The organism is Morganella sp. BCCO 40_0007 (assembly GCF_032989665.1).
Lineage (GTDB): Bacteria > Pseudomonadota > Gammaproteobacteria > Enterobacterales > Enterobacteriaceae > Morganella > Morganella sibonii.
The window spans coordinates 1-57,671 of record NZ_JAVBIN010000005.1; the positions used below are offsets into that span (position 1 = coordinate 1).

Sequence of the window (57,671 nt, forward strand, 5' to 3'; positions counted from 1 at the left end):
CCGGGATTCCGGGGTCAGCAGAATTTACGTTTTCAGGGTCAATATTTCGACAGAGAAACCGGACTGCACTATAATACTTTCCGGTACTATGCCCCGGACACGGGACGATTTACCCAGCAGGACCCGATAGGGCTGATGGGCGGGTTAAATCTGTATCAGTATGCGCCGAATCCGGTTGGGTGGGTTGATCCGTGGGGTTTACACGATATTTTAGCTGATACTGATATTGTTTGTCGGGGGGGAGCATGTTTGGCTGACAGTTTTAAAAATGGGAGTGGTGTTGTCTCTGATATCAATGGAAAATTAAGTGGAATTTCAACTCAGGCAAAGCCTAATGCTGGGCTAGATATATTATCTCAACCGTTTAGGCATAATCAAATAGGTGTAGCTACTGTGGCTGATATAGAGAAAGCTGGTGGTAAAATTACATTAGACGGAAAATTAAATTCCAGTAATGGGAGTATGATGATGAATCATGCAACAGTTGATGGGATAACGGCAGAGCAAGCTGAAAAATTATTCCACCCAACTCAACAAAATCCTATACCAGTTGAAAAAAGAGGACCTAAAATTGGATGTTAATAATATGGCTAAATCACACTTAAAAAATACCAATCTAGAAAATAGAATTTTCGCGGATTTTGATAATGAGAGAATAAAAGATATTGATATAGTTGGGCTTACACAAACTGATTATGTAAAAACTTTTTCTGGTAAATTAATCCGCATTCATGAAGGAGATTATATATATATGTTTATGCCTACAGATGATACAATCCAGGAATATATTTTTGCGGAGGGTGTTGTTATAAAAAATCCATATGACTTCAAACCATATAAATGGTGCTGTAAGATTAAAAGTAAATTGGAGTATATCAAGGAATATGCAAGAGATTGAACAGTAAAAACTCAAATAGTTATTTTATATTTATAACAGCAGCAGCTATAACTCGCTGGCACGGATAGAAAGCTTTGACCATCCGGAAAAACAATCCACGGATATCAGTTATTATCATATTGCGCTTAACGGCTTACCGGAAGAACTGACGGACAGTCAGGGACGGATTATCTGGCACGGCGACTACAGCCTGTGGGGCAAATTAAAACGGGAACAACACCCGGTAGCGGGATTCCGGGGTCAGCAGAACCTGCGTTTTCAGGGTCAATATTTCGACAGGGACAAATTTGTCGGGAACAAATTTGAGCAGCGCTTACGCTGACCCGTAGGGCGAGTATCAGGATGATACGAGTATTCCGGACTGCACTATAATACCTTCCGGTACTACGCCCCGGATACGGGACGATTTACCCAGCAGGACCCGATAGGGCTGATGGGCGGGTTAAATCTGTACCAGTATGCGCCGAATCCGGTGGGTTGGGTTGATCCTTAGGGTTGGGCTTGTGGGCCAACTGACGGAAACATTAATCCAAAGGATGTTCGATATATGCAAAGTTCTATAAAAAACCAAACTGGGGAACATACCGTGTTAGGTAATGCTGATTCCTTGATTAATGGTACTTTAAAACCTTCTGACCTACCGCCTATTAAAATATGGCAGGACGACCTTGGTAAAATATGGACTCTGGATCATCGTAGATTAGCTGCATTCAAATTGGCAGGGCTTGATAGTGTTCCATTTAAATGGGCTTCACCTCGTGAAGTTGCTAATCAGATGTGGAAAATGACAACAAAAACAGATGGTAAGTCGGTTATTCTAAAATTAGGTGATGGTATAAAAAGAGTATTGGAGTAAAGTCTTATGAATACTAAAGAAATAAATACTAGAGAAAATTTCATTCAATTTCTTGAGTTTTTATCTTCAAATGCTAGAAATAATATGAGTGAGTGGGAGAATAAGGATTTACCTTCATATATTGAATCGATGGCATCTTGGGTTGAGGATATGGAAGGGTACTATTTAAATCAAAATTTATCTGACCCAGAGAATGTTAACTGGACATTTATTGCAGATATCTTAATGGCAGCAAGAGTTTATGAATAATATTAAATAATTGGCAGGGAAGAGCATCAAATCTTCTCAATTGGCGCTATAATTTAAATCATATATTTACCTGCTTTGGCTACAACAGCACACCAAAGCAGGTAAATCACTACCACATCACTCCCCGATCAGCACCTTCACCTTAAGCTTAAACGCAGCGATTTGAGCTTGCTGCGGCTGATTTTGCTGCTTAATTGCCCGGATATCTTCGCTGTCCGGGATTAATACCAAACAGCCGTTTAAAATCTTGACGGTAAATGTGAAACCGGTCTCAAATCCTGCCGCTTTCAGCCAGTGCCCTTTTAAGGTAATTTCGGACGAGCAAAGCCATCTTCATTAAACATTATTTTAAAATCTATAAATATTTTGATAAATAGCAAGCCTGTACGGTGGATGCCATGCTACGGTCGGATAAATACTGACCAAACGGGGAGCAGGATATGCCTTATTTATTCTTGACGCTGGCGGCGTGTTTCTGGGGCGGGAACTATGTTGTCGGGCATCTTTTGGTGTCTGAGGCCGACCCGGTTATTTTATCGCAACTGCGCTGGCTGGTGACCGCTGTTTTACTGATGACGCTGTATTTCAGTCAGGTGAAACAGCAGTGGGCATTTATGAAAAAGGCGAAAGGGATTATTTTGTTTCTGTCGCTATGCGGACAGGTTTTATTCCCGGTCACACTGTATATCGGTCTGCAATATACTACGGCACTTAATGCCGCCATTTATATGTCTGCAACACCATCCATTGTTTTACTGATAAATGCGCTGATATTTAAAGAAAAAATTCAGGGTAAAAATTATATTGGCGTATTACTGAGTACGCTTGGTGTGATTTATCTGATATTTAAAGGTGACCTGAATTTCGCAAAAGTCATCAGTCATCTGAATAAAGGGGATTTATGGGCGCTGGGGTCGGCCATCAGTTGGGCGTTATATTGCGCTTTTTTAAGACTGAAACCCCGCGAGGTGAACGGTAATGCCTTTGTGGCTATCAGCTCGGTGACCGGCAGCCTGATGATGTTGCCGATACTGATTATTTATCTGTTTTCACATGATTTTCAGATCACTAATGTGGGGAATTATGCATCACCACTGTTTATATCCGGGCTTGCTTATCTGGTTATTTTCCCGTCATGGCTCTCATACTTGCTGTGGAATAAAGGCATACTGACTATCGGCGCAACAAGAGGGGAGATTTTCTCTCACCTGATCCCATTGAGTGGTGGTTTCTTTGGCGTGCTTTTCCTCAGTGAAAAATTACACAGTTATCATTTTTTAAGCGGACTCTTAATTATATCCGGGATTTACTTTTGCTCTTCTGCGAGAAAATAAATAGATATATTGAAACGCGCCCCTTCATCTGCATAAATAGTATGCGATGTAATAATGCCGGTAAGAAAACCGGCATTATTACCGGTCAGGGTAATTCACGCTGAACCTGTTTCAGGCTGCGTACCCAGGGCTTACTGTTATAAAAAGCCGGTGGCAGTAAGTGTAATGCTGATTTTGCCGATGACAAATCAGGATAATCACCGTAAACCAGCACATACCATTGGCGGCCATGGCGGACAGTTTCATACACCAGATAATTTGATAATTTATGACGGCGGGCTGACTGATACAGGCCGTCCGGTGTTGCGGCACTGCTGAGTTGTAATGTGTAGTGATGTGCCGGAGCGGTACGCAGATCCTGGCCGGTATTGCGTGATGCCGGGCGTACGTTTTTGTTCTCTCTGCGCGGAGCTGCGTGGCTATCCGGTACAGAGGGACTGATAAGACTATCCGGAATAACCGTTTCAGACGGATGAATGGTGACGACCGGCGGTTCCGGGGGGATAACCGGTGCTGTGGTTTCCTGTTCTGTTTTAACCGGCGGAATAATCGTAATGGTCATTTCATCCGTTACCGGCGGTGCGGAGAGTACAGACCAGAGCGGCGGGAACCGTGTTACCAGTAAGTCTGTCAGATGGTCTGACAGCCGGGTAAACTGTTTCATCCGGGCCAGAAAAGGCGGAGTAACCGGAAGGGCTTCTGCGGTGAAAACAATCTGCTGTACAGCCTGAACCGCCATTTTTGCAGCGGTGCGCTCAGGTAATTTTTCACAACGGGCAATATCCGTCGGCCGAGTCAGTAATATATGCTCAGCAGGATTGTCCGTTATTTCCTGATAAATATCGGCCAGTGCCTGTTGTGCCATAATATTAATTTCACCACCGAAAAGTGCGGATTTTCCCAGCCACCAGCGGGCACAGGCGGTATTTTTATCGCCGCCTTCGCCGGTATAAAATAAAATCCCCAGATGATATTGCGCCAGCGGAAAATGCAGAAGGGCGGCGCGGTGAATATGATAACGCCCTTTTTCTGCATCGGCGGGAACACCGTCACCGTTAATATACTGAACACCGAGATCATGTATTGCTCCGGCGTTATTATCAGCCGCACCGGAAACCACCGGTAATATCGAAACCGTGAAGATAGCTGCTGTGATACAGCGAAACAGCCCGGCCGGGGAAAACGAAAAATATGCAGACATCGGTATTAATCCCAGCTGACAACCATTTTAGCGGAACCGGTGGCTTTGCCGGTTTTATATACACCGGTACTGCACAGTACCCAGTTATATTTATGTGTACCCGGTTTGAGTGGCATTTTTTCCAGTCCGGCGTTGGGAACAAATGAAACAACACCTTGTGATCCGCTTTTCCGTGCAGTGCATATTCTGCTGAGGGAAATAGTGGGTCCGATAAATCCGCGGACTTCTGCCGGAGCGGTGCCGCCACCTGTCATCATTAATGCCATTGCATCGGCATCGGTTCCTTTCGTTCCCTGTATTTCTACATTGACAGGGGCATTGGTTGTATCGTCACAGGTAATGGTGAAATTACCTGTTTTATTCGCCAGCGCTTTTCCGTTGGCGGCATCTGTAATATCCACCGCCGGGAAGGTGATGGTGTTGTCTGTACTGACAGTGCAGGAACGTGGCCGGATTATATTGACTGTTTTTCCTGTGGTAATAAATAATCGGCTAGTTTGGCCGTCAGCGTGTTTTCCCCAACGTAAAGTCGGAATTGTATATGTGCCGGGAGTTGCTGAAGATGAAGCATAAACGTAGTACGTAACATTAACATCAGAGTAAACTGAGTTAGAAATAAACGCACGCTCTGTTGTCGTTCCCTGAGGAAGATAAAACGCACATACTCCTCCGCTGGTATTCCAGTTGTAGCTATCGGAATAATTACTTGAATCTGATAACCAATTTAATGTGATATTAAATGGTTTTGTTGACATATTATATTCAGAAGCATACGCTTTTTGCGTACCTGATATGGACCCGGTAATAACAAGAATAACACCATTGGCTATTCTATAACCTCTTCGACCATCAATAACTGTTGTTCCTATGTATGAATTATTGTTACAGTTTGTTGGCATGCCCGAAGTGTTTAGTATGGCTATTGCAGAACCCCAATCGCTTCGGCTGGTCGCTCTGGAAGACATATTATCAACAGTTAACCGGAAGGATTCTGTTTCCAGTTTAGTATTTTCTCCTATCTTAACATCATAATTAGCAGCAAGACTGTAAAATGATATTGAATATAGTGATAATATTAGAGTGGAGTAAGTTTTTATATTCATAATATGTATTTTCATCATTATTCTCACTTTGTTATTCATTAATTATTTGTATCCAGCGTAATTTATTTTATTTCTCATTTTATTTTATTTTTGAGAATTCATATACCATTTCAGGTGTTGTTTTTTTATGTATATCGGTAACCTTACCTTTCGCTTCCCCGCCCGCACACTGATACGTCACCTGACGGACAGGCATATCGTCGCTGGTGGTCAGATGACGCAGATCGAAACTGATCTGACATTGCTGTGCCGTTGTCTCTCCCCACTTCACCTGTAATTTCCCGGTTTCCGGCAGGCCGGTGAGATACACCTGACCGGCATCACCGGTAATGCCGCTGATCGCCTCGCCGGAATGGTTGTCGATCAGGGTGGCAATGGCACCGAACGGGACACTTTTGGTACCCTGTTTCAGCGTCATTAATACCTGGTAGCCCACGCGGGTGGCAAAATCAGCTTTCACCACCGCACCCTGAGTCGGGTAAACGTTGACGTTGGATTGCACCAGATCCACATTTTCCGGGAGTGTTGCCGGATCCAGTCCGATACTGTTTTTGTTGTAATCAGACAAATAAGGTGCGACTGCATAACCCCGGCTGTCGGTGACGGCACTGCCGCCGTTCACACTGACACCCTCGGCACCCGGCGCACTGACCAGTGCCACGGAATCCCCCATTGAACGGCTGAACGTTATCCCTTCCGGATGTACAAGCACGCCGCCGGAGGCATTCATATTCAGGGCCTGTGTGGTATCGCTGTAGCTGTAACCGGCACTGATACTGCCTTTGTCACCCTGCCAGCCGGTATTAAGGCTGGTGTTGGCAACCTGATTTTTATTTCCCCAATTCTGTGATGCACCGTAAGAGAACCGGCCGTCCGCCAGGCTGCCGCTCAGGCCGGTGTTGTTCTGTGTTCTGCCGGTATTGTCATGAGTGACCGAGTAGGTGGCGTACATGGACTGCATATTCTGCCCGTAGCTGAACAGACTGAACGGTACACTGACATTCAGGGATAACTGCCTGTTTTCCGGCCAGTTGTTGTTATTATCTTTTACCCGGTCAATGTTGTAGTTCACACCGTAACTGATACCTTTGATACTGTTACTGTAGCCCAGAGATAACCCGGTCAGTGTGCGGTTACTTCCCCAGTAGTCATCCCGGTTTGCGCGAAAGTGCAGGGAACCATACTGTCCCATCTGCTGACTGAGCTGAGTCTGGAAACTGGTACGGCGGCGCTGTAAGGTCCACGGACTGACACCTTCCTCAAGACGGTATCCCTGGCTGTTGAATTCACTGAAGTTATAGAAGTGTTCAGTTGAATAGCGCAGCGCCGTTAAATCCACCGATGTGCCGGTTGACATCATACTTTTCGAGTAACGGATACGGTATGACTGACCGGTTTTTCGTTCATCATTCTGATGATTTTCACTGGTAAATTTCGCGGTTGAATGGGTGACATCTGCGGATACCGCTCCGAAATCACCGATTGAAATCCCGCTGCCCGCATTGAGTGCCTGATAATCTTTTGCCAGCAATACGCCGCCGAAGAGTGTGACATTATTGTGCAGCCCGTAGACCAGGGTGCCGGTGATAAAATCAGAACGGCGTGAGCTGGTGGTGATGTTGCCGTCATAGCGTCCGGCCGCCACCTCATATTTCCATCCGCCGGGGCGTAACATAACCGGCAGAGAAGAGTAAGGCACCACAAACTGGCGCTCTGTGCCGTCCGCTTCGGTTACCGTGACATCATAGTCACCGGATAACCCGGCCTGCTGGATGTCATTGATATAAAACGCTCCCGGTGCGACATAGGTTTCATAAATGATGTTACCGTTCTGGCGGACAGTGACACGGGCGTTACTGTTCGCCACACCGCTGACTGCCGGGGCATAGCCGCGCATCTGGCTTGGCAGCATCTGTTCATTGGAACTGAGTTTCAGACCACGGAAGGAAAAGCCGTCAAACACATCACTGCCGGTGCTGGTTTCCCCGAGTTGTAACGAGGAACGCAGCGGCCGGATATCCCGCATCAGATAGGTATTGGTAAAGGTGGTCCGGTTCTGGCTGCCGGCGGATTCATTACGCCCGCCGCTGTATTCAAAACGGGTATGCGTGATGGTGCTGCGCAAACGCCACGGTCCGGCGTTGGCACCGGCGCGGACAGAGGCAAACAGGTTATCGTTGCGGGTTTTCAGACCTTCGTTATAGCTGTTGGTTGTCCGTCCGGCACTGAGGTTGTAGTTCATCATCAGTGCCGGGATACCGTTATCCCATAATGCGGGGTCGGCATTGCGGCTGAGTGCGGGCTGCATGGCAACCTGAGGAATACTGAGATCCAGACGCAGGCGCCCGAGCTCAAGGCGTGCGGATGCATCCGGGATCAGCGTGCTTAACTCTGTCAGCGGCAGATCTTTCGGCAGATGTTTTAATTCCGGAACCTGCGGAACATTCACTCCCCAGGTTTCCAGCTGAGCAGGGGTTATCTCCGGTGCAATCTGTCCCTGTGCATTTTTAACGAAATTAAGTGTGTACTGTCCGGTATCCTGCTGGTTAACAAAAACGGAAACCGTATATTCACCTTCCGCCACACTGCCGGCCTGAGAAAATGCAGATAAATCAACATCTGAGTTATCTCCGGCAATATTCAGAAAACCGGGGTCAAAATAATCGTCCGCCATCACCGGCGTTGTGGCCGCAAGCAGCAGCCATGCCAGCGGGCGGTAACGGAAAAACGGGCGCTGTGATGTTATGTTATTCATATTATGAGGTATTTTCATAGACTTCCTCTGGCCTGCGGATGCAGGACTCCTCCCGTTTCATCAGAAACGGGGTTATCATCTGTTTTTATTGTTGTATATGGTCAGCCGGCAGGGCGGGTGACGGTTTTGCCGGGCTTTCCGTCATCTGTTATCAGCTGCCAGCGGAGATCACCGGCGGCACCGGCAGGTAACGGCCATGACTGTTCTGAAAAAGGCGCGACCATCCGGGTATTACGCAGGTCAATATCCGTGTTTCCGGCAGACAGAGAACTGAACGTGATATAAAACGGTGACGGGTTTTTCACTGTCAGCGTATTACCGTTGCGCCGGAATACCGGCTGCTCCGCAAGCACCGCTTCATCCGCCGGCGGCAGACCGGCAGGGCGGTAAAACAGCTTCAGATTGTTCTGGGTGCTCATGATCAGACGGGTTTGCTCACCGGTTTCTGTTTGTGCCGGAATGGCATTCAGTGCCAGTGTAAATACGGATTCCCGATCCTGCGGTAATGCATTCTGAGTCAGGCGGATACGCAAGGTCAGCGCAGTATCCGGTTCAAAACGGGTTAATGGCGGCAGCACAATAAAGGGCATTTTTTCCGCTTCCCCGGTCTCATCTTCCGGTGTGCTGTCACCGTACGGCAGTACCCGGGATTGCAGCAGATACGGGCGTGGTGTGTTATTAGTCAGCGTGTAAGTGATACCGTTACGGGCATCGCCCGGATAGATAACCCGCGTATTGCTGAGCGTGATCCCATCCTGTCCCTGCGACAGGTTTCCTGCCTGTGCGGCAGTCACGGCAAACAGCAATGCGGCAGTATTCAGAAGGCAGCGGCGGATCATCATTATTCTCCTGCACTGACAGCGGCAGTGTGTATTTGTCCTATATCACCGTAATCGGTGATCACCGCCCACTGAGCCTGTGATACTGCCCCTTCTGCCGGGAAAACCGCAGAAGAAAACGGCGCTATCATCGGATTGTGATCCTGAAGACTGACATCTTTGCCATTGAATGACAGTGCCGCCAGTGTCAGGTAATAAGGGGTGGGATTATTCACCGAGACACTGCGACCCTCACGGCGGAATGTCAGCTTTTCCTGTGCCTGTTCAAAAGAGGGGGAGAGCCCCGCAGGACGGTAAAACAACTTAATCACATTGCGGATACCGACAGACACCTGTGCGCTGGTCATATTGTCCGGCGTCTCACCATTTTTGCTGACAGCGGGGATGGCGAGAAAGCTCAGCCAGAAGACAGATTCTCTGTCCGCCGGTAATTGTGCGGTGCCGTTACGGACAACCAGGGCGGTGCTCCGGCTCTCTTTTTCCAGACGATACATCGGTGGTGTCACCATAAATGGTGCGGCGGGTAATGCCGGGTTATTGCCTTCCGGGGTATTCATCACACCGGCTTTGATCAGATAAACCTGCTGACTGTTATTTTTGATAACAGCAGCGGCATTTTTGTTGTCCGCATTAAAAATAACGCGGGTTTGCGCCAGACGCAGACCACCTTCTGCTGCCTGTGCTGCAGAGAGCAGTGACAGCAGAATACATGCAGCCACCGGTAAAAATGTGCGGGATAAAAGTGAATGTTGCATAGCCGCTCCGGGATCAGTTATATAAAAAAGTGAATGTCACTGTGGCTTTGAGCTCGCCACCCTGTAATCCGGCGCCGGGTGTGCAGGCCCCGCAGGAGAGATAGCCTCTGAATTCCAGCGGGCCGTTTAACGATGTGACGTTGTTATTGCCGTCTGCCGGCCAGTTTTTGGCACTGATAGTACCGGTGACTGCCGCATTACTGTTGGCGTTAAAACGGGTATTGCCGTCTGTCGCCAGGCGTACGCCGTAACCTTTTGAGGTACTGGTTGCATCGGCAAATAATTTCACACCGTCGCTGGTGGTAATGGTATTGCCGGTAACAGCGATTTTGGGTGCCATAAAGTAGCCCTGACAACCGGCCAGTGTGATACTGAACTGGCGGTAACGCTGATCACCGGTAATCAGGTCATCCGGAAGCGGGTTACCGTTGTTATAAGGCAACTGAGCCGGCGCGGTAATTTCACAGCTGCCGCCGTAAAAGGTGGCATTAAAATTAATCGTCTGTGTGAGGCTGCCCGCCTCCGCTGTCTGAAAAGCCGCCGGGAGCAATCCTGCTGTCAGGGCTAATGCTTTGTACAGAGTATTTATTTTCATTGTTAACCCGTGGTTTCAGGAAAAACTGATGCGCAGCGGCGGTCAGTTATAAGCAAATTTAAAGGTGACATTAGCTTTCAGTTCACCGCCCTGAATATCTGCATCTGCTGCACAACTGCCGCAGCTGACAGAGGCGTTTAACGGAATGTTGCCGTTCAGTACGGATGCCATCGTGGTTGACCAGGTTTTATTGGCAGCCGTCAGTTTCAGGTCGGCGGCAAGGTTGGTACTGGCTTTAAAATTACTGTTACCGGCAAAGGTCAGCAAAATACCGTAGCCTTTGGTGCTGCTGGTATTGGTCAGGAACAGCGGCATACCGGAAGTGTTATCCACATCCCCTTCAAGGGTGATTTCCGGTGTCAGACCATAGCCTTTGCAGCCGGCCAGTCTCAGGTTGAAGGGTTCCGCCGGGCTGTTACCGGCAATAATATCTTCTGACGGGATCACCGCCCCTTTATTCACTGATACGGTGGCCGGAACGGTGATATCACAGGCCCCGCCGACAATGGTCGCTTTGAATTCGGTGGATGCGGAAGTGGCTGCCACCGCTCCGTTTGCGGCTGTCATACTCATCATCACCGGCAGTAAAACGGCAAAAACAGGTTTTCTGATAAATAACATAGTGTGAACCTTCAAAATTTACTGAAAAATAAGATTAAAAATCAGGGCTGCCGAAAATTCTCCCGGGGTCGCCGGGCCGTCCACCGGGCCGACCAGTCCGACCAGGAATGTCTCCTCTGTCCGGAAATGGTTTCCCGCATTCAGCGGTGTCAGAGCGATTTGTTTACCCCGGGCGATTGCCTTTCCGGTGTCGTAAAAATCATTCAGAGACGGTTGTGAACCGTCATACAAACGCAGCATAAAACCGGCACTGTTGGGCGCACCGTCAAGAAAAAGGGTATCTGCGTTGTAGGGGGTGTTGCCCTGTAATGTAATTTTCGGTGTCAGTTTTCCTGTCTTATCCACACAGCTGAATACAGCCTGTAATCTCTTGATTTCATGGGTTTTCAGTACGCCCTGAAAATCCGTGGTGCGCTGAGGGGTGAACTGCAATACGGACGGAATGCTCATCCCGCAGCCGATATCATCCGTAATAACGGCGGAAAGCTCGGTTGTTCCGGCCCGGAGTGCCGGAGACAGGCAGTACAGTGCCAGGCACAGCCCCGGTAACCAGTTAACGGATCTGCCCATGAAAGACCTCCGTGCCCCCGTAATCATTAATTGCTTTCCATTCCACGCTGCCCTGATGTGGTGCGCCGGGATAGATATTGCTGCTCATCGGGGCGATCATGGTATTGCCTGCTTTAATACTCAGCGGGACTTTGCGTCCGCCGGCCGTCAGGGACTTCAGGGTGACGTGATACGGGGACGGATTTGTGACCTGTAATCCGTTCCCGGCGGCAGAAAACTGCAGTGACTGCATGGCCTGCTGTGGTTTCATTTTCAGCCCGGAAGGACGGTAAAATAATTTGATAATATTGCCGGATGAAACCTGTACGGTGCCGCCGATATGGTTTTCCTGCTGTGTATTGTTTTTTTCACCCGCCGGTGTCGCAATGGCACGCAGATAAAATACCGATTCTTTGTCCTGCGGCAGTGCGGTATTTTTTTTCATAATCCGGACCTGATTGGTACTGCCGGGCTCAAGACGGAACAGTGACGGCGTGACGAGAAACGGGGTATCCGCCTGCTCACCGGCCGGTGTTTTCAGGATCTGTGCTTTGATCAGATACGGCGTCAGTGAGCCGGATGAACTGGTGATACCGACACTTTTGCCGGTGGTATCATCAGCCGCCTGAAAAATAATACGGGTGCTGTCGATGGCTATCCCGGCAACGGAGGTCGCGGAGAGCAATACCAGGCTGCTGACTGCGTGTCTGAGTAGGGTAAATTTTTCCATGCGTTTTCCGTCAGATAATTAATGGGATAAGGCAGCGCGGTGAAGCGCGCTGCCGTGGCTGACTGCTGTCAGTCAACGATATAAGCAACCAGGATCGGTGCGCTGTAAGAACCGGCAGCCGGGGTGGCGTTGGTGGTCGCCATACCGACTTTGAAGGTGTACTGTGCACTGGTCTCTTCCGCATCCAGGGTAACAGCAGCGCCTTTGCCGTTAGTGACGGTCTTACCGCTGCTGTCCTGAATCATAAAGCCGACAGTCTGGGTATCCTGGGCAACAAACACGCTCTGCTCATTGTTACCGACAGAGGTGATACCCTGGATGATCAGGTCACCGGCTTCACCTTTGGCACACCCGGTCAGGGTAACCGGCATGTCCGCCTGCTGTGTGGTGATGGCATTGGCTGCGGTGAATCCGGCATCCGCACCACCGACTTTGGTGTTGAACACACCAACATTCAGGACAGATTTACCGCCGTTGATGGTCACATCACAGGTGGTATCCGTCAGAATCCCCTGTAAGGTCACTTCTGCTGACGGTGCCGCCAGTACATTCATGCTGGTGGCAGACAGGCCGGCGATCAGGGCAGCGGAAAGTAATTTTGTTTTGAACGTCATATTGAATTCCTATCGAATAGTAATAAAAAATAAAAGAGTATCCGTGACAAAATATTCATCAGTTATTCTTAATGAATAAAATGATATTATTGTCATCGTTTTTTGTTTAATTATATTGAAGCTTTTATACAACAAATATAATGTTACTGATATTCAGCGATAAATATCAGTTGTGGAATATAGTGTCATCATCATTAAACGATGAATTAAAACTATGTTCCTTTCTGAATACTGACAGCATGTTCTTACTGTCAGTAAAGCCGCAATGAATATTCATCTGATACAAAAATTCGTCCAGTGTCGTATCCAGAGCAAGTAATATCTCAATGAGCAGATTCAGTGTCAGATGGTTGCTGCCGCGCTCATAGCGGGAGATCTGCTGCTGGCTTAATCCGGTTAAACAACCTAAGTCATAGCCTGATAAATTTCTTTCTTTCCGTAATGAACGAATAACAGCACCGGCTGCCTGATTAATGGCAGCGGAATTTCGTTTGTTATTAACGGGCATAAATAAGTGCCTTATAAGCAGATAAACAATGTTATCCGGGAATAATAATAAAAGTAATTTAATTAGTATGCCGTACCTGACCAATATAAATAATCTGTGTGGCGACGATGTTTATTTTACTCACGGTAATTGTTAATGCAATAGTCGTAATATGTGTAAAATAAGAATGGAAGAAATGTGAATAAACAGGTCATATATTGGTAAAATAGTAAATAAGCGTTACTATTCATGGTGTTCAGCATTTTTCTTTGATCTGTGTCAAAAATCACTCATTTATTGTATTGGTTTATTATGCTGTTTTTATACGTATAAGATGGCAAGGACAGATATAAACACCAAAAATACTCCGTATTAATAAAATATCATATAACGGCAATGAAAGTCAGACTAAATGTATCGGAATGTTACTATGCGGAGGCGGATGCGGGTATTGTCTGTACGCGTATGACAGGCCTTTGGGCTTTATTGCATATAACGAGTAATTTACTGTTCCTGAAATAAAGCGGCAGCATATTAACGTAATGCGCTGTTCAGAATAACCACAAATATGTTTCAGATTTAATGGTTAATTAATGATAATTATTCTTAGTTAAGAAAGATGTCAGCCGGGATAAGAAAAAAGACCACAGATTATTTAACGCTAATAATGATATATACTGACAAATGTTTGTTTTTCATGACATAAAGAAGAATTGCTTGATTAAGGCTGAAAGAGAGCAGACTATAGATAATGACATATCGTAATGTTTATCTGTAAATCCGGTATGTCATCATGCGATTTCATTTCATTGATAAGGATATCCGTATGAAAGAATTATCTGTTCGTGAATGTGAAGCTGTCAGCGGCAGCGGGTTAGCCGGTTTATTTCGTCCGGGCACCGGCAATGTATCTCCGCCGGTAACCCCGGTAACTCCGGTAAAACCCGGCGGTACATTGATTATCGGCGGCGGGATTGGTCTGGGCTTCGGAATTTTTCCGTTTATAATCGGGAAGTTTATTGGCGGAATGATTAAAATCCCGTTCTGATACAGAATAATACATAAGGTCACTGCGGTGGCCTTTTTTTATGCGGACAGGAAAGAAAAATAAAAAAAAGCCCGGACACATAGTGTGGCCGGGCGGAAAGGATATAGGTATGATAATCATGAACAGAATGGAAAGTTCATGTATGTATAATAAGGGCAGCAGTCTAAACAAAAAGACAACACAAGGCCGTTACAGACAAACCAGATGAACAGCGTGTTGTTTTATACGGTGTCACGATAAAATCAGAGGCCTGAAGAAATGGGGAATTCAGCAGCAATTGAGTTGCAATCGACACTGCGGTGCCCGGCTTGTGGTGCGGAAAAAACAGAAACGATGCCGGTAAACGCCTGTCAGTGGTTTTATGAATGTGAGCACTGCCATACATTATTAAAACCGCTTCCGGGTGACTGTTGTGTATTCTGTTCATACGGAACCGTTGCCTGTCCGCCGGTACAGGAAGCTGCGTTAACCGGAAAAAAATCCTGTTGTTGCCCGTCATCCTGAGAATAAAAAAATACCCGCACAAATGGGGTGCGGGTAAATCATATCAGAAATAGTGCCTGCAAGGTCAGGAGCAGGCCAGTAATGTGAATATCAATTAATTAAAACTGCTTATCAATATAGCCATTGATCCGGAGAAGTACAGCACAAAAACATCCTTGCTGCTATTTGCAGTATTTGCACGTAGTTGTTTTTATCAGGTCATTAAGAGACGTGTGCATGATGTTTTCTTCGTATATACAATATGTTGACGGGGTTTCGCAGTGCTTTTTTCCGGAGGAATAAAAAAGCCTCTGAACAAACGAAACCGGTTCAGAGGCGTCAGGTGTTACTTTCAGCGTGGTAACATTTTAAGAATAGTTAAGCTGCGCGAATTAGTCAAAAAATGATCCGTCAAAAAGTGTGTCATGATGTGAGGGTGAAGGAGAACGGCGTATTGAGCAGCAGTATCAATGAAAACGCCTTTCAGTATTGATATATTCCTGAAAGGCGTTCAGAGAGACAATAAGTCTGTGTTCATTTAATCATCCCATTTCGGGCTCATAACCGTGGCAAACAGACAGGATAAGATAATAAATCCGAGTGTCAGTAAAAACATATATTCTCCTTAACGTAACTTTAATCTGGTCCGATAAACATTCTCCGGAAGAGGTGATAAATCATAATGTGTTTTCATTGACTGATTCTACCGGATAAAGACGGTAACTCAATGAAAGAAAACTAATTTATTGTCATGATTTGTCATTTTTACCCGGGGTGTGCTGACAAAGAATAAAGTATGTAAATAAAAACAGCAGAAATGAAAATATCCGTCGCGGAGAAAAAAAGAGTGGCAATAAGGTATAAAGGTTGTACATTGTCTGCATGATGAATAATAAAATTGCAGTCTGTTTATCACACAATGCTTTCTGGTGGCGCACAACGTGCGGCGCCGGTTTTGTTATTCAGTTTTAATTTCAAAAATCGCCGCCGGAGTGCGGCGATTTTATTTCAGACATATTGCATTCACCCCGGCGGCCTCTTATCACGTTATAAAGAGGAAATCCTATGTCTGTTCATCACACGCAATCCGTTATTCTGACCGGCGACCGCATCACCGGACCATTACACCTCGGGCACTATACCGGCTCGCTGCAACAGCGGGTCACTCTCCAGCACACTGCAACACAATATATTCTGATGGCTGATATGCAGGGACTGACGGATAACGGCGCGCAGCCGGAAAAAGTAAACCGTTATTTTTATGATGTGGCGGCGGATTATCTGGCGGCAGGAATCGATCCCGGTCTTTCTGTGATTTGTCTGCAATCCGCGCTGCCTGTACTGGCAGAGCTGACACTGCTGTATCTCAATCTGGTGACCGTTTCCCGGCTGGAGCGCAATCCGACCGTTAAACAGGAAATTATTCAGAAGCAGTTTTCCCGCACACTGCCCGCCGGGTTTCTAATCTATCCGGTCAGCCAGGCGGCAGATATCACCGCGTTTAAAGCTGATTTGGTGCCGGTCGGGGAAGACCAGTTACCGATGATTGAACAAACCAATGAGATTGTCAGTAAAGTGAATAACATCACAGGGGAGGAATTACTGGTTCACTGCCGCGCGAAAACCGGTAAAACCGGACGTCTGCCGGGAATTGACGGTAACGGGAAAATGTCAAAATCACTGGGCAATGCGATTAATCTCTCTGTCAGTGCGGACGACCTGACCCGTGCCGTCAATGCTATGTTTACGGATCCGCAGCATCTGCGGGTGTCCGATCCCGGCCGGATTGAGGGCAATGTGGTGTTTGCTTATCTTGATGCCTTTCATCCGGATACGGCCCGGGTGGCTGAGATGAAAATCCGCTATCAGGCAGGCGGATTAGGTGACAGAGAGTGCAAAGCGGTACTGAATGAGTGTCTGCAGGCGCTGCTGGCACCTGTCCGTGAAGAGCGGGCACGTCTGATGGCGGATAAGCCTTATCTGCTCTCAGTCATCCGCAGCGGAACAGAAAAAGCGCGGGAAGTGACACAGCAGACATTGGATCAGGTAAAACGGGGGATGGGGTTACTGCTCTTCTGATTGACAGAATATGCTGATTTGGCAGGATGCGATTGATTCCCGTTTGCGTGAGGTCTATTATACGAACCATATCTGTTTTATATATGGTTTATCAGTTAAGGATTTCACGTGGGTATTGTTAAAATCTCCGATGAACTGCATGAATATCTGCGCCGGGCGAGTACAGTCATGTCCCGCTCTATCAACGCACAGGCAGAATTCTGGATCAAAATCGGAATGCAGGCTGAAATGAATCCGGATAAAACCTTCACAATGCTTGTCAGCGAAATGCTGGAAAAAGAATCTGTCAGCCGGAAAGGAGAACAGCATGAGTAGTATCGTTATAAAAACACCTGAAGAAATTGAGCTGATGCGGGAATCAGGCCGTCTGCTGGCAAGCGTTTTTGCCATGCTGGATGATTTCATTAAGCCGGGTGTTTCCACGCTGGCGATTAATGACAAAGTTGAAGATTATATTGTGAATACCCTTCAGTCACGTCCTGCCAGTAAAGGGCAGTACGGGTTTGAGTATGTGCTGAATACCTCGCTGAACGAAGTGGTGTGCCACGGTGTCCCGAAAGCGGATGAGATCGTAAAAGACAAAGATATCATTAATGTGGATATCACACTGGAAAAGAACGGCTTTATTGCGGATTCCAGCAAAATGTATGTGATGCCGGAAGCTTCACCGCTGGCACGTAAACTGGTGAAAGCGACCTATGAAGCGATGTGGGAAGGTATTCAGCAGGTGAAACCGGGTGCGACCCTGGGCGATATCGGTTCTGCCATTCAGCATTATGCGGAGTCACGCGGCTACAGTGTGGTACGCGAGTATTGCGGTCACGGTATCGGCCGTGAGATGCATGAATCCCCGCAGGTGCTGCACTATGGTGTGCGCGGTAAAGGAACGGAACTGAAAGAGGGGATGACCTTCACCATCGAGCCGATGATTAACCAGGGCGGAGCTAAAATCAAAACCAAAAAAGATGGCTGGACGGTGGTCACACGGGATAAAAAATTATCCGCGCAGTCTGAACATACTATTCTGGTCACCGCAACGGGTTATGAAGTATTAACGCTGCGTGCGGATGAAACATTGCGCTGATTTTTATCAGTATAAACAACAGAGTGTAAAAAGCCCGGCTGCGACCGGGCTCTTTTTTTATCAGAGCCGGTCAGGCTTTGACAAAGCGGAGAAACTGTTCATACAGTACACCGCCCAGTGTCTGTACGGTGTAGAGATCAGATTGCGGCAGGGTATCCACGGCGGCATGCATGCCGTGATAAATAATCATGGCGGTGATATCCGGATGTGCTGCACGCCAGTGACTGTGTTGCTCACCTTCAGCGATCAGGGCCAGCAACTGATTAAGAACCGCATTTTCGTGATCATTTCCCTGCTGGTGAAACCCCTGATGAAACAGGACATCATGCAGTTCCTGTTTCTCAGTATAAGCGGTGACAGAGCGATCACACCAGGCAGCCAGTTTGGCATCCGCATCTCCCGCAGCACAGGCATCCATCGCCTGCTGCGTTTGTGACAGAAACCAGTCCATATAACGGTGGCGCAAGGCCTCGTAAATATCCGGTTTGGCGGCAAAATAGTGGTAATAGGTTCCTTTCGCGACACCGGCCCGCGCCACAATGTCACTGACGGTGGTGGCATCAAATCCCTTTTCGAGAAACAGCGATTCGGCGGCATCCATCAGTTCATTGATCCGGACATCGGCAGGTTTAAAACGGGGCTTGTGTTCTGCTGACTGAGTCATAAATGCGCCTTTTATAACGGAAAAACCTGATTATGCCATTTCCCGGTTGTTAAGGCGAAAAAAACACGCAAATGAAATGTGTTCTCATTTCGATTGACCGTCGGTCGGTCGATGTGTATTCTGCCTGTGAGAAAGGAGAACATCATGAACCGACTTCGTTATTTTGCCGTTACCACCGCGATTTGCCTGGGTACCTTTATGGCAACGCTGGATATCAGTATTGTGAATGTGGCGCTCCCGGCCATTCAGCATGATTTACAGGCACCGATGGTGTCACTGCAATGGCTGATAGATGCTTATGCTCTGTGTTTATCTGCACTTATTCTGTCAGCCGGGCCGCTGAGTGACCGTTACGGGCGCAAAAAAATGTGGCTGGCAGGTGTGCTGATTTTTACTCTCGGCTCACTGCTCTGTGCAATGGCGGGGACATTACCGCTGCTGCTGGCGGGACGGGTTGTGCAGGGGATTGCGGCGGCGTTACTGATCCCCGGCGCATTGTCGCTGATCACGCATACCTTTGCTGATAACCAGCAGCGTATCCGTGTGATTGGTATCTGGTCGTCCGTCAGTGCGCTGTCGCTGATTACCGGGCCGATCCTCGGCGGCGTGCTGGTGCATACTACCGGCTGGCAGGGGATATTTCTTATCAATATTCCGATCGGTATTATCACGTTTCTGCTCGGGCAGTACGGCATCAGTGAAAGTGCGGACCCGGAAAAAGCAGCGTTTGATCCAGCCGGGCAACTGCTGAGTATTGCGGCTCTGGGCTGCGTGACGTACGGACTGACGGAAGCGGGTACTCATGGCTGGCTGCACCCGCTGACGCTGTTCACTGTCACCGGCGGGATTATTTTTCTTTTATTATTCCTGTACACCGAAAACCGGGTGGCAAAACCGCTTCTGCCGCTGGCGGATTTCAGGCGCCGGGAGTATCTGCACTACAATCTGGCCTCGTTTGTGATTGGTTTTGCGGCCTATACCAATGTGTTTTTTATCGCGCTGTTTTTACAGAAAGCGCAGGGCTGGAATGCCCTGGAAGCAGGATGGCGGATGTCGCCGGAGTTTATCGCCATGGCGCTGTTTGCATTTTCATTCGGACGGATCGCCCGCAGGCTGAGTATCCGTCTGATCCTCGGCACCGGTCTGCTGCTGACAGCGGCAGCGTGCGGACTGATGACACTGCTGACACCTGATACACCGTATCTGCTGACGGGGCTGATGTTGTTTATGCTCGGCACCGGTATGGGGTTATCGATTCCCGCCACCGGCGCACTGATTATGCACGCGGCTGACCCGGCCCGTTCCGGTGTGGCCTCGGCGACACTGAATATGATGCGCCAGACCGGTATGACACTGGGGGTGGCGCTGCTCGGAACACTGATGATTCAGCGGGCGGTCACTATTGCGCAGCACCGCAAGTTACCGGATGCAGAGCAGATGATCACCGGCGCACAGTCCGGGGAACTGACGTCAGCCGTGCAGCATACGGTTTATGAGGCGTTTGCGGGCGGATTTAATCTGGCCATGGCGGGCGCAGCATTATCGGCAGTATGGGTATTTATCCTGATATTTTACCCCCGCCGCCGCAAAATACCGCAGGAAAACGGGAAAATAACCTTATAACAGAGTGGGTATATCCGTGGCATGTATTTTGTGATTTATTAATCTGAACACAAAATAATAAAAGACAGCAGTAAACTTGCACACACCACGGAGGCGTTATGTTTGAAAATCTGGGCATACTGAATATCGGTACTTATATTATCGGCGTTATCTTTATTATTCTTGTGCCGGGGCCGAACTCGCTGTATGTCCTGAAATCCAGTGCGACATTCGGGTATAAAAAAGGTTACCAGGCCGCACTGGGGGTATTCACCGGCGATGCGGTGCTGATCATTCTGTCATTTCTGGGGGTGGCATCGGTTATTAAAGCCTCTCCGGCATTATTTACCGCTGTACGTTATCTCGGTGCGGCGTATTTATTGTATCTGGGACTGAAAATTCTCTATGCCACGTTTATGCAAAAACAGGGGCATCATGAGGATAAGCCGCTGAAAGCGGAAAATGCGTTTAATAAAGCGCTGCTTCTGAGCCTGACAAACCCGAAAGCGATTCTGTTTTATGTCTCTTTCTTTATCCAGTTTATTGATTTTAATTATGCACATCCCGCGGTGAGTTACGGCGTGCTGGCACTGATACTGGAAACGGTCAGCTTTCTGTATCTCTCCTTCTTAATTTACAGCGGTACTAAATTATCGCAGTTTTTCCGCCATAAAAAGCAGGCGGCGAAAGTGGGTAACAGCACCATCGGACTGTTTTTTATGGGATTTGCTGCGAAACTGGCACTGTTTACTGCGTAAAGAAACTGCCTGTCCGGCAAAAGTGACGTTATACTGTGCCTGATTTTACACAAGCAGGTATTAACGTGACTGACAGTACAACACCTTATAATAATGATGAATTCTGGATGAGACAGGCGCTGGCGCTGGCGGAAGAGGCTGCGCTGGCCGGGGAGATCCCGGTCGGGGCGGTGCTGGTAAAAGATAACCAGCGTATTGCCGGTGGTTTCAATCAGCCGATCCTCAGTCATGATCCGACAGCTCACGCTGAAATTATCACGCTGCGCGGGGCGGGAGAGGCGCTGGAAAATTACCGCCTGACGGATGCCACACTGTATGTCACCCTTGAGCCGTGCATGATGTGTGCCGGTGCGCTGATCCACAGCCGGATAAAACGTCTGGTTTACGGCGCGGCAGAGCCCAAAACCGGCGCAGCAGGGTCATTTATTGATTTACTGACCTTACCTCGGCTGAATCACTATATGGAAGTCACAGGGGGCGTACTGGCTGAGGAGTGTTCGGTGATGCTCAGTGAATTTTTCCGCCGCCGCCGGGCGGAGAAAAAAGCCCTGAAAAAACAGAATGCGGACAGTCAGCAGACTGAGGGTGAGTGATCAGTCTGGTGCGGCAGAGGTCAGAACCTCTGCCGTTTCTTCTTCCGGCTGCTGTAAGCGCAGCTCTTCCTGATGTAAATCGAGATAGCCCTGTAAACTGAGCTGATAGCGGCGTACCCCCTCCACATATCGGTAAGCTTCATAGCCGCGCGCATAACCGTACGGCAGTGACTGATAATAGGCTTTTTTGCTCAGCAGCGGCAGACGGGATTTCACATCCAGCCAGCTGTCCGGGTCCGCACCCTGCATTTCAGTCAGTTTACGGACATCCAGCATATGGCCGTAGCCCATATTATAAGCCGCCAGCGCAAACCAGATTTTTTCATCTTCCGGGATGGAATCCGGCAGTTTATCCATCAGATAATTAATGTAAGTCCCGCCGCCTTTGATGCTCTGCTCGGGGTCGAGCCGATCTTCAATACCGAAGAAATCCGCCGTCGGCCGTGTCAGCATCATGATACCTCGCACACCGGTCGGTGATGTGGCGGTCGGGTTCCAGTGTGATTCCTGCCAGGCAATCGCCGCCAGTACCTGCCAGTCCATTTTTCCCGCGTATTTTTCAAATAACGGACGGTAAGTGGCCAGCTGGGTATTGATAGCATTGATAAAGGTTTTGGTATCCACATAGTTAAACTGATTCATGTGGCTGAAATATTTTTCTTCCAGACGCGCTAAAGTGTCGGTTTCCCGTGTCTGGTTAAAGAAATCGAGCAGGGCGGCGTGCAGGCTGCTGTCATCACTGCGCTTCAGATACCAGGTCAGCGGCTGGTTTTCCGTAATTTCAAAGGCGACAGTAACATTCGGGTGAATATGCTGCTCTTGTGCCACGCTGACAGAATCGCTGATGACATAGTCAATCTCGCCTTTTGCCAGGCGCTGAAGAAGATGATTGCTGTTTTTATCTGCAACCTCGCGGATCTCCAGATCCGGGTATTTTTCCGCTTTGAGCTGGCGGAGCAGGCGGGCATGCGAACTGCCGGCGGTGACCCAGACCGGTGAGCCGAGATCACCCAAATCCCGCGGACGTTTGTTACCCATGCGGTAGATAAGCTGCTGCGCGACAGTGTAGTAAGCCGGGCCGGTCAGGGCGGTTTCCAGGCGGTCTTCATTGTAGATAAGCCCGGCAGCGAGCAGATCGGCGTCGTTACTGGCAAGATCGCTGAACAGGTCATTAACGCTGTCGCGCTCCTGCACCACCAGTTTCACACCGAGGTAGTCGGCGAAACGCTGCGCCAGCTCGTAATCAAAGCCGCTGGCCTGTCCCTGCTTATTAAAGCTGATAAGCGGCGAAGTGATCGCGCTGACACGCAGTTCTCCCCGCGCAAGAATACGGTTGAGCTGCGGCTGCTGGGACGGCCAGCTGATATTGATGGCGATCAGCGCCGCAGCGAACAGCGCGACGACGACGATGACGACATAATTTAGCTTTTTATGTACCAAAGGCGCATCTCACCGGTTACACAAAAGAGTTCATTCAGAGGCATAAATTACCATGGTTATATTTCCAGTAATCGGACATTTTGCTCAACATTTTGTCACGGTGCAACTTTATTCCGCTTTTCCGGGCTGAAATCCGGAAAAATTCCCTCCCGGAAAAAACGTCACGCAAACGGTTTCGTCGGCGTCAGTATTGCTCTATAATGTGCCCGTTTCCCCTCCGGGCCGATGGCTCTGCGTGTTAAAAAGAGAGAACTGACAATTATGGAAATTTTGCGTGGCTCACCTGTGTTATCTGCGTTTCGCGTATCAAAATTTATCAGCGCGTTCACTGAACACCACCTGCCGGTGACCAACATCTATGCGGAATATGTGCATTTTGCTGATCTTTCCGCACCTCTGACCGACGATGAGCACACCAAATTACAGCAGTTGCTCCGTTACGGCCCGTCACTGGCGGAACATGCACCGGAAGGGGTTCTGTTTCTTGTCACACCGCGTCCGGGGACATTATCGCCCTGGTCGTCAAAAGCCACCGATATTGCGCACAACTGCGGTCTGTCAGCCGTTACCCGGCTGGAGCGGGGAATTGCCTACTATATTACTACCACAGGGCTGACTGAGAATGAACATCAGCAATTGAGTACACTGCTGCATGACCGTATGACAGAAACTGTTTTCAGTGAGCTGTCGCAGGCTCAGGCGCTGTTTGCCCGTCATGAACCGGCCCCGCTGACCGTGATTGATCTGTCCGGACAGGGGCGTGCGGCACTGGAAAAAGCCAATATTTCGCTGGGGCTGGCGCTGGCGGAAGATGAAATTGATTATCTGGCGGATGCATTCACCGGGCTTGGCCGCAACCCGTCTGATGCGGAACTCTATATGTTTGCTCAGGCAAACTCTGAACACTGCCGCCACAAGATTTTTAATGCGGATTGGGTGATTGACGGCGAAGAACAGCCGAAATCCCTGTTCAAAATGATTAAAAACACCTTTGAAAAGACCCCGGATCATGTGCTGTCCGCTTATAAAGATAACGCGGCAGTGATGGAAGGCTCGTCCGTCGGGCGCTTCTTCCCGGAAGGGGATGATCGCAGCTATCAGTATCATCAGGAAGAAACACATATCCTGATGAAAGTGGAAACCCATAACCACCCGACCGCTATTTCCCCGTGGCCGGGGGCGGCAACCGGCTCCGGTGGTGAAATCCGTGATGAAGGCGCGACCGGGCGCGGCGCCAAACCGAAAGCGGGGTTGACCGGATTTTCGGTTTCCAACCTGCGCATTCCGGGCTTTACCCAGCCGTGGGAGCAGGATTTCGGCAGACCGGACCGTATTGTCAGCGCGTATGACATCATGACCGAAGGCCCGCTCGGCGGCGCGGCATTTAATAACGAATTCGGCCGTCCGGCACTGCTCGGGTATTTCCGTACGTATGAAGAGAAAGTCAGCAGCCACAACGGCGAAGAACTGCGCGGCTACCATAAACCGATTATGCTGGCGGGCGGTATCGGCAACATCCGTGCTGACCACGTGCAGAAAGGGGAGATCCCGCCGGGCGCGAAACTGATTGTATTAGGCGGCCCGTCGATGAATATCGGCCTGGGCGGCGGTGCTGCATCCTCTATGACATCCGGTCAGTCAGATGCAGATCTGGATTTTGCGTCCGTGCAGCGCGATAACCCGGAAATGGAACGCCGTTGTCAGGAAGTGATCGACGCCTGCTGGCAACTGGGTGATAACAACCCGATTCTGTTTATCCACGATGTGGGCGCAGGCGGCTTGTCCAACGCCATGCCGGAACTGGTCAGTGACGGCGGGCGCGGCGGGCGTTTTGAGCTGCGCGATATCCTCAGCGATGAGCCGGGCATGAGCCCGCTGGAAATCTGGTGTAATGAATCCCAGGAACGTTATGTGCTGGCGGTGTCGCCGGAGCAACTGCCGCTGTTTGAAGCACTGTGTCAGCGTGAACGTGCACCGTATGCGGTGATTGGTGAGGCGACAGAAAAACGTGATCTGATCCTGAATGACAGACATTTTGATAATCAGCCGATTGATATGCCGCTGGATATCCTGCTGGGGAAAACCCCGAAAATGCGCCGCGATGTTACGACGCTGACCGCAGAAGGCACACCGATTGATCGTCGTGATATCAATCTGCATGAAGCGGTAAAACGTGTGATGCATTTACCGGCGGTTGCGGAAAAAACCTTCCTGATCACCATCGGTGACCGTACGGTGACCGGTATGGTTTCCCGGGATCAGATGGTCGGCCCGTGGCAGATTCCGGTGGCGGACTGTGCAGTGACGACCGCCAGCCTCGACAGCTACTACGGCGAGGCGATGTCAATCGGTGAGCGTGCGCCTGTTGCCTTACTGGATTTTGCCGCATCTGCGCGGATGGCCGTGGCGGAAGCGCTGCTGAATATCGCCGGTGTGCAGATCGGCGATATCAAACGCATTAAATTATCCGCTAACTGGATGGCGGCAGCCGGACATCCGGGGGAAGATGCCGGGTTATATGCGGCCGTGAAAGCCGTGGGTGAGGAGTTATGTCCTGCGCTCGGCCTGACTATCCCGGTCGGTAAAGATTCAATGTCGATGAAAACCCGCTGGAATGAGCAGGGTGAAGAGCGCGAAATGACCTCGCCGCTGTCGCTGGTGATCACCGCATTTGCCCGCGTGGATGATGTGCGCCGGACGGTGACTCCGCAACTGCGTGCGGATGTGCCGAACCGTCTGCTGCTGGTGGATCTGGGTGAGGGCCGTAATACCCTCGGTGCGACTGCGCTGGCTCAGGTGTATCGTCAGCTGGGGCAGAAAGGGGCAGATCTGCGCAATCCGCAGGCGTTGCGCGCATTCTTTGATACCATGCAGACGCTGGTTCGGGATGAAAAACTGCTGGCGTATCATGACCGCTCGGACGGCGGTCTGTTTGTCACCCTGGCGGAAATGGCGTTTGCCGGACACTGTGGCGTGAATGCAGATATCAGTGCGTTTGATGAAGATATTCTCGGCGCGCTGTTTACCGAAGAGCCGGGTGCGGTGCTCCAGGTGCGTGAAGCGGATCTGGATGCAGTTGTTCAGGCCTTTACCGATGCCGGGCTGGCTGACATGCTGCATGTTCTCGGTGAGGCCGTGCCGGGGGATGATTTCATTGTCCGCAGCCACAATACCGAAGTCTATCACCAGTCCTGTCGTGAACTGCGTATTATGTGGGCGGAAACCACCTGGCAGATGCAGCGCCAGCGTGATAACCCGGCCTGTGCCGATGAAGAGCATGAAGCGAAACAGGATCCGGCAGACCCCGGTCTCAACGTGGTACTGACGTTTGATCAGAATGAGGATATCGCCGCCCCTTATATTGTAAAAGGTGTGCGTCCGCGGGTTGCGGTACTGCGTGAGCAGGGTGTTAACTCCCATGTGGAAATGGCAGCTGCGTTCCATCGTGCCGGTTTTGATGCTATCGATGTGCATATGAGTGACCTGCTGAACGGACATCTTCCGCTGAACAGTTTTCAGGCGCTGGTCGCCTGCGGCGGCTTCTCGTACGGTGATGTGTTGGGGGCCGGTGAGGGCTGGGCGAAATCGATTCTGTTTAATCCGCAGGTGCGGGATGAATTTGCGCAGTTCTTTGCGCGCCCGGACACCTTATCTCTCGGGGTATGTAATGGCTGTCAGATGATGTCAAATCTGCGCTCACTGATTCCGGGAGCCGGTTTATGGCCGCGCTTTACCCGTAACCGCTCTGAGCGTTTTGAAGCACGTTTCAGTCTGGTTGAAGTGGCAGAAAGTCCGTCACTGCTGCTGAGCGGTATGGCCGGTTCACGGATGCCGATTGCGGTTTCTCACGGTGAAGGGCTGGCGGAATTCCGTGATGAGGCGCATCAGCAGGCACTGATGCAGCGCGGCCTGGTGGCACTGCAATATGTGGATAACTACGGTCAGGTCACTGAACGCTATCCGGCTAACCCGAACGGCTCACCGGCCGGTATCACGGCGGTTACCACCGATGACGGACGTGCCACCATTATGATGCCGCATCCTGAGCGGGTCTTCCGGACTGTCAGTAACTCATGGCATCCGGAAAACTGGGGCGAGGACGGTCCGTGGCTGCGGATCTTCCGTAATGCCCGTAAACAATTAGGCTGATAAACAGGCGGGTATGACTTTTCAGTTTTACCCGCTTTTTTTACTTACCACAATCATATTACCGCAATAATACATTCCCTCTGCCTCTGTCAGTTGCTGAACAGAATTGATAACCGTTATTTATTAGTTCCCGCCTGAATACAAACATAAATAATAAGATAATCTATTTAAAAATAGTATTTTAGCCAGTTTAAAATTCCACTGTATCGATATTGCCATCCAATAACATTCAATAATTATTTTATCAGTAATGTGATGAAACATAGTTTCATTATCATTTTTTTCGTTGAATACGTAGTTTCACCATGTTAGCATTCGCAAACAACAATGATAATACGAATAACTATCATTTGCTTTCAAATAAAGTTAACCCAATGAAAAATACAGATAAATTACTTATTGCAGCTATTACAGGCAGTTCATTTTGTAGTTTTTATATACATGCAGCTCAATATAACCCCGATAACCATATTAAGGTTGCGGTTAAATCGGATGCACACGCAGAGACAGATGATCCTCTGTCGTCTCAAACGATAACAGAGCAGGAAATAAAGGATTCACCATCATCTAATAGTAACCTGAGTGATTATTTGAAAGCCGTCCCCGGTGCCCGTGTGGAGAGTAAATCAGAAACAGGGTTTACCAATGGTGAGATTAAACCGCTCTCTGTTTCCATTAACGGTGCGCCTTCAGAACAGACGGCGTATATGATAGACGGGGTAAATATTAATAACGATATCGACCCGGCTTCCTCCTTATTTGATGGCACCATGGGCGTCAATCCGAATAAGAGTTCAGAGCAGGCTTATTTCTTTGATGCAAAACTGCTTTCGGGAATAACGGTTTACAGTAATAACGTTCCGGCAAACCTGGGCGGATTTACCGGCGGGGCAGTTGTGGCGGAAACCCGGCAGTACAGCGGGGAAAATCACGCATCAGTCAGTTACCGTACCACCCGGTCTTTCTGGGCATCATTAAAAGCGGATGAGACGGTAAAAGAAGCACTGGATAAAAAAGTTCCCAACGGAATGAATGCAGAATTTCAGCCCGTTTATAAAAAAGAATTCTTTAATCTGACGGCGGAATACGGATTAACGGAGAATACCGGTATGGTATTCGGCTTCAGCCGCCGTGATTCTGATATCCGTCAGACCCGGATGCTGAATTCGAAAGGGGAGACGGATAACCGTAATCACACCCGCCGTTCCGATAATATGCTGGTCAATTTTAACTGGACACCGGATACCGGCCGGACGCTGGAAGCCGGGTTCCGTATGTCAGATTATAAAGAGGGTAAATTTTACGCCAATAATATTGATAATAACGTCAATGATACCCATCAGGCTTACGGTACGACGATCCGGTATATTCAGTCTGTGCCGGGCGGTAAGCTGACATCGACGGCAGCGTATGACAAGTTTTCCGATAAACGCCGTTCCAACAGTACCGAAGCCAGTGTGGTGACTGACCTGGATACCGGTCTTGATTTCGAGGAAGGCGGATATGGTAACAGTCAGCTGACGCAGGAAAATATCAATTTAATTCTGGATTATAATACTGACCCCGTATTCTTCGGAAATACAGAACACGTTTTCAATACCGGAGCCGATTACCGTCATACGGCATATGCGTTTAAGCGGGATGACGATGTTCACTCAACGGTATCATTTATTGACAGTACCGGCCGGGATGTTCTTTTAAGTGAACTGACCGCGTCAAAAGGAACCGTAAATACCTCTCACCAGAATTATGCGCTTTATGCTCAGGATACGATTAAAACCGGTGATTTCACATTCCGTCCCGGTTTACGCCTGGAGCGGGATAATTATTTAAGTAACACAAATATCGCTCCCCGTTTTACGGCTTACTGGCAGGCATTACCGGATACCCGGTTTAAGTTCGGACTTAACCGTTATTACGGACGTTCATTTGCCACGATGAAGTTATCCGGAAAAATACTGGAACTGAATCAGGATCGTACCCGGGATTACCGTTCACTGTCACATTTAAGTACACCGCATTCAGATGAATTGAACTTCGGGGTTAATCAGGACTGGAATAACTGGCGTATTTCCGCGGATTATACATACAGAAAGTATAAACAGCGGATTGTGGTTAAGCGCAGTACTCAGGATGATAAGAAAGTTGATTCATTCACCAACGGTGATGATTTTAATGCTCAGATTTATACACTGCAAATAACCAATAAAACACCGTGGACTCTTGGTGCAACAGAGTGGAATACCACATTAGGTGCTGACTGGCTGAATACCGGCAGAGCCGATCTTGAGAAAACATTAGATCCGGATGAAGCGGTTATTCTTGATGGCCGTCTGATGTCCCGTGCTCAGATGGAAAAAGAAGTCAATAATAATGAAGAGGAGTGGATGGTCCGTCTGGGTGTTGATATGAAGATCCCGGATAATAATATTACCTGGTCGAATAAATTTTATATTAAAGCACCGGTCCATTCTTATGCGGAAACCAACAGTACGGATGATATTACTGTTTATAAAACGCAGAACTTCGGAACGCATACTCAATGGGATACCAGCCTGAGCTGGCAGCCGGCTGTTTACGGTTCACATCAGCTCTATTTCCGTGCCGAAGTACTCAATGTGCTTAACCAGGTCAGGAAAATGGAAAATAAAGGCTACAGTTCAAATGAGTACGGAATTTATACTCCGGGACGTGAATTCTGGCTTGAAGTCGGTTATGAATTTTAATTGAGACATAAGCAACTGCCGGCGGAAAATTTTGTTTTCTGCCGGCAGGCCCATGGCAAATCATTGTATGAATAGTAAATCCGAATTAAATAAAAATAAATTTATCAAACAGGTCTGGAGCCTGGCTTGTCCGTACTGGAAAAGCCGGGAATGGAAAATAGCCTGGCCGCTGATTATTTCTGTTATTGCACTTAATTATATTGTTGTTGAAATTGCGGTGAAATACAGCGACTGGAACCGTGATTTTTTTAATCTGATGCAGAATAAGGACTGGGATAATTTCTGGCCGATGCTGAGTCAGTTTGTTCTGATCATGGCGGTTTATTCTTCTGTCGATCTTATTGAAGAATATTTGCGCCGGACATTACGTATCCGCTGGCGGGGCTGGCTGACAGAGCGGTTTCTTACGCAGTGGCTGAGCCATAAGCGTATTTACCGGCATCAGCTTTTATATAAAGAGAGTGATAACCCGGATCAGCGTATTGCTCAGGATATAAAAGAATTTTGCGATCAGACATTGCAGCTGGGTCTGGGATTACTGCGGACTGTCACCAGTCTGGTGTCTTTTACCGTTATTTTATGGAATCTTTCCGGAACACTGACATTTGAACTGGGCGGAATGACATGGGTAATACCGGGATATATGGTGTGGGTGGCAATACTGTATTCCGTTATCGGTACATGGCTCACCCATAAAATTACCAGAAAACTGATCCCGCTGACATTTCAGCAGGAAAAATGTGAAGCCGATTTTCGTTTTCATCTGATGCGGGTAAAAGAATACGCGGAATCGATCAGTTTTCTGCGCGGTGAAAAGGCGGAATTGTCCTCATCAAAACGGTTATTCGGGAAAATATGGCAGAACTGGCAATATCTGACCGGAATGAAAATGAAATATCAGGCCTTTAACAGCGGATATAATGAGGTCGCCCGCATTTTCCCGTATCTGGTGGCATCGCCGCGGCTGATGAGCGGCAGTCTGCAACTCGGCGATATGATGCAGACCGCAACCGGATTTTACCGGGTACAGGAAGCATTCAGCTGGTTTGTCGATTCTTATGAGTCAGTGGCAAACTGGCGGGCAGTCACCGGGCGTCTGGTGACATTCAGTTCGCAGCTGGATTCTATTACCGGCACCGGCACAATCCGTCAGTCTGATTCTCCCGAATGGTCTGAGTTATCGGTATTTTTACCGGATAACCGGCCGGTTCAGGAAAATATGTCCGGTGCTTTTCCGGACAGCGGCGCAATTACAGGCCCGTCGGGATGCGGGAAAAGTACATTCCTGCGCACACTCGCCGGATTATGGCCGCATTATAAAGGTTCATTATCCATGCCCCCGGATAATAACTGCATGTTTATTCCCCAGAAACCGTATTTACCGGAAGCCACATTGCGGGAAATTTTAATATATCCCCATATTCACGGGGAATATGACGATGCATTGCTGGCCGGTGCATTAACGGATGTGGGACTCAGTCATTTTATTCCTGAACTGGATACAGGGAAAAACTGGCAGCACACATTATCCGGCGGAGAACTCCAGAAAATAATGCTGGCGCGGTGTCTGATACAAAAACCGGCCTGGCTGTTTCTTGATGAGGCCTTATCTGCACTCGATGAGGAGAATTATAAAACACTGAGCCGGTTACTCAGGGAAAAACTGGCTCACAGTCATATTATCGAAATATCTCACAGGGAAGACGTGAGAAATGATAAGCCCGGGTTGATTTTATGAAAAGAATACTACTGATAACCGGCATGTTATTTATTCTGGCCGCCTGTTCCGGTCAGCAGACTCAGGTTAATGACCTGCTGAAAATGAAAACACTCCGGTATGACCCGGCAATAGAAACCGGCACGCTGAATAACGGATTCCGTTATTTTCTGGCGGAAAACAGCACACCGGAGAAAAAAGTGTATATCCGGCTGGTTGTTAATGCCGGGTCAATGAATGAGGATGATGACCAGAGAGGCGTTGCACATATTGTCGAACATATGGCATTTAACGGAACAACGCATTTCCCCGGTAATAAGCTGATCCGTGACCTGGAAAAAGCGGGATTAAAATTCGGTATTGATATTAATGCATTTACGGATTTTGAAAATACCGTCTACACATTAAATCTGCCGGACAATGACCCGGCAAAAATTAACCTTGCACTGGACATTATTGCTGACTGGGCAGGGCGGGTAACCATAAATCAGGCGGATCTGGATGCAGAAAGGGGCGTTGTTCTGGAAGAATGGCGTGCCAGACTGGGCGCCATGCTGAGACTGGGGGATAAAAAAAGCGCCATTGAGATGGCGGGGTCGCGCTATGCATTACGTGACCCTATCGGTGATGCGGAAACAATACAGCATGTCAGCCGTAAACGGGTGGCTGATTTTTATTATCGCTGGTACAGACCGGATAATATGTCTCTGGTGGTCGCCGGGGATATTAATAAACAACACATCCTGTCTCTGCTGAAAACAAAATTAACAATGCTTCCGGTCAGAAAAGATCCGCCTGAGGTGATTGATTATTCTGTACCGTTGCCGGAACACTGGCGTGCGGCTTTTGTTCATGAAGATGAAATCCGGACACCGGCGGTGGAAATCAGTTTTTTCAGTCCTTATCTGGAGGATTATTCACTGACCCGTTATAAGGATGACCTGGTTAATCAGATTATGACCCGGCTGATAAATATCCGGTTACAGCATCTGGAAAAAGAGAATGATGAGTTTATCAGTACCGCAAATTATTACTCTTCAGCGACCGGACGGGAAACCATACAATCTGTATTTTCCCTGCAATTATCAGATGAAAAATATGATGAAGCCACGCTGAGTATTTTTAATTTTCTTGCTGCTGTTGAGCAGCAGGGTTTTACACAGGCTGAGCTGGATGAAGAGCTTGAGCGGTTAACTCGGCTTAATGAAAAACAGAAAGATAAAACCATCTACAGTATTGATCTTGCGGCGGATATGATGACGGCGGCAGCCAGCCATCAGCTGCTTGCAGGGCAGAATGATAAATTTCTTCTTAATCGCTATTATCTGAAAAATATCACCTTAGCCGATGTGAACAGCGCATTTCATACGATGACAGCCGTGAAATCCCGGCTGGTGATGATCACGCATCCGGAGAAAATACAGCCGCAGGCCATGGATGCGGCAGCACTGGAAAAAAGCTGGATTGAAAGCCACCGGTTACCACAGAAAAAATGGGACCCGGCCGCAGAACAAATAACGGAACTACCGGATATTAATGTCACGGCCGGTAGTGTGAAACTTATCAGAACGGTTGAAGAATATAATATCAGGGAATATCAGCTGAGTAACGGCAGCCGGTTAATCTATCAGTACAATAATGATAATCCGGGAAAAGTGTTCTTTAAGGCGCTGACACCCGGCGGATTACGGTCAGTACCGGATGGTGATTATCATGCGTTGCGGATTGCTGTCAGCCTGACGGATGAAACCGGTTTTGGCCGTTATCCGCTATCCGCATTACAGGCTGTTTTTAATAAAAGTCCGGTGGTGATGTCAACATTACTGGATGAGCATCAGCAGGGTTTTTCCGGCTGGGCAGAGACGGATAACCTTGAAAAAATTCTGACGCTTTTTCATCTGAAATTAAATGAAAGCCGGGTAACGGAAAAAGTATGGCATAAATATAAATCAGAAACGGATAAACAGCTGGCTGAGAATAATAAGGACAGTCAGCATCTCTTTATGCAGAAAATATCATCACTGCGTTATCCGGGAAAACATACCATATATGATGCCACACAGCAGGATCTTGACGCACTGAGTGCGGAAAAACTGACGCAATTGTATGAACGTTATATCAGTAATAAAACCGATTTTACGTATTTTATTACCGGTGATATTCAGCCCCGCGATGCGGAAAAAATTGCAGGAAAATATCTGGCATCTGTTGGTGTAAAAAAAGATGGCAGAAAACCCGTTGCGATTGAAGCCGGAACACCGGAAACACCATTAATTGTCAGGGGATTACAGGAGCCGCGGGCGGAGGTGGAGATCTATCTTGTCCGCAAAAATAGCTGGCGGCCGGATAATGCCTATTATCTGGAGATCGGCGGCGAGCTGATTCAGGAAAAACTGCGGGAAAAATTACGTGAGGAAGCATCGGGTGTCTACAGTGTCACCGCATGGTTCTGGCACAACCCGTCTGAAATACAGGATGAGGGACGGATCATGTTCACCTGTGCACCGGAACGGGTGGATGAACTGATTACCCTGAGTGAACGCGTGCTGACGGAATTTGAGCACAACGGGATTGATCGGCAGGTATTCAGAAATAAAATCATACAGAGCCGCGATATTCTTGAGCGAACCCGTAAATCGGTTACCGGCATACTGGAAGATATTGAACGCAGTTATATGCTGACCGGCGGCCCGTTATTAATCGGCGCTTCACTGCGGGCAAATGAAAAGGCATCTCCGGAAGAGACTGAAATGGTTTTACAGGACTTTTTACGTCATGCCGGAAAATTCCATGCGGTATTACTGCCTGCGGAGTAATCAATGAATCGCTGCAAACTGGCCGGTTTATTCTTTTCTCTGTGTCTTCACGGCGGACTGCTTATTTTTTTATTCTGTATCAGCCGGGCTGATTACGCGGAGAACGGCAATATCCGGACGGATAACCGCAGTGCCATGTTATTGCTGCCTGCGCCGGAAAAGGCGGAGGAACACTCTCCGGATATACCGGAACAGGGCGCGGAAAGCCCGTTGCCGGTGATAAGCCCGGCAGCGGATAAAAAATCAGAATGGCAGGCGGAAAAAAACAGAAAAAAACGTGAGAATAAACCGCGGCAGAAAATTAAAAAGCCGGTTACTGCACCGCGGCATGATAAAGATGTGCATAAACCGGCAGAGGTTCCGGACACCGGTTTACAGTCATCTCTGTCGGCCGGAAATCATAACCTGACAACCGCCGATACCGTTGCCGGGCAGCAGAGTGACGACGACCTGTGGTTATACCGGGAAAAAATGCGCAGAGAGATCCTGCGGTATATTTATTATCCTGCCAGAATCAGAAAGGTCAGTACTGCCGTTGATATTAATGTCAGTATTTCCGGAACCGGCGCACTCTCTGACCCCGTGGTGATCAGAAGTTCGGGGAACCGGATACTGGATAAAATTGCGCTCGGTGCGGTCAGTCAATATCAGCCGGTGGGAATTCCGCCGCCGGGGTTAGACAAAAGCATTGTCCTGACGGTGGATTTTATTAAGTAAACAGCGTGTTTTTTGCATATCCGGTATAAAAAATCATCTGTGTCATAAAATAACGACAGTCATCATTTTTAATGTCTCCAAAAGGAGACATCTAATGCATTGATATTTAAAGAGGTAAAAAAGAGCAAAAAAGACTGTCGCAAATCAGAGACGTTTTTTCACAAAACAACGGGAAAACCGGGAAATAATTCGGTTGCGACAGTATCCGTAAAATATCAGAAGGATAATATTAAATATTTTTCCTTTAATAACATGGTGTTAATTTTTAATTTTGAAAGTTGGCACGGCAGTTGCAATATCTTCTTCAGTTGCTCATTCAATTTTTTATGTCGGCCCGCAATATGGCGGAAACATGCCACATAAGCCCGGGAATGATGCCAGAGTAAGGTGCCTACCGTCCGTTAATACCGATAATTGCGCAAGCTTTATCAGACACAGGGCGACACGTTGAGTGAGGCACCACCTTAATCTCACTGACGGGACGGCAGGAAACTGTCGTCCCGTCATCATTTTATACCTTCCCTGCATTCTTTCTGTTCTCTTTTTCTCACTGATGCACGCTGATCCTTTTCTCTTATCCCGGAACCGGTTAGCATCATGGACATGACAACAGGTTAAGAGATGATAATCTTGAAAAAATGGCGATTATTTCCGCGTTCGCTGCGTCAGCTGGTTGTGGTGGCATTCTGTCTGGTTCTGCTGCCGTTGCTGGGACTGGCCTGGCAGGCGTATCAGAGTTTTGATGAGCTGAGTAATCAGGCGGCGCAAATCAGTATTTCAACAGTACAGGATGCGCGGCGCAGTGAGGAAATGTCGAGCCTGGCGCTGGAAATGGAGCGCAGCTACCGCCAGTACTGTGTGCTGGGAAATGAAACCCTGAAAAATGTCTGGCATAAACAGTATCTCAGCTATGAGAACTACCTCACCCGCCAGAAACAATCCACGCCTGATCCGCGCTATACTGATGACATCGCCGCCAGTCTCGGGCAGTTGTCCGTCCTGCAATGTGAAAACGGTGAGCCGGTAGCGGCTATGATGACCCATCTCGAAGCCTTTGCCCGCAGTAATGCTGACCTGGTGCAGGCTATCCGCGAGGCCAATTTCCGGCGCGGTGAAGAACTTCAGAATGCCATCGCCCGCAAAGGGCAATCGTTCGGCTGGCAGAGCCTGCTGGTGTTTGTCCTGAGTACCGGACTTATTATCCTGTTTACCCGGATGATTATCGGGCCGGTAAAAGTTATCGAACGGATGGTTAACCGGCTGGGAGAAGGCCGTAATCTGATACAGCGTCTTGATCATTTTAACGGCCCGAGAGAGCTGCGTTCACTGGCACTGCGGATTGTCTGGCTGAGTGAACGTCTTGACTGGCTGGAATCCCAGCGCCATGAATTTCTGCGTCATATTTCACATGAACTGAAAACACCGCTGGCCAGTATGCGTGAAGGTACTGAACTGCTGGCCGATGAAGTGGCGGGGCCGCTGACAACTGACCAGAAAGATGTCGTCTCTATCCTGAGTGAAAGCAGCCGTCATTTACAGGTTCTGATTGAACAGTTGCTGGAGTATAACCGCACTCTGGTGGACAGCCCGACAGAAGCCAAATGGGTTAACCTGGATACGGTAGTGCATGGGGTCGTTAATGCGCACAGTTTACCGGCGAGAAGCAAAGAAATCACTACGGAAGTCGGGCTGGATGAGACAAGTGTCTGGGCAGAGCCTGTCTTATTAACACGTGTACTCGATAATCTCTATTCAAATGCGGTACACTATGGCGCTGAATCGGGTAAGATCCGGATAACCAGCCGGAAAGCCGGTCAGCATATACAGATTGATGTCGCCAATACCGGTACGCCGATCCCGGAGGAAGAACAGGAAATGATCTTCGAACCGTTCTACCAGGGATCGCTTCAGCGCAAAGGTGCTGTCAAAGGCAGCGGGCTGGGACTGAGTATCGCCCGGGATTGTATTAACCGGATGGGCGGCGAACTGATATTAGTCGGTTCTGAAGGTGCGGATGTGTGCTTCCGTGTTCAGCTTCCGTTCCACACCTTACTGGAATAACAGGTCAGCATTAACTTGAAAATGACATTTAAGTCCCTGATTGCCGCCGTCCCGCTGTTGCTGGCCGGCTGCGTAAAAACCGCAACACCGCCGGATCTCTCTGCACTGGCTTCTGTCGTTCTGCCGCAGGAGCGGACGACGGATTACCGGATTGCGGATTGTCACGCTATCTGGGAACTCAACTCCGCAGCGGCAACAGAAAACGGTCTTTACTGGCTGCGGATGATCGACTGCGCTGATCTGCTCAGCAGTGACACGGCCCGTATTATGGCGGGAAAAATAACCCCCGACAGCTGGGATACCGCATTCCGCCAGAGTATTTTACTGAATAATACCGGCTCGTCAGCGAATGATAAACGCAGGGTGCTCGATACCCTGAATACCTACAGTGCCGGGTTCCCGGTGTCACTGCGCCCGCTGATGACCCTGTGGCGTGATCAGCTGAAACAGGCGATAGCCCTGAGTGATGAACGCCAGCGCTACCGCCGTTTGCAGAGTGATACTGACGGTAAAATTGATCAGCTGCGCGCGGTAAATTCCCGCCTGCAGTTTGAATTACAAAATACCACCCGCAAGCTCGATAACCTGAGCAACATCGAGCGTCAGCTGGCCGGCCGTAAACAGCCGACCAAAGCGGAGGCGGAACTGGAAAACACCCTCGAAGAGCGTCGTGAAGCCTTAGAGGAAGCGGCAGGTACGGCGGAGCAGAAACCGGAGCAGGCAAAACCGGCTGATGATGTTAAACCAGCCGATAGTGTTAAACCAGTCGATAGTGTTAAACCGGCAGAACCGAAAACCGCCGGAAAACAACCGGCACAGGATAAAAAGGAGTAACCCCGGCATGACAGCACGCCGCAGCGCAAACTTATTATTGGTTGATGACGATCCGGGTTTACTGAAACTGTTGGGAATGCGCCTGAGCAGTGAAGGTTTCCGGGTATCAACGGCAGAAAGCGGCTCTGAAGCGCTGAAGGTTCTCAGCAAAGAAAAGATTGATCTGGTCATCAGTGACCTGCGGATGGATGAAATGGACGGTATGGCACTGTTTGCCGAGATCCAGAAAACCCATTCCGGGATGCCGGTGATTATCCTCACTGCCCACGGCTCTATCCCCGATGCGGTGGCGGCCACCCGTGAGGGTGTTTTCAGCTTCCTGACCAAACCGGTGGATCGTGATGCGTTATATAAAGCTATCGATGATGCACTGGCGCTTTCCACCACCACGGTCAGTGATGAATCCTGGTGTGAGAGTATTGTTACCCGCAGCCCGCTGATGCTGCGTCTGCTGGAACAGGCACGCATGGTGGCGCAGTCCGATGTCAGTGTCCTGATCAACGGCCAGAGTGGTACCGGGAAAGAGGTACTGGCACAGGCCATCCACAAAGCCAGCCCGAGAGCGAAAAAGCCGTTTATTGCCATTAACTGCGGCGCATTGCCGGAGCAGTTACTGGAATCTGAATTGTTCGGCCATGCCAAAGGTGCCTTTACCGGTGCCGTCAGCAGCCGCGAAGGGCTGTTCCAGGCGGCGGAAAGCGGTACGCTGTTTCTCGATGAAATCGGGGATATGCCGATGCCGCTGCAGGTCAAACTGCTGCGTGTTTTGCAGGAGCGCAAAGTGCGCCCGCTCGGCAGTAACCGCGACATTGATATTGATGTCCGCGTGATTTCCGCGACACACCGCGATTTACCCAAGGCGATGGAAAAACACGAGTTCCGTGAAGATCTTTATTACCGCCTCAATGTGGTTAACCTGAAAATTCCGACACTCCATGAGCGGGCTGAAGATATCCCGCTGCTGGCCAATCATATTCTGCGTGAAGCGGCGAAAAAACATAAGCCGTTTGTCCGCAGTTTCTCTCCGGATGCCATGAAATGTCTGATGGGCGCAAGCTGGCCGGGCAACGTCCGCCAGTTACTTAACGTTATCGAGCAATGTGTGGCGCTGTCCACCGTGCCGGTGATCAGTGAGGCGCTGGTGACACAGGCTCTGGAAGGCGAAAATACCGCATTGCCGACTTTTGCGGAAGCCCGCAATCAGTTTGAGCTCAATTACTTACGCAAGCTTCTCCAGATGACCAAAGGTAACGTGACCAATGCCGCGCGGCTGGCGGGGCGTAACCGGACAGAATTTTATAAATTGCTGTCCCGTCATGAGCTGGATGCGGCCGACTTTAAAGAATAAGCAAAGAATCGGCTCTGGCCGGCACATTTTGCTATCATCTTCAATATTAGCTGTTTTATTATTAATTTTTACATACGGTGAGACTCATCCCGGGAGAGCAGGATTTTATGCGTCGTACACTTAATATCGCCCTGGCCCAGCTGAATTTTCTGGTCGGAGATATCGAAGGCAATGGTGAACGTATTCTGAAAACCATAGCGGAACAACAGGCAGCCGGAGCTGACCTGGTCATGTTTTCCGAACTGGCATTGTCCGGATATTCGCCGGAAGACCTGGTTTTTCGTCCCGATTTTCATCAGCGGATAGTACAGAGCCTTACCCGGATACAACAGGCCAGCGGTGACTGCGCTGTGCTGGCGGGGCACCCGTGGCAGGAAAACGGTCGCATTTATAATGCTCTCTCTCTCTTTGAGAAAGGGGAACTCCGCGCCCGTTATTTCAAACAGGAACTGCCGAACTACGGTGTGTTTGATGAAAAACGCTGGTTTACGGCGGGAACTGAAAGCTGTGTGATCGATTTCCGTGGTTACCGTCTCGGGTTACTCATTTGTGAGGATATCTGGACTGACGGCCCTGTTGATGCGCTGAAGGCCGCCGGGGCTGAAATCATCCTTACGCTGAATGCATCACCGTATTCCACTGATAAAATTGATACCCGCGATGTGCTGATACAGGCACATTGCCGCCGTACCGGGCTGCCGCTGGTGTATCTCAATCAGGTCGGCGGCCAGGATGAACTGATTTTTGATGGCGATTCTGCGGTTTTCGCCGCTGATGGCAGCGTAACGCATCGTCTTGCTGCATTTTCAGAGCAAATCGCACAGTGTCACTTTACCGATCTGACCATCACACCGATGGCGGACCCGGCACCGTCGTTATCTGTCCTTGCGCAGGTTTATCAGGGGCTGGTGCTGGCGACACGGGATTATGTCCGCAAAAATGGTTTTCAGGGAGCGCTGCTGGGTCTGTCCGGCGGGATAGACTCCGGCCTGACCGTTGCGATTGCCGCGGATGCACTGGGCAGAGATAAAGTGCAGGCGGTGATGATGCCGTTCCGCTACACCTCCGATATCAGCATCCACGATGCCCGTGAGCAGGCAGAACTGCTGGGGGTGGAATTTGATGTGGTGTCGATTGAGCCGATGTTTGACGCCTTTATGCACGAACTGGCGCCGAAATTCGCCGGAACGCCGGTGGATACCACCGAAGAGAATTTACAGGCGCGCTGCCGGGCAGTGATCCTGATGGCGATGTCTAATAAGCGCCGCCGCATTGTGCTGACCACCAGTAATAAAAGTGAATGTGCTGTCGGTTACTCCACACTGTACGGGGATATGGCCGGGGGCTTTAACGTCCTGAAAGATGTGCCGAAAACCATGGTGTTTGAGCTGGCGAGATACCGCAATACGCTGTCACCGGCAATTCCGGAGCGGGTTATCACCCGTCCGCCGTCTGCGGAGCTGGCGCCGGGTCAGCTGGATCAGGACAGTCTGCCGCCGTATGACATCCTGGATGCATTGCTGGCCGGGTATGTTGAGAAAGATATGTCCGCAGATGAACTGATTGCCGCAGGGTTTGATGAGGCGGTAGTCCGCAAGGTTATCCGGCTGGTGGATATCAATGAATACAAACGCCGCCAGTCACCGGTGGGGCCGCGCATTACCGCCCGGAACTTTGGCAAAGATCGCCGTTACCCGATTACATCCGGGTTTGGCCGCAAAAATTGGTAACAGGATCTGACAATGAAAAAGATTGAGGCAATTATTAAGCCGTTTAAACTCGATGATGTCCGCGAAGCACTGGCTGAAGTCGGGATCACCGGGATGACCGTGACAGAAGTGAAAGGGTTCGGCCGCCAGAAAGGGCATACCGAACTGTATCGCGGTGCAGAATATATGGTGGATTTCCTGCCGAAGGTAAAAATTGAAATTGTTGTCGCCGATGACATTCTCGATACCTGTGTGGAAACCATTATGCAGACGGCGCAGACCGGCAAAATCGGTGACGGTAAAATCTTTGTGTTCGATGTGGCCCAGGTGGTCCGGATACGTACCGGTGAACAGGATGAAGATGCAATCTGAGTTCTGTTGATCATATCGGTCAATCATATTGATCCGGCGGCTGTTATTTCTGACTCCGCCGGATTTTTTTATCTGTCAGCAAAAGGAGAAGACTGTGCGGGCAATACATGTGCGGGTAATACAATGGATCGTTGCGGTATGTGCGGTGGTGATTATTCTGGTGATGGCCGGTATTATTATTCTGCAGTCAGCACTGAGAGATCCCGGTCAGCATGAATTACCGGCGCTGTTTGCGCAGGTTTCCGGGATGAATTTAAATAAAGAGGAAAGCGAAGAGCTGGAAACATGCATTCAGTCGGCCAAAGTGATGTATTTTTCACAGGCAGTAAAAAAGTGTGTGAACCGGGCGCGGTATAAGAACTGAAAAAATAAGAACTAAAAAAAGAAGCAAAAAAAAGAGTAACAGTGAACCGGGCGAAAGGATGGGATAGATATAAATTCGGCGGTTATGTCACTGTTACTCAAATGTGCATTGACTTCAGCACGTACGCTGAATACTCAGCGTGTTGTTATTGTTGTTCTGTCGCGATTATAAAATTTTGTGCGGACCGAAACATTCATAATGGATCTGGTCTGCATTGACGCCTATTGCAGTCAGCTGACGCGCAATGTGCTGCATAAAGGCCACCGGGCCGCACAGGTAATAGTGGCGTGTTTTACTGAGCAGGGCATCCTGCTGAGCGGTTAAATCCATCAGCCCGGTCAGGTGAGGGTGAGCTTCATCAGCACGCGGTTCTCTGTACCAGACAGTCTGACTGAACGCCGGTAACTGAGCACCGGTGCGGTTTACTTCATCCGCAAAGGCATGTACACCGCCGTGCTCTGCCGCATGCAGCCAGGTCACATCCGCCGGATGTTGCTGCGCAGCCAGTGTCTGTAACATCGCCATCATCGGTGTCAGGCCGACACCGGCTGAAATCAGAACGACCGGCGTCTCTTTTTCAGCGTCGAGGAAAAAATCACCCAGCGGCGGCGTCAGTTTTACCACATCGCCTTCCTGTATATTGGCGTGCAGCCAGCCGGAAATCGTGCCTTTGTCCTCGCGTTTAACCGCAATCCGGTAGGTTTTCCCGTCCGGTACCTGCGTCAGGGAGTATTGGCGGATTTCCTGATTATCCAGCGCATCATCATTGATATAGACACTGATATACTGACCCGGCCGGTAATCCGCGACGGGCTGACCATCAACCGGCGCCAGTTCAAAACTGGTGATCAGCTCACTCTGCGGCTGTTTGCGGATCACGCGGAATTCACGCAGACCTTCCCATCCGCCTTGTGACGCCGCTTTTTCCTGATATAACCCGGCTTCGCGCTGAATAAAGATATCTGCCAGTACGCCGTAAGCTTTACCCCAGGCGGTCAGCACTTCTTCACCCGGATTGAGTAACTCTTCAATGGTGGCAAGCAGGTTTTCCCCGACAATCGGGTAATGCTCCGGTCTGATCATCAGGCTGGCGTGTTTGTTGGCAATTTTTTCGACTGCCGCGCCCAGTGCGCCGAGGTTATCAATATTCATGGCATAGGCGCAGACCGCATTAAACAAGGCTTCACGCTGTGCACCATTCTGCTGGTGGCTCATGGTGAAGATATCTTTTAATTCCGGATGCTGACGAAACATGCGGTCATAAAAATGCGCGGTCAGTTTCGGTCCGGTGGCGGCAATCAGCGGGGCAGTGGATTTTACGGTGGCGATAGTTTGTGCATCGAGCATAGCAGGGCTCCTGAAAAAGCATCACATCAGTGTGAAATTTATAACATGTATTTTTTATGCAACTTATAATACAGGGCAGAATTTGTAAAGCGCAAATTTTTCTGCTGTTTCTGAAAATCCGCTGAAAATAGCGGAATTGATCAGTGAGCGGGGGCAGGAGGGGATCACAAATCCGGTATTGCGTCCGATGAACAGGATATTCTTATGAAATAATAAGTGCGGTAATTACCTGATTTTACCGCTATGCAATCGTTTGCGTATTTTTTGTTTCAGGGGCTATCTCAATTCAGAAAAAGGGTTTACACTGTAGGGCATTCGTCCCCGGAAAGGGGTGTTTTTTTATCGGCATCAGGCGAGTCAGGAGAAGCTAATGTTAAAGCGTGAAATGAATATTGCAGATTACGACCCACAACTCTGGCAGGCGATGAAAGACGAAGATCGTCGTCAGGAAGAGCATATTGAATTAATTGCCTCTGAGAACTACACCAGCCCGCGCGTTATGGAAGCTCAGGGCTCCCAGCTCACCAACAAATATGCGGAAGGGTATCCGGGCAAACGCTATTACGGCGGCTGCGAATATGTGGATATCGTGGAACAACTGGCGATTGACCGTGCAAAAGAACTGTTCGGTGCAGATTATGCCAACGTTCAGCCGCATTCCGGCTCCCAGGCTAACGTTGCAGTGTACTCCGCACTGCTGTCACCGGGCGATACAGTATTAGGGATGAATTTAGCGGAAGGCGGTCACCTGACTCACGGCTCTCCGGTAAACTTTTCCGGTAAACTGTACAATATCGTCCCTTACGGTATCGATTCTGCCGGTAAAATCGATTATGACGATGTCGCTGAACAGGCGAAAAAACATCAGCCGAAAATGATCATCGGCGGCTTCTCTGCTTATTCCGGTGTGGTTGACTGGGCGAAAATGCGCGAAATCGCTGACAGCATCGGTGCTTACCTGTTTGTTGATATGGCACACGTTGCCGGTCTGGTTGCTGCGGGTGTTTATCCTAACCCGGTTCCGCATGCACACGTTGTCACCACCACCACGCATAAAACCCTGGCGGGTCCGCGCGGCGGGATGATCCTGGCGAAAGGCGGTGATGAAGATCTGTACAAAAAACTGAACTCAGCCGTATTCCCGGGCAACCAGGGTGGTCCGCTGATGCACGTTATCGCCGGTAAAGCAGTGGCGTTAAAAGAAGCAATGGAGCCTGAATTTAAAGCAAATCAGGTCCAGGTTGTGAAAAATGCCAAAGCAATGGTTGAAGTCTTCCTGAACCGTGGTTATAAAGTGGTGTCCGGCGGTACTGAGAACCATCTGTTCCTGGTAGATCTGGTCGATAAAGACATCACCGGTAAAGATGCCGATGCTGCACTGGGCCGTGCTAACATCACTGTGAACAAAAACAGTGTGCCGAACGATCCGAAGAGCCCGTTTGTGACCTCCGGTATCCGTGTCGGTTCCCCGGCAATTACCCGTCGCGGCTTCAAAGAAGCAGAAGCCCGTGAACTGGCCGGCTGGATGTGTGACGTGTTAGATAACCTCAATGATGAAGCGACCATTGAAGCTGTGAAACAAAAAGTTCTGGCTATCTGCGCGAAATACCCGGTTTACGCATAATCGCGTTACCAGTCTGATGTAACCAAAACCCGCTTCGTTCGCCGCAAGCGGGTTTTTTGTATTTCTGAAAAGGAGAGGCAGATGTTTGTTCCGTCATCGCTTTGGCTGGCGCTTGATTATTTTACGTATTTTTTTTCCTACGGGATTTTTCTTCCCTACTGGGGCGCATGGCTGAAAGGTGAAGGGCATGATGTGGCAACGGTCGGTATGCTGCTCAGTGTGGGGCTGGTGGCGCGTTTTATCGGCAGTCTGTTTATTACGCCGTTGTTTAAAGATCCGTCACGGCTGATTTTTGCGTTGCGCCTGATGGCACTCTGCGCTTTTCTGTTTGCGCTGGCGTTTTATTTCGGCTCGCACTGGCTCTGGCTCTTTTTTGTGATGGCCGGATTCAACCTCTTTTTCTCACCGATGATCCCGCTGGGGGATTCCCTCGCCGCGACCTGGCAAAAACAGTTTCCGATGGATTACGGCTCGATCCGTGTCTGGGGTTCAGTGGCCTTTATCATTGCCACTTCTGTCACCGGCATGCTGATGGATATCTGGAAGCATGAGGTGATTCTGGCGGCGCTGGTGGTCAGTACCGGAACTCTGCTGCTGACGTCGCTGCTGCGTCCGCGCATTATGCCGTCCGGGGAAATGAAGCAGCGCGGGCCGCAGGTGAAGTTCAGTGTTCTGCTGAAAGATAGTGCGGTTGTCCGCTTTCTGCTGTGCGTCAGTTTATTGCAGGGGGCGCATGCCGCCTATTACGGCTTCAGTGTGATTTACTGGCAGAAGGTCGGGTATTCGGATGCCGCGATTGGCTATCTCTGGTCGCTGGGCGTGGTGGCGGAAGTGATTGTCTTTACGTTCAGTAATAAGCTGTTCCGGCGCTGGAGCGCGGCAAACCTGCTGCTGCTTTCCGGTATCTGCGGTATTCTGCGCTGGTCGCTGCTGGGCATGTCGGCCGCATTACCGGTGCTGATTGTGGCGCAGATCCTGCACAGCGGCACCTATACCGTGTGTCACCTGGCGGCAATGCGCTTTATCGGCGCCCGCAAATCCACTGAAATTATTCCGTTACAGGCGGCATATTCCGCGCTGGCCATGGGCGGGGCGATTGCGGTGATGACGCTGGTGGCGGGGTATCTGTATGAAGATATCCACGGCGGGATATTTTATCTGATGGCGCTGACGGTGGTTCCTGCGCTGTTCCTGCGGCCTAAAATCCGCCCTCAGTCATACTGAGAACAACGGGATAACAGCGGTAATAATACGGCACCGGCGCTGCCCCGGTGCCGTATTCTCAGAGTGATTCAGGAAATGTCAGGGTAGCTCCCGGGGCTTCGCGGCTGAGATGGATAAAGTTCATGTGTTTCTCATACTGATCCAGTATATCGGTGATCACTTGTTCTTTGGTGTAATCCATCAAATCATTACCTTGTGACCCCTCCGATAAAAACGTCTCCAGGCGATAATAATGAGATTTTCCGGTCCGGGCACGGTAGGTGAAGCCGGGCATGGAGTAGCGCTGAGGCCAGACCTGATACACAAAGCTTTGCTCTTCCCCCAGATCGACCGTCAGCTCAAGGTGCTCTAACCGCTCGTCTGCTTCAGGCGGGATCTGGCTGAATTCGACCTTTGCCCCCCGTATTGTCAGCTCTTGTGCGACATCCTGCATGGCCGGGATGCACACTAAATCCAGCATCCGCCTGGTATAGGTGGTGCCCGGAAAATTCATGACCCGCCCCAGTCGCTGTTTCCAGTTGAGTGTACCGTTGCCATATAACGGAGCCGGTGCATTCGTGTTCAGTGAACTGACGCGCCGGAAATCTTCCAGTTTCAGCGATTTATACAGCCCTGCCATGACGAAAAAGATCACAAAACTGAACGGTAATCCCATGATCACAGTGGTATTTTGTAACGCGGATATTCCATCGGTCATTAACATCCCGAGTGTGAGCAGACCAATTGCAACGGACCAGAAAATCCGAAGCCAGTTCGGTGCATCATGACTGATATCACTTAACTCTGAAGTGAAATTCCCCAGTACCAGTGAGCCGGAATCTGCTGAAGTAACATAAAACAGTAAGCCGGTAATAGTAGCAACAGAGGCCGTTAAACCAAAGCCGGGATACAGCTCAAGTAAGGAATAAAAACCTTTTTCCGGAGCTTCCAGTACCGTTTTTGCCAGTTCAGTATTGCCGTGAATAATTTCATAGAGGGCGCTGTTTCCGAAAACAGAAAGCCATAGCAGCGTGAAGACGAAAGGGATTATCAGGGTTCCGATAACAAATTGCCGGATAGTACGTCCGCGGGAAATACGGGCCAGGAACAGCCCTACGAACGGTGACCACGCGACCCACCACGCCCAGAAGAAAAGTGTCCAGTTGTTCATCCAGTCTGCAGGCCGGTCAAACGCAAAACTGTTGAGGGTCATTCCCGTGAAGCGGCTGATATAATCACCGACATTCAGTACCAGCGCATTCAGTAAAAACGCGGTGTCTCCGGCAAACAAAATAAATACGATCAGGCCAAGTGCGAGTAACACATTCAGCTCAGATAACAGCCGGATCCCTTTATTTACCCCGGATGTGGCAGAAATGACCGCCATAATAACAGAGAGCAGAATCAGACCGCTTTGTACGGATAATCCCTGGGGAAGTCCGAAAAGGACTTTCAGACCGTAATTCAGTTGCACGACACCAATCCCCAGTGTGGTCGCGATACCGAAGATTGTTCCCAGTACTGCCGCAATATCAACCGCATGTCCGACAGAGCCTTCAATTCGTTTACCGAAAATGGGATAGAGTGCGGAGCGGATCGTGAGCGGAAGATTATAACGGTAGCTGAAGTAACCCAGTGCGATCCCCATTAAGGCATACATAGACCAGCCCGTCAGGCCATAGTGGAAAAGTGTCCACACCATCGACTGACGGGCTGCTTCTGTGGTTTCTCCGGCGCCTTCCGGCGGGAGCATGTATTGGGTTACGGGTTCCGCAACAGAGAAAAACATCAGATCGATACCAATCCCGGCGGCAAACAACATGGCAGACCAGCTCAGCATACTGAATTCAGGTTTGGATTGCTCAGGTCCGAGTTTGATATTCCCGAAGCGTGATGTGGCCATAAAAATGACGAAGACGATGTACAGTGTGGCGGCCAGCAGGTAATACCAGCCAAATGTTTTTGAGACCTGATTCAGTGTTGCCACGATCCACCGGTTCGCGGTGTCAGTCATCAGTATGGTGAAAAAAGAAAAGGCCAGGATAAGGCCGGCTGAAGTGAAAAAAACCACAGAATTCAATTTGTCCTTCTGCGGGGTTTCTGAACTAGTTTGAGTTGTCATCGACAGTTCCGCATTTTAGCATTCAAGATAAGTAATATTGTGATTTAACTTACCCATTGTTTTTAAACAAATAATTTAATTTTAGCGCATGGCTCCCTGAGATATTGTAAATAAATTGTAATAAATGATAGTTAATATTGATTGAACATTCAATCAAAAAAAAGTGTAATAGGCGTGGTTACTCTTTTTCTCAGGTTCAGATTTTATGCCGAAAACAGGAATACAGTCGATTCGTAAACAGCAGTTAATCCGTGCAACGCTGGATGTAATTAATGAAGTCGGAATGCAGGAGGCCAGCTTTGTACTAATCGCCCGCAAAGCCGGTGTTTCCACGGGAATTATCAGCCACTACTTTCGTGACAAGAGTGGTCTGCTTGAATCTGCAATGCGCCATATTCAGTATCAGCTCGGGCTGGCGGTGGCAATGCGCCTGCGGCTGCTGCCGGGAGCCGGTGCAAAATTGCGTCTTCAGGCAATTGTTGAGGGCAACTTTGATCCCTCTCAGACCAGTGAAGCTGCGATGAAAACGTGGCTGGCATTCTGGGCGAGCAGTATGCATCAGCCGGTTTTAAACCGCCTGCAACAGGTCAATGACCGCCGGTTGTTCTCAAATTTAAGTTATGAATTCGGCCGCGTATTAAACAAACAGGAAGCAAGAATGGCAGCAAAAGGCCTTGCCGCACTGATTGACGGTATATGGTTGCGCAGCGCCCTGAGTAACACACTGTTTCCTGTATCGGAAGCGTTACAGATTACAAATGAATATATTGCGATGAAGCTGGGAACAGATTGAATCAGTCTTAATATTAAAGGAAAAAATATGCAAAATCCGCGACTGCACAAACTGTATATTCATGGTGGTTATGTAGATAGCTCATCCCCGGAGTGCGGACAATTTCCGGCAGTCAATCCGGCAAACGGCGACGTTATTGCTCTGTTACAGTCAGCCGGCTTTGACGATATACAACGGGCTGTTGAAAGCGCACGTCAGGGACAGAAAGTCTGGGCGGCGGTGACGGCAATGGAACGTTCCCGCATTCTTCGCCGTGCGGCGGAGATTTTACGTGAACGTAATGATGAACTGGCGTATCTGGAAACATTGGATACCGGAAAGCCGTTTTCAGAGACCAGGCATGTGGATATTGTTACCGGTGCGGATGTGCTTGAATATTATGCGGGAATAGTACCGGCTCTGGAGGGGCGGCAGATCCCGCTGCGTGACAGTGCCTTTGTCTATACCCGTCGCGAGCCGTTAGGGGTGGTTGCCGGGATCGGCGCATGGAATTACCCCGTTCAGATAGCACTCTGGAAATCCGCCCCTGCACTGGCGGCAGGGAATGCCATGATCTTTAAACCCAGTGAAGTAACTTCACTGACCGCGTTGAAATTAGCCGAAATTTATACAGAAGCCGGGCTGCCTGCCGGTGTATTTAATGTGGTGACCGGGCCGGGTAATGAGGCAGGGCGATGGTTAACCGAACATCCGGAGATCGCAAAAATCTCTTTCACCGGCGGAGTTGCAACCGGGAAAAAAGTCATGTCGGCTGCCTCAGTATCGTCACTGAAAGCCATCACCATGGAGCTTGGCGGTAAATCTCCGCTAATTATCTTTGATGACGCTGACTTAGATAAAGCCGCAGATATTGCCATGATGGCAAATTTTTTCAGTTCCGGTCAGGTCTGCACAAACGGCACCAGGGTCTTTGTGCCGGAAGCCCTGAAAACACAGTTTGAGGGAAAAATTAGTGAGCGGGTTGCCCGTATCAGAGTGGGGTCACCTGCGGATGAAGACACTAATTTCGGACCGCTGGTCAGCTTTGCGCACATGGAGAATGTGCTGCGTTATATTGCGCTCGGTAAACAACAGGGTGCAAGAGTGTTATGTGGCGGAGAACGCCTGACAGACGGGGCGTTTGCAGATGGTGCTTATGTTGCACCGACGGTATTTACGGACTGCACGGACAATATGCACATTACACAGGAAGAAATCTTCGGTCCGGTAATGAGTATCCTGACATACCGGACTGAAGATGAAGTGATTGTCCGTGCCAATAACAGTCTCTATGGCCTGGCGGCTGGTCTTGTCACTCAGAATCTGACCCGTGCACATCGTGTCATTCATCAGCTTGAAGCCGGGATCTGCTGGATCAATACCTGGGGGGAGTCTCCGGCTGAAATGCCGGTCGGCGGCTATAAGCACTCCGGGGTCGGACGTGAGAACGGTACAGAGACACTGCAAAGCTATACACAAATCAAATCGGTTCAGATTGAACTGGGGGAATTTACATCCGTTTTTTAATTATATTTTTTTTATTTGACTGAAACAGAGGAGATAACAATGGTCTATGACTATATTATTATCGGTGCTGGTTCAGCCGGTAACGTGCTTGCTACCCGCCTGACAGAAGATCCGGATGTTACTGTGCTGCTCCTTGAGGCGGGAGGACCGGACTACAGGTTCGATTTCCGTACGCAAATGCCGGCTGCATTAGCGTACCCGTTACAGGGGCGGCGTTATAACTGGGCGTATGAAACCGATCCTGAACCGCATATGAATCACCGCCGTATGGAATGCGGGCGCGGGAAAGGGCTGGGCGGTTCATCGTTAATCAACGGGATGTGTTATATCCGAGGAAATGCGCTGGATTTTGATGAATGGGCTGAGGCGCCGGGGCTTGAAGACTGGAGCTATCACCATTGCCTGCCGTATTTTCGCAAAGCGGAGTCCCGGGATACCGGACCGGATGATTATCACGGCGGAGAAGGGCCGCTGAGTGTCACAACGCCGAAGACCGGAAACAATATTTTGTTTCATGCAATGGTGGAGGCCGGAGTGCAGGCGGGTTATCCGCAAACCGGCGATTTTAACGGGTACCGGCAGGAAGGTTTCGGACCGATGGATCGCACTGTTACCCCTCAGGGGCGCCGTTCTGCTACCGGACGAGGTTATCTGGATCAGGCAAAAAAACGCAAAAATCTGACGATTGTGACTCGTGCAATCACTGATCGTATTCTGTTCGAAGGTAAAAAAGCAGCCGGGGTGCACTATTACAGGGGCGGAAATTCCACGCCCGTCAGTGTTGCGGCACAAAAAGAAGTGCTGTTATGTGCCGGGGCCATTGCATCACCGCAAATCTTACAACGTTCCGGCATTGGTCCTGAAGATGTTCTGGATGAGTTTGATATCCGGGCGGTACATATTTTGCCGGGCGTCGGACAAAACCTCCAGGATCACCTTGAAATGTACCTGCAATATGAATGTACACAGCCGGTTTCGTTATATCCGGCGCTGAAATGGCATAATCAGCCAATGATCGGTGCGGAATGGATGTTCAGGGGAACCGGGATCGGGGCCAGTAATCAGTTCGAAGCCGGCGGCTTTATCCGGACAGATAATACGGTTTCACGGCCTGATATCCAGTTCCATTTTTTGCCGGTGGCGATTAATTATAACGGCAGTAATGCAGTCTGTACCCACGGCTTTCAGGCTCATGTCGGTTCGATGCGTTCCCCCAGCCGGGGGCGGGTACGCCTGACATCAACGGATCCGGCGGCTCATCCGTCCATTTTGTTTAATTACATGTCTGATGCCCGTGACCGGGAAGAGTTTCGTGCTGCGATCCGGATCACCCGTGAAATCATCGCGCAGCCGGCACTGGATCCTTACAGAGGTAAGGAAATCAGTCCGGGTAAATACATCACAACAGATGATCAATTGGATGCCTTTGTCCGGGATAAAGCTGAGACGGCATTTCATCCGTGCGGAACCTGCAAAATGGGAAATGATGATATGGCCGTCACCGATGGTGCAGGGCGTGTGCATGGTGTGGAAAATCTGAGAGTGGTGGATGCTTCCCTGATGCCGAATATCATTACGGGGAACTTAAATGCGACGACCATCATGATAGCCGAAAAAATCGCAGATAAAATACGAAACAGGCCGCCGCTGAAACCGGCAACTGTTCCGTATTATGTTGCCGGTGATGCACCTGTAAGACAGCAGGAGACCTGAGTCCGTGCACTGAAATAAAAAACGGTGGTTATGTTAACCACCGTTTTTTAAAAGAGGGTACAACCAGATCAGCGTTTCAGTGACTCAGTCAGTTCATCACGCATTTCTGCCAGCAGTGCACGTACCACACGCGGGCTGCCGGCAACGATGTTGCCGCTGTCGATATAACGGTGGTCACCGGTGAAGTCAGTAACGATACCGCCCGCTTCGCGGACCAGCAGTTCACCGCCCAGGAAATCCCACGGCTTCAGACCGATCTCAAAGAAACCGTCCACACGGCCGGCAGCGAGATAAGCCAGGTCCAGTGCGGCAGAGCCGGTACGGCGGAAATCTGCACAGCGGGTGAACAGTTTACCGAGCATTTTGATATAAGTATCGGAGTGCTGTTTTGCTTTGAACGGGAAGCCGGTTGCCAGTACTGCGCCGTCGAGATCACGGGCAGTTGCGCCGCGCAGACGGTAACCGTTTAACTGTGCGCCCTGGCCACGGACCGCAGAGAATAATTCGTTACGCATCGGATCGTAAACAACAGCCACTTCAGTGCGGCCTTTGATACGAAATGCGATAGAAACAGCGAAATGCGGGAGACGTTTAACGAAGTTGGTGGTGCCATCCAGGGGATCAATAACCCATTCCATGTCGCTTTCTTCGCCGGCTGACAGGCCGCACTCTTCAGAAATAATGGTATGTGCCGGATAAGATTTGCGGATGATTTCGATAATCATCTGCTCAGCTTCGCGATCGATATTCGTCACAAAGTCATTGGCACCTTTCTGAGTTGTCTCAACAGTGTCAGGCATTTCATAGTGTTTGGCAATCAGGTTGCCGGCCTTACGTGCAGCACGTATGGCGATGGTAAGCATCGGATGCATGGGGTTGTCCACCGGGATGTTAAAGAACGAAAATAATCGCGGCAGAGTATAACAGGTGATCGTCAATCTGACTATTCTTGTGTTAAGATATTGCGATAATTTCTCAAATAAAGTGTGTTATGTCCGAAAATATCCGAATCGTCCTGGTGGAAACCTCACATACAGGCAATATGGGCTCCGCAGCGCGGGCTATGAAAACGATGGGGTTATCCAACCTTTATCTGGTCAATCCTCAGGTACAACCGGACTCTCACGCCATCGCGCTGTCCGCCGGTGCCAGTGATGTTATCGGCAATGCAAAGATTGTCAGCACACTGGATGAGGCGATTGCCGGATGTGAACTGGTGATCGGTACCAGTGCGCGTTCGCGCACGCTGCCGTGGCCGATGGTTGAACCGCGTGAATGCGGGGAAAAAAGTGTTAAAATCGCACAGACTGCGCCGGTCGCTATTATTTTCGGCCGTGAACGTGTCGGGCTGACCAACGATGAATTACAGAAATGTAATTATCATCTTTATATTCCGACCAATCCGGAATACGGCTCGCTGAATCTGGCGATGGCAGTGCAACTGGTCAGTTATGAGATCCGGATGGCATTTCTTGCCTCTCAGAATGAGAGCGAACCGGCAAATAATGATGAGGCAGATGAGGTACACTATCCGCCGGCGGATGATATGGAGCGGTTTTACACGCATCTGGAATCGGTTCTGAATGAATCCGGTTTTATCCGTAAAGCACATCCGGGTCAGATTATGAACCGTCTGCGCCGCTTATTTACCCGCGCGCATCCGGAAACACAGGAGCTGAATATCCTGCGTGGTATCCTGACTTCTGTTGAAAAATGGGCGAAAAAATAGTTGAGTAAATTACTGGGTTAAATAGTTGACTAAATTACTCAGGAATGACACAATTTCTTCACCATTTATCACGGGGATCCGGTTATGAGACTGACATCAAAAGGGCGCTATGCGGTAACCGCTATGCTCGACGTAGCGCTGCACTCCCATGAGGGGCCCGTACCACTGGCTGACATTTCTGAACGTCAGGGTATCTCCCTCTCTTATCTTGAGCAACTCTTCTCCCGTCTGCGTAAAAACGAGCTGGTTTCCAGTGTTCGCGGGCCGGGTGGCGGGTATCTGCTGGCACGCGGTGCCGGTGAAATTTTCATTGCTCAGGTCATCTCAGCCGTCGATGAATCCGTTGATGCGACACGCTGTCAGGGAACTCAGGAAGGTTGTCAGGGCGGTGACCGCTGTCTGACACATGCGCTGTGGCGTGACCTGAGTGACCGTATCACTGATTTCTTAAGCAGTATCAGTCTTGAAGAGTTAGTAAATCATAAAGAAGTGATTGATGTTGCTGATCGGCAGGATGATAAACGTCGTACACATAGTCTGGCAATTAACGAAACAATTATCAATCTGCAAGCATAAGCAGAAACCTGCGTTAATAACGCAACCGTAGTTCATGGAGCAATTGAGCGATGAAATTACCGATTTATTTAGATTATTCAGCAACCACCCCGGTTGATCCGCGTGTTGCTGAAAAGATGATGCAATACCTCACAATGGACGGCGTCTTCGGTAACCCGGCGTCCCGTTCACACCGCTTTGGCTGGCAGGCTGAAGAGGCCGTCGATATTGCCCGTAACCAGATAGCAGACCTGGTCGGTGCGGACCCGCGTGAAATTGTTTTCACCTCCGGTGCCACTGAGTCTGACAACCTGGCGATTAAAGGTGCGGCCAATTTCTACGGTAAAAAAGGCAAACACATCATTACCAGCAAAACCGAACATAAAGCGGTGCTGGATACCTGCCGTCAGTTAGAGCGCGAAGGGTTTGAAGTGACCTATCTTGCGCCGCAGCGTAATGGTCTGATCGACCTGGCTGAGCTGGAAGCGGCAATGCGTGAGGACACCATTTTAGTCTCCATCATGCACGTCAATAATGAAATTGGTGTGATTCAGGATATCGAAGCAATCGGTGAACTGTGCCGCAGCAAAGGGATTATTTTCCATGTCGATGCTACCCAGAGCGTCGGTAAAGTACCGGTTGATTTAAGCAAGCTGAAAGTGGATCTGATGTCCTTCTCCGGCCATAAAATTTACGGCCCGATGGGTATCGGCGCGCTGTATGTCCGCCGCAAACCGCGTATCCGTATCGAAGCACAGATGCACGGTGGTGGTCACGAGCGCGGTATGCGTTCCGGTACACTGGCAGTGCATCAGATCGTCGGTATGGGTGAAGCTTACCGTATCGCCAAAGAAGAGATGGCAGCGGAATCTGAGCGTTTGTCCGCACTGCGTCTGCGTCTGTGGAACGGCATCAAAGATATCGAAGAAACCTATCTGAATGGTTGCCCGGAGCACTCGGCACCGAACATTCTTAACGTCAGTTTCAACTATGTTGAAGGTGAATCCCTGATGATGGCGCTGAAAGATCTTGCGGTATCATCCGGTTCTGCCTGTACGTCCGCCAGCCTGGAGCCGTCTTATGTTCTGCGCGCCCTGGGAATGACTGACGAACTGGCGCACAGCTCAATCCGCTTCTCTCTGGGTCGTTTCACGACTGAGGAAGAGATTGACTATGCGATTAAACTTATCCATAGCGCAATTGGCCGCCTGCGTGATCTTTCCCCTCTGTGGGAGATGCACAAGCAAGGTGTTGATATTAACAGCATTGAATGGTCACACCATTAATCAGACGGTTTCAGGAGTATAAACAATGGCTTATAGCGATAAAGTAATCGATCACTACGAAAACCCGCGCAACGTCGGTTCATTTGACAACGAAGACCCGACAGTCGGCAGCGGCATGGTGGGTGCACCGGCCTGTGGCGACGTAATGAAGTTACAGATCAAAGTTGACAATAACGGCGTGATTGAAGACGCGCGTTTCAAAACTTACGGTTGCGGCTCGGCGATTGCGTCAAGCTCACTGGTGACTGAGTGGATGAAAGGGAAAACCCTGGATGAAGCAGAAGCCATCAAAAATACAGCGATTGCGGAAGAACTGGAATTACCGCCGGTGAAAATTCACTGCTCGATTCTGGCTGAAGATGCAATCAAAGCAGCAATTGCGGATTACAAAAGTAAACGCCGGGGCAACTAATAGCCCGCCGCTGCCGGTGTGCAGCAGGTAAAACAATAAAATAATGGCGGATACTGATCTCATCGGTCATCCGCCATACTGGTTTATAGAGCGAGGTGTGTAATGTCCGTTTCTCTTACAGAAAGTGCGGCAAACCGGGTCACCAGTTTTCTGGCAAACCGCGGTAAAGGAGTAGGTCTGCGGTTAGGCGTGAGAACCTCCGGTTGCTCTGGTATGGCTTACGTACTTGAATTTGCCGATGTCATTAATGATGATGACGTTGTGTTTGAAGATCACGGCGTAAAAGTGATTATCGACGGAAAAAGTATTGTTTATCTTGACGGAACAGAAGTGGATTTCGTGAAGGAAGGGTTAAACGAAGGGTTTAAATTTAATAACCCGAACGTCGGCAGCGAATGCGGCTGCGGCGAGAGTTTTCACGTTTAACCGATCCATTTATCCGCGAAGAGTAAACTATGAACTATTTTTCCCTGTTCAGCCTGCCTGTGCGTTATGATCTTGACACACAGGCACTTGCCGGTCGTTATCAGGATTTGCAGCGTCAGTATCACCCGGACAGATTTGCCGCCGGTGATGCAAAAGAGCAGGCGCAGGCACTGACGATGGCCGCAACCATCAATGATGCATACCAGTCCCTGAAACATCCCCTCAAACGTGCGGAATATATGTTGCTGTTACATGATATTGATATCAATAATGAACAGCACACAATGCATGACACCGCATTTCTGATGGAGCAACTGGAGCTGCGCGAAGCCCTCGATATCATCGAACAGAAACAGGACAGTGATGCACTGGCCGGTTTTGCTGCCAATATCACTAAAATGACAAAAAACCGGATGGCAGAGATGGTTCGTCAGCTTGATGGCGAAGAGTGGGCTGCTGCGGCGGACAGCGTGCGTAAATTACGATTTTTGAGTAAACTGACGCAACAAATTGAAAATCTTGAAGAACGTCTGCTCGACAGTTTCTAGGGGAAAAATATGGCACTGTTACAAATCAGCGAGCCGGGACAGGCTCCCGCCCCGCATCAGCGCCGCCTTGCCGCGGGTATTGATTTAGGCACCACTCATTCACTGGTCGCAACGGTGCGCAGCGGGGAAACCGATGTGCTGCCCGATCACGAAGGACGTTATTTACTGCCATCTGTGGTGCAGTACAGCGCGGACAGCCGCCTGGTCGGCTGGGATGCCCGTGCAAATGCAGCGGCAGATCCTCAGAATACCATTAT

Annotated in this window: 53 protein-coding genes and 1 pseudogene (1 of these 54 running past the window's edge); 37 read left to right on the forward strand and 17 right to left on the reverse strand. The window is 49.4% G+C overall.

What is annotated here, in order from left to right; genetic code table 11:
• The 5 genes and pseudogenes from R5268_RS06950 to R5268_RS06975 form a co-directional block, all read left to right on the forward strand.
• A partial coding sequence (locus tag R5268_RS06950) for an RHS repeat-associated core domain-containing protein (RefSeq protein ID WP_317423084.1) occupies nt 1–582 on the forward strand: 582 nt, incomplete at its 5' end.
• A 4-nt stretch (nt 583–586) separates the two neighbouring features.
• Complete coding sequence (locus R5268_RS06955) at nt 587–898, forward strand: hypothetical protein (protein WP_317419033.1); 312 nt, start codon at nt 587–589, stop codon at nt 896–898.
• 19 nt (nt 899–917) lie between these two features.
• Nucleotides 918–1,388, forward strand: a pseudogene (locus R5268_RS19430) (RHS repeat-associated core domain-containing protein); the annotation flags it as partial.
• A 57-nt stretch (nt 1,389–1,445) separates the two neighbouring features.
• A complete protein-coding gene (locus tag R5268_RS06970; RefSeq protein WP_317419034.1) occupies nt 1,446–1,754 on the forward strand; it encodes a ParB/Srx family N-terminal domain-containing protein in 309 nt (102 codons plus the stop codon).
• 6 nt (nt 1,755–1,760) lie between these two features.
• A complete protein-coding gene (locus R5268_RS06975) occupies nt 1,761–2,003 on the forward strand; it encodes a hypothetical protein (RefSeq protein ID WP_317419035.1) in 243 nt (80 codons plus the stop codon).
• 117 nt (nt 2,004–2,120) lie between these two features.
• On the opposite strand, the gene R5268_RS06980 is transcribed toward R5268_RS06975, so the two are convergent.
• Complete coding sequence (locus tag R5268_RS06980; protein WP_317419156.1) at nt 2,121–2,315, reverse strand: SymE family type I addiction module toxin; 195 nt, start codon at nt 2,313–2,315, stop codon at nt 2,121–2,123.
• Nucleotides 2,316–2,443: 128 nt separating this feature from the next.
• Here R5268_RS06980 and R5268_RS06985 point away from each other — a divergent pair, with 128 nt between their 5' ends.
• Nucleotides 2,444–3,337, forward strand: a complete 894-nt coding sequence (locus R5268_RS06985) for a DMT family transporter (RefSeq protein ID WP_218455357.1) — start codon at nt 2,444–2,446, stop codon at nt 3,335–3,337.
• Nucleotides 3,338–3,422: 85 nt separating this feature from the next.
• On the opposite strand, the gene R5268_RS06990 is transcribed toward R5268_RS06985, so the two are convergent.
• The 11 genes from R5268_RS06990 to R5268_RS07040 form a co-directional block, all read right to left on the reverse strand.
• Nucleotides 3,423–4,538: an SPOR domain-containing protein gene (locus R5268_RS06990; protein ID WP_317419037.1), complete on the reverse strand. Its 1,116-nt coding sequence runs from the start codon at nt 4,536–4,538 to the stop codon at nt 3,423–3,425.
• 5 nt (nt 4,539–4,543) lie between these two features.
• Nucleotides 4,544–5,659, reverse strand: coding sequence for a hypothetical protein (locus R5268_RS06995; RefSeq protein ID WP_218455359.1), 1,116 nt, complete (start codon nt 5,657–5,659; stop codon nt 4,544–4,546).
• 61 nt (nt 5,660–5,720) lie between these two features.
• The gene (locus R5268_RS07000; RefSeq protein WP_317419038.1) at nt 5,721–8,414 is read right to left on the reverse strand and encodes a fimbria/pilus outer membrane usher protein; all 2,694 of its coding nucleotides are present in this window, start codon (nt 8,412–8,414) and stop codon (nt 5,721–5,723) included.
• 83 nt (nt 8,415–8,497) lie between these two features.
• Nucleotides 8,498–9,238, reverse strand: coding sequence for a molecular chaperone (locus tag R5268_RS07005; RefSeq protein ID WP_317419039.1), 741 nt, complete (start codon nt 9,236–9,238; stop codon nt 8,498–8,500).
• Nucleotides 9,238–9,990 carry a molecular chaperone gene (locus R5268_RS07010; RefSeq protein ID WP_317419040.1) on the reverse strand — a complete coding sequence of 251 codons (753 nt, stop codon included), beginning with the start codon at nt 9,988–9,990 and terminating at the stop codon, nt 9,238–9,240. Before R5268_RS07010 ends, R5268_RS07005 begins: the two co-directional genes overlap by 1 nt.
• 13 nt (nt 9,991–10,003) lie before the next feature.
• On the reverse strand, nt 10,004–10,585 hold the full coding sequence (locus R5268_RS07015; RefSeq protein ID WP_317419041.1) for a fimbrial-like protein: 582 nt from the start codon (nt 10,583–10,585) through the stop codon (nt 10,004–10,006).
• Nucleotides 10,586–10,627: 42 nt separating this feature from the next.
• Nucleotides 10,628–11,206, reverse strand: a complete 579-nt coding sequence (locus R5268_RS07020) for a fimbrial protein (protein ID WP_218455362.1) — start codon at nt 11,204–11,206, stop codon at nt 10,628–10,630.
• Between the two features lie 18 nt (nt 11,207–11,224).
• Entirely contained in the window at nt 11,225–11,776 is a 552-nt protein-coding gene (locus R5268_RS07025; RefSeq protein ID WP_317419042.1) for a fimbrial protein, read from the reverse strand.
• Nucleotides 11,760–12,485: a molecular chaperone gene (locus R5268_RS07030; RefSeq protein WP_112550466.1), complete on the reverse strand. Its 726-nt coding sequence runs from the start codon at nt 12,483–12,485 to the stop codon at nt 11,760–11,762. Before R5268_RS07030 ends, R5268_RS07025 begins: the two co-directional genes overlap by 17 nt.
• Nucleotides 12,486–12,553: 68 nt before the next feature.
• Complete coding sequence (locus tag R5268_RS07035) at nt 12,554–13,099, reverse strand: type 1 fimbrial protein (RefSeq protein WP_317419043.1); 546 nt, start codon at nt 13,097–13,099, stop codon at nt 12,554–12,556.
• Nucleotides 13,100–13,265: 166 nt separating this feature from the next.
• Entirely contained in the window at nt 13,266–13,607 is a 342-nt protein-coding gene (locus R5268_RS07040) for a helix-turn-helix transcriptional regulator (protein WP_317419044.1), read from the reverse strand.
• Between the two features lie 805 nt (nt 13,608–14,412).
• Here R5268_RS07040 and R5268_RS07045 point away from each other — a divergent pair.
• The 5 genes from R5268_RS07045 (at nt 14,413) to map (ending at nt 18,280) form a co-directional block, all read left to right on the forward strand.
• Nucleotides 14,413–14,634, forward strand: a complete 222-nt coding sequence (locus tag R5268_RS07045) for a hypothetical protein (RefSeq protein WP_107678456.1) — start codon at nt 14,413–14,415, stop codon at nt 14,632–14,634.
• Between the two features lie 258 nt (nt 14,635–14,892).
• The gene (locus tag R5268_RS07050) at nt 14,893–15,138 is read left to right on the forward strand and encodes a GDCCVxC domain-containing (seleno)protein (protein WP_166707431.1); all 246 of its coding nucleotides are present in this window, start codon (nt 14,893–14,895) and stop codon (nt 15,136–15,138) included.
• 1,044 nt (nt 15,139–16,182) lie between these two features.
• Entirely contained in the window at nt 16,183–17,196 is a 1,014-nt protein-coding gene (trpS, locus tag R5268_RS07055; RefSeq protein ID WP_317419045.1) for a tryptophan--tRNA ligase, read from the forward strand.
• A 108-nt stretch (nt 17,197–17,304) separates the two neighbouring features.
• Nucleotides 17,305–17,511, forward strand: a complete 207-nt coding sequence (locus R5268_RS07060) for a ParD-like family protein (RefSeq protein ID WP_004241949.1) — start codon at nt 17,305–17,307, stop codon at nt 17,509–17,511.
• Nucleotides 17,504–18,280 (forward strand): type I methionyl aminopeptidase, encoded by a 777-nt coding sequence (gene map / locus R5268_RS07065; protein WP_046892528.1) that lies wholly within the window; start codon nt 17,504–17,506, stop codon nt 18,278–18,280. The genes R5268_RS07060 and map overlap by 8 nt, the downstream gene beginning before the upstream one ends.
• Before the next feature lie 70 nt (nt 18,281–18,350).
• Here map and R5268_RS07070 read toward each other — a convergent pair whose 3' ends face one another.
• A complete protein-coding gene (locus R5268_RS07070; RefSeq protein WP_052927302.1) occupies nt 18,351–18,944 on the reverse strand; it encodes a TetR/AcrR family transcriptional regulator in 594 nt (197 codons plus the stop codon).
• Between the two features lie 144 nt (nt 18,945–19,088).
• On the opposite strand from R5268_RS07070, the gene R5268_RS07075 reads away from it, so the two are divergent.
• The 3 genes from R5268_RS07075 (at nt 19,089) to tadA (ending at nt 21,897) form a co-directional block, all read left to right on the forward strand.
• Nucleotides 19,089–20,567, forward strand: coding sequence for an MFS transporter (locus R5268_RS07075; protein WP_317419046.1), 1,479 nt, complete (start codon nt 19,089–19,091; stop codon nt 20,565–20,567).
• Nucleotides 20,568–20,665: 98 nt separating this feature from the next.
• A complete protein-coding gene (leuE, locus tag R5268_RS07080) occupies nt 20,666–21,304 on the forward strand; it encodes a leucine efflux protein LeuE (RefSeq protein WP_046892525.1) in 639 nt (212 codons plus the stop codon).
• Between the two features lie 65 nt (nt 21,305–21,369).
• On the forward strand, nt 21,370–21,897 hold the full coding sequence (gene tadA / locus R5268_RS07085; RefSeq protein ID WP_317419047.1) for a tRNA adenosine(34) deaminase TadA: 528 nt from the start codon (nt 21,370–21,372) through the stop codon (nt 21,895–21,897).
• Here tadA and mltF read toward each other — a convergent pair whose 3' ends face one another.
• Entirely contained in the window at nt 21,898–23,337 is a 1,440-nt protein-coding gene (gene mltF, locus R5268_RS07090) for a membrane-bound lytic murein transglycosylase MltF (protein ID WP_317419048.1), read from the reverse strand.
• Nucleotides 23,338–23,595: 258 nt separating this feature from the next.
• On the opposite strand from mltF, the gene purL reads away from it, so the two are divergent.
• The 11 genes from purL (at nt 23,596) to R5268_RS07145 (ending at nt 42,150) form a co-directional block, all read left to right on the forward strand.
• The gene (gene purL, locus R5268_RS07095) at nt 23,596–27,486 is read left to right on the forward strand and encodes a phosphoribosylformylglycinamidine synthase (RefSeq protein ID WP_317419157.1); all 3,891 of its coding nucleotides are present in this window, start codon (nt 23,596–23,598) and stop codon (nt 27,484–27,486) included.
• A gap of 374 nt (nt 27,487–27,860) precedes the next feature.
• A complete protein-coding gene (locus R5268_RS07100) occupies nt 27,861–30,212 on the forward strand; it encodes a TonB-dependent receptor plug domain-containing protein (RefSeq protein ID WP_317419049.1) in 2,352 nt (783 codons plus the stop codon).
• Nucleotides 30,213–30,279: 67 nt separating this feature from the next.
• Nucleotides 30,280–31,950 (forward strand): ABC transporter ATP-binding protein/permease, encoded by a 1,671-nt coding sequence (locus R5268_RS07105; protein ID WP_317419050.1) that lies wholly within the window; start codon nt 30,280–30,282, stop codon nt 31,948–31,950.
• Complete coding sequence (locus R5268_RS07110) at nt 31,947–34,745, forward strand: M16 family metallopeptidase (RefSeq protein ID WP_218455369.1); 2,799 nt, start codon at nt 31,947–31,949, stop codon at nt 34,743–34,745. The genes R5268_RS07105 and R5268_RS07110 overlap by 4 nt, the downstream gene beginning before the upstream one ends.
• A gap of 3 nt (nt 34,746–34,748) precedes the next feature.
• Nucleotides 34,749–35,462 (forward strand): cell envelope integrity protein TolA, encoded by a 714-nt coding sequence (locus R5268_RS07115; protein WP_218455370.1) that lies wholly within the window; start codon nt 34,749–34,751, stop codon nt 35,460–35,462.
• Between the two features lie 621 nt (nt 35,463–36,083).
• The gene (locus R5268_RS07120) at nt 36,084–37,523 is read left to right on the forward strand and encodes a sensor histidine kinase (RefSeq protein ID WP_046892520.1); all 1,440 of its coding nucleotides are present in this window, start codon (nt 36,084–36,086) and stop codon (nt 37,521–37,523) included.
• A gap of 21 nt (nt 37,524–37,544) precedes the next feature.
• Nucleotides 37,545–38,357 (forward strand): two-component system QseEF-associated lipoprotein QseG, encoded by an 813-nt coding sequence (qseG, locus tag R5268_RS07125; RefSeq protein WP_317419052.1) that lies wholly within the window; start codon nt 37,545–37,547, stop codon nt 38,355–38,357.
• Between the two features lie 7 nt (nt 38,358–38,364).
• Complete coding sequence (gene glrR, locus R5268_RS07130) at nt 38,365–39,705, forward strand: two-component system response regulator GlrR (RefSeq protein WP_317419053.1); 1,341 nt, start codon at nt 38,365–38,367, stop codon at nt 39,703–39,705.
• A gap of 107 nt (nt 39,706–39,812) precedes the next feature.
• A complete protein-coding gene (locus tag R5268_RS07135) occupies nt 39,813–41,435 on the forward strand; it encodes an NAD+ synthase (RefSeq protein WP_317419054.1) in 1,623 nt (540 codons plus the stop codon).
• Between the two features lie 12 nt (nt 41,436–41,447).
• Entirely contained in the window at nt 41,448–41,786 is a 339-nt protein-coding gene (glnB, locus tag R5268_RS07140) for a nitrogen regulatory protein P-II (RefSeq protein ID WP_046892517.1), read from the forward strand.
• 94 nt (nt 41,787–41,880) lie between these two features.
• On the forward strand, nt 41,881–42,150 hold the full coding sequence (locus R5268_RS07145; RefSeq protein ID WP_146257275.1) for a hypothetical protein: 270 nt from the start codon (nt 41,881–41,883) through the stop codon (nt 42,148–42,150).
• Nucleotides 42,151–42,315: 165 nt separating this feature from the next.
• Here R5268_RS07145 and hmpA read toward each other — a convergent pair whose 3' ends face one another.
• Nucleotides 42,316–43,497 carry an NO-inducible flavohemoprotein gene (hmpA, locus tag R5268_RS07150; RefSeq protein WP_218455374.1) on the reverse strand — a complete coding sequence of 394 codons (1,182 nt, stop codon included), beginning with the start codon at nt 43,495–43,497 and terminating at the stop codon, nt 42,316–42,318.
• Nucleotides 43,498–43,867: 370 nt separating this feature from the next.
• Between hmpA and glyA the strand changes: the two genes are divergently transcribed.
• Both glyA and R5268_RS07160 read left to right on the forward strand, forming a co-directional pair.
• A complete protein-coding gene (gene glyA / locus R5268_RS07155; RefSeq protein ID WP_004236943.1) occupies nt 43,868–45,121 on the forward strand; it encodes a serine hydroxymethyltransferase in 1,254 nt (417 codons plus the stop codon).
• An 81-nt stretch (nt 45,122–45,202) separates the two neighbouring features.
• Nucleotides 45,203–46,345 (forward strand): 3-phenylpropionate MFS transporter, encoded by a 1,143-nt coding sequence (locus R5268_RS07160; protein ID WP_107678378.1) that lies wholly within the window; start codon nt 45,203–45,205, stop codon nt 46,343–46,345.
• Nucleotides 46,346–46,403: 58 nt separating this feature from the next.
• On the opposite strand, the gene R5268_RS07165 is transcribed toward R5268_RS07160, so the two are convergent.
• Nucleotides 46,404–48,446, reverse strand: a complete 2,043-nt coding sequence (locus tag R5268_RS07165) for a choline transporter (protein WP_107678379.1) — start codon at nt 48,444–48,446, stop codon at nt 46,404–46,406.
• Nucleotides 48,447–48,651: 205 nt separating this feature from the next.
• Here R5268_RS07165 and betI point away from each other — a divergent pair, with 205 nt between their 5' ends.
• From betI to betA, 3 genes are read left to right on the forward strand one after another with little or no spacing between them, the layout of a single operon-like run.
• Complete coding sequence (betI, locus tag R5268_RS07170; RefSeq protein WP_107678380.1) at nt 48,652–49,239, forward strand: transcriptional regulator BetI; 588 nt, start codon at nt 48,652–48,654, stop codon at nt 49,237–49,239.
• 27 nt (nt 49,240–49,266) lie between these two features.
• Nucleotides 49,267–50,745, forward strand: a complete 1,479-nt coding sequence (gene betB, locus R5268_RS07175; protein ID WP_107678381.1) for a betaine-aldehyde dehydrogenase — start codon at nt 49,267–49,269, stop codon at nt 50,743–50,745.
• A 39-nt stretch (nt 50,746–50,784) separates the two neighbouring features.
• Nucleotides 50,785–52,458, forward strand: coding sequence for a choline dehydrogenase (gene betA, locus R5268_RS07180; RefSeq protein WP_107678382.1), 1,674 nt, complete (start codon nt 50,785–50,787; stop codon nt 52,456–52,458).
• Between the two features lie 68 nt (nt 52,459–52,526).
• Here betA and suhB read toward each other — a convergent pair whose 3' ends face one another.
• On the reverse strand, nt 52,527–53,330 hold the full coding sequence (gene suhB / locus R5268_RS07185; RefSeq protein WP_107678383.1) for an inositol-1-monophosphatase: 804 nt from the start codon (nt 53,328–53,330) through the stop codon (nt 52,527–52,529).
• A 119-nt stretch (nt 53,331–53,449) separates the two neighbouring features.
• Between suhB and trmJ the strand changes: the two genes are divergently transcribed.
• From trmJ to hscA, 7 genes are all read left to right on the forward strand, one after another.
• Nucleotides 53,450–54,187: a tRNA (cytosine(32)/uridine(32)-2'-O)-methyltransferase TrmJ gene (gene trmJ, locus R5268_RS07190; RefSeq protein ID WP_004241966.1), complete on the forward strand. Its 738-nt coding sequence runs from the start codon at nt 53,450–53,452 to the stop codon at nt 54,185–54,187.
• A gap of 84 nt (nt 54,188–54,271) precedes the next feature.
• A complete protein-coding gene (gene iscR / locus R5268_RS07195; RefSeq protein ID WP_046892512.1) occupies nt 54,272–54,763 on the forward strand; it encodes a Fe-S cluster assembly transcriptional regulator IscR in 492 nt (163 codons plus the stop codon).
• Between the two features lie 50 nt (nt 54,764–54,813).
• Nucleotides 54,814–56,028, forward strand: coding sequence for an IscS subfamily cysteine desulfurase (locus R5268_RS07200; RefSeq protein ID WP_046892511.1), 1,215 nt, complete (start codon nt 54,814–54,816; stop codon nt 56,026–56,028).
• Nucleotides 56,029–56,053: 25 nt separating this feature from the next.
• Nucleotides 56,054–56,440, forward strand: coding sequence for a Fe-S cluster assembly scaffold IscU (iscU, locus tag R5268_RS07205; protein WP_046892510.1), 387 nt, complete (start codon nt 56,054–56,056; stop codon nt 56,438–56,440).
• A gap of 102 nt (nt 56,441–56,542) precedes the next feature.
• Entirely contained in the window at nt 56,543–56,866 is a 324-nt protein-coding gene (gene iscA / locus R5268_RS07210; RefSeq protein ID WP_046892509.1) for an iron-sulfur cluster assembly protein IscA, read from the forward strand.
• Nucleotides 56,867–56,895: 29 nt separating this feature from the next.
• Nucleotides 56,896–57,414, forward strand: a complete 519-nt coding sequence (gene hscB / locus R5268_RS07215; RefSeq protein ID WP_317419055.1) for a co-chaperone HscB — start codon at nt 56,896–56,898, stop codon at nt 57,412–57,414.
• A 9-nt stretch (nt 57,415–57,423) separates the two neighbouring features.
• Nucleotides 57,424–57,671: the start of a Fe-S protein assembly chaperone HscA gene (gene hscA / locus R5268_RS07220; protein WP_218455375.1), read on the forward strand. The gene runs 1,600 nt beyond the window's last position; the window shows 248 of its 1,848 coding nt (coding positions 1–248); its start codon is at nt 57,424–57,426; its stop codon lies off the right edge, out of view.

What these genes read in the sequence shown, in the direction of transcription:
- R5268_RS07045 (WP_107678456.1), top strand. Translation starts at nt 14,413, where the DNA reads ATGAAAGAATTATCTGTTCGTGAATGTGAAGCTGTCAGCGGCAGCGGG.
- trmJ (WP_004241966.1), top strand. Translation starts at nt 53,450, where the DNA reads ATGTCCGAAAATATCCGAATCGTCCTGGTGGAAACCTCACATACAGGC.
- R5268_RS07025 (WP_317419042.1), bottom strand. Translation starts at nt 11,776, where the DNA reads ATGGGCAGATCCGTTAACTGGTTACCGGGGCTGTGCCTGGCACTGTAC.
- R5268_RS07020 (WP_218455362.1), bottom strand. Translation starts at nt 11,206, where the DNA reads ATGTTATTTATCAGAAAACCTGTTTTTGCCGTTTTACTGCCGGTGATG.
- R5268_RS07040 (WP_317419044.1), bottom strand. Translation starts at nt 13,607, where the DNA reads ATGCCCGTTAATAACAAACGAAATTCCGCTGCCATTAATCAGGCAGCC.
- R5268_RS07100 (WP_317419049.1), top strand. Translation starts at nt 27,861, where the DNA reads ATGAAAAATACAGATAAATTACTTATTGCAGCTATTACAGGCAGTTCA.
- hscB (WP_317419055.1), top strand. Translation starts at nt 56,896, where the DNA reads ATGAACTATTTTTCCCTGTTCAGCCTGCCTGTGCGTTATGATCTTGAC.
- R5268_RS07015 (WP_317419041.1), bottom strand. Translation starts at nt 10,585, where the DNA reads ATGAAAATAAATACTCTGTACAAAGCATTAGCCCTGACAGCAGGATTG.
- iscU (WP_046892510.1), top strand. Translation starts at nt 56,054, where the DNA reads ATGGCTTATAGCGATAAAGTAATCGATCACTACGAAAACCCGCGCAAC.
- R5268_RS07135 (WP_317419054.1), top strand. Translation starts at nt 39,813, where the DNA reads ATGCGTCGTACACTTAATATCGCCCTGGCCCAGCTGAATTTTCTGGTC.
- hmpA (WP_218455374.1), bottom strand. Translation starts at nt 43,497, where the DNA reads ATGCTCGATGCACAAACTATCGCCACCGTAAAATCCACTGCCCCGCTG.
- glrR (WP_317419053.1), top strand. Translation starts at nt 38,365, where the DNA reads ATGACAGCACGCCGCAGCGCAAACTTATTATTGGTTGATGACGATCCG.
- R5268_RS06970 (WP_317419034.1), top strand. Translation starts at nt 1,446, where the DNA reads ATGCAAAGTTCTATAAAAAACCAAACTGGGGAACATACCGTGTTAGGT.
- iscR (WP_046892512.1), top strand. Translation starts at nt 54,272, where the DNA reads ATGAGACTGACATCAAAAGGGCGCTATGCGGTAACCGCTATGCTCGAC.
- R5268_RS07105 (WP_317419050.1), top strand. Translation starts at nt 30,280, where the DNA reads ATGAATAGTAAATCCGAATTAAATAAAAATAAATTTATCAAACAGGTC.
- R5268_RS07035 (WP_317419043.1), bottom strand. Translation starts at nt 13,099, where the DNA reads ATGACGTTCAAAACAAAATTACTTTCCGCTGCCCTGATCGCCGGCCTG.
- R5268_RS07110 (WP_218455369.1), top strand. Translation starts at nt 31,947, where the DNA reads ATGAAAAGAATACTACTGATAACCGGCATGTTATTTATTCTGGCCGCC.
- R5268_RS07200 (WP_046892511.1), top strand. Translation starts at nt 54,814, where the DNA reads ATGAAATTACCGATTTATTTAGATTATTCAGCAACCACCCCGGTTGAT.
- R5268_RS06995 (WP_218455359.1), bottom strand. Translation starts at nt 5,659, where the DNA reads ATGATGAAAATACATATTATGAATATAAAAACTTACTCCACTCTAATA.
- leuE (WP_046892525.1), top strand. Translation starts at nt 20,666, where the DNA reads ATGTTTGAAAATCTGGGCATACTGAATATCGGTACTTATATTATCGGC.
- iscA (WP_046892509.1), top strand. Translation starts at nt 56,543, where the DNA reads ATGTCCGTTTCTCTTACAGAAAGTGCGGCAAACCGGGTCACCAGTTTT.
- R5268_RS06990 (WP_317419037.1), bottom strand. Translation starts at nt 4,538, where the DNA reads ATGTCTGCATATTTTTCGTTTTCCCCGGCCGGGCTGTTTCGCTGTATC.
- betA (WP_107678382.1), top strand. Translation starts at nt 50,785, where the DNA reads ATGGTCTATGACTATATTATTATCGGTGCTGGTTCAGCCGGTAACGTG.
- R5268_RS07005 (WP_317419039.1), bottom strand. Translation starts at nt 9,238, where the DNA reads ATGATGATCCGCCGCTGCCTTCTGAATACTGCCGCATTGCTGTTTGCC.
- glyA (WP_004236943.1), top strand. Translation starts at nt 43,868, where the DNA reads ATGTTAAAGCGTGAAATGAATATTGCAGATTACGACCCACAACTCTGG.
- glnB (WP_046892517.1), top strand. Translation starts at nt 41,448, where the DNA reads ATGAAAAAGATTGAGGCAATTATTAAGCCGTTTAAACTCGATGATGTC.
- R5268_RS07165 (WP_107678379.1), bottom strand. Translation starts at nt 48,446, where the DNA reads ATGACAACTCAAACTAGTTCAGAAACCCCGCAGAAGGACAAATTGAAT.
- R5268_RS07050 (WP_166707431.1), top strand. Translation starts at nt 14,893, where the DNA reads ATGGGGAATTCAGCAGCAATTGAGTTGCAATCGACACTGCGGTGCCCG.
- qseG (WP_317419052.1), top strand. Translation starts at nt 37,545, where the DNA reads ATGACATTTAAGTCCCTGATTGCCGCCGTCCCGCTGTTGCTGGCCGGC.
- suhB (WP_107678383.1), bottom strand. Translation starts at nt 53,330, where the DNA reads ATGCATCCGATGCTTACCATCGCCATACGTGCTGCACGTAAGGCCGGC.
- R5268_RS06955 (WP_317419033.1), top strand. Translation starts at nt 587, where the DNA reads ATGGCTAAATCACACTTAAAAAATACCAATCTAGAAAATAGAATTTTC.
- R5268_RS07000 (WP_317419038.1), bottom strand. Translation starts at nt 8,414, where the DNA reads ATGAAAATACCTCATAATATGAATAACATAACATCACAGCGCCCGTTT.
- R5268_RS07030 (WP_112550466.1), bottom strand. Translation starts at nt 12,485, where the DNA reads ATGGAAAAATTTACCCTACTCAGACACGCAGTCAGCAGCCTGGTATTG.
- trpS (WP_317419045.1), top strand. Translation starts at nt 16,183, where the DNA reads ATGTCTGTTCATCACACGCAATCCGTTATTCTGACCGGCGACCGCATC.
- R5268_RS06975 (WP_317419035.1), top strand. Translation starts at nt 1,761, where the DNA reads ATGAATACTAAAGAAATAAATACTAGAGAAAATTTCATTCAATTTCTT.
- R5268_RS07120 (WP_046892520.1), top strand. Translation starts at nt 36,084, where the DNA reads ATGATAATCTTGAAAAAATGGCGATTATTTCCGCGTTCGCTGCGTCAG.
- R5268_RS07010 (WP_317419040.1), bottom strand. Translation starts at nt 9,990, where the DNA reads ATGCAACATTCACTTTTATCCCGCACATTTTTACCGGTGGCTGCATGT.
- R5268_RS06985 (WP_218455357.1), top strand. Translation starts at nt 2,444, where the DNA reads ATGCCTTATTTATTCTTGACGCTGGCGGCGTGTTTCTGGGGCGGGAAC.
- R5268_RS07070 (WP_052927302.1), bottom strand. Translation starts at nt 18,944, where the DNA reads ATGACTCAGTCAGCAGAACACAAGCCCCGTTTTAAACCTGCCGATGTC.
- R5268_RS07160 (WP_107678378.1), top strand. Translation starts at nt 45,203, where the DNA reads ATGTTTGTTCCGTCATCGCTTTGGCTGGCGCTTGATTATTTTACGTAT.
- R5268_RS07115 (WP_218455370.1), top strand. Translation starts at nt 34,749, where the DNA reads ATGAATCGCTGCAAACTGGCCGGTTTATTCTTTTCTCTGTGTCTTCAC.
- map (WP_046892528.1), top strand. Translation starts at nt 17,504, where the DNA reads ATGAGTAGTATCGTTATAAAAACACCTGAAGAAATTGAGCTGATGCGG.
- betI (WP_107678380.1), top strand. Translation starts at nt 48,652, where the DNA reads ATGCCGAAAACAGGAATACAGTCGATTCGTAAACAGCAGTTAATCCGT.
- R5268_RS07075 (WP_317419046.1), top strand. Translation starts at nt 19,089, where the DNA reads ATGAACCGACTTCGTTATTTTGCCGTTACCACCGCGATTTGCCTGGGT.
- betB (WP_107678381.1), top strand. Translation starts at nt 49,267, where the DNA reads ATGCAAAATCCGCGACTGCACAAACTGTATATTCATGGTGGTTATGTA.